Origin of the sequence: Micromonospora sp. NPDC023633 (assembly GCF_040640035.1) — a bacterium.
In the GTDB taxonomy this organism is placed as follows: domain Bacteria; phylum Actinomycetota; class Actinomycetes; order Mycobacteriales; family Micromonosporaceae; genus Micromonospora.
On the sequence record NZ_JBFABB010000061.1, the window covers coordinates 1 to 40,965 of the forward strand.

Below are 40,965 nucleotides of genomic sequence, written 5' to 3' on the forward strand. Positions count from 1 at the left end.
GCGTGGATCGCCGCCGCTCGCCCCGTGCGGGCTGCCCTCGGGCGGTCCGGTGGGGGCGCCGGCGCCGTCCGCCCCGGCCGGGCCCACGGCGTCGCCACCGTCGTCGGTCGCGGCCGGGCCGAGCAGGTGCAGGGCCAGCCACGCGACCGACTGGTCGGAGACCCGGGACAGGTCCAGGGCCAGGCGTTCGCGCAGCAGCGCCAGCCGGGCCGCGAGGGTGTTGCGGTGGATCCGCAGGTGGCGGTGGGCCGCGCCGTCGAAGGTGAGCCACGAGCCGAGCGTGGCCAGCAGTTCCGGCCCGTCGGGGTCGGTGCGTCGGGCCGGCCGGTACGACAGGCACGGCGCCAGCAGGGCCGAGGCCCAGTCGCTCCCGGCCGGGCCCAGCGCGGACCGCAGGTCCGCCGGGCGGTCGAAGCGGCAGTGCCCGTCCAGGCGGCTCCGGGCCACCGCGAGCGCGTGGAACGCCTGCTCGTAGCCGACCGCGGTGCGGTGCAGCGGGACCGGCTCGCTGACCCCGACCCGGGTGTCCGGCACCCGCCGGCTGATCAGCCGGCCCGCCGCCTCCGCGCCGGAGCCACGGCCGCCCGGCGCCGCGCCGTGTTCCGGCACCAGCGCGATGAGGTGCCGGGAGCGCACGGGGCAGGGCACCACCCACGCCCGTCCGCCCAGCGCGCGGGTCACCTGCCCGGCCGCCTCGCCGCGCCGGCCGGGGGCGCACTCGACGACGCACACCCGGGCCACGTCCGGCAGGTGGGGGCGCAACGCCGCCGCGACGCGCCGGGCCGGCGCCACGTCGCCGACCATGAGCAGGTGCAGCACCGCCTCCCGGCCGCGGCCGTCGCCGGCTGCCACCCGGCGCCGGGACCGCTCGGAGCGGTCCAGCCGCCAGCAGAGCCCGAGCAGGCGCGCGGCGTCGGCGAGCAGGTCGCCCGGGACCGGCTCCGCCGGGTCGACGGCCGCGAGCCACGGTGGCGGGTCCGCCCCACCGTCGGGGTCGCAGTCCGCCCCGTTCCCGGGCTCCGCGGCCCCGAGGGCGACGAGGTGGACCGTGGGCGCTCCGTCGCCGCCCCGCACGGCCGCCGGGGTGCCGCGCGCGTGCAGGCCGGGTACGGCGCGGGCGGCGGCGGCCAGCACGGCCGGGGCGAGCGGGTGCCGACCCGGGTGGACGCCGAGGACCGTGCCGTCGACGCCGATCAGGGCGACCGTGGCGGCGGACCGGCGGGCCAGTTCGCCCAGGACGGCGGAGACGGGGTCGGGGCCGGCGGCGAGCCGGGTCATCGCGACGACGGCTTCGACGCGTTCGGGGCGCGAGCGCGACGGTGGCCGTCCGCGCGTCCGCGACCCGTCCGGCTCCGCCCGCATGTCAGCAGACGGTATTACCCGGTGGCGGCGGTCGCCAGCGAGCCGATCCCGGGGGTGAGCTCGGGCACCCGCCGCCGGGCCGGTGGTACGGGCGGCGGAGACGCAACGTGCCGGCCACCCGAGGAGGGCGGCCGGCATGGCACGGCGTGCGCGCGACCCGTCCAGCTCCGGCGGCCGCGTGGACCGGCGTCAGAGCGGCGGGGCGACGTCCCGGCGCTCCTCGACCCGCCGGTACTCGACCGGCTCGGTCGTGCTGACCACCTGGCGGCGGCGTCCCCAGATGAGCGTGGTCATGATGAGGCCGAGCACGCCGGCGGCCATCAGGATCCACCCGACGACGTCGAGGTTGATGCCGCCGAGGCTCGCGTCGAGCGCGAAGGTGAGGATCGCGCCGAGCGCGATCAGGAAGATGCTGGTGCCGATACCCACGACAGCCTCCTAGGTCAGGGGATGTGGTGTGCTGTCGATGGACCTCAGTACCCCGTGGTTGACCAGCGCAATCATCGCCCGGTCGCCCCGCCGGCGGGGCGGCGTGCCAGGCGATCTTGCCGTCGGGTAGAGTTTCCCCCGTCGCCGACGAACAACCGGTGGCACGCGGACGTAGCGCAGCTGGTAGCGCATCACCTTGCCAAGGTGAGGGTCGCGGGTTCGAATCCCGTCGTCCGCTCGCGATCCGCCCCTCGTGGTCCGGCCTGCCGGACCGGGCGGTCACCCCCGGGCGATTGGCGCAGTGGGAGCGCGCTTCCTTGACACGGAAGAGGTCACTGGTTCAAACCCAGTATCGCCCACCACGTATTCGGACCCGCCCCACCCGCCCCGCGTGCGGGAACACCTCCGCCGCCGGCTGACCCGGTGGGTGGACGGCCCCGGTCCCGGGACGGCGAACCCACCACGAGCACGCGGAGGACCCGTTTCCTGCGGGTCCGCTTCTGCCGTCGGCAGATTCGCTGACCGTGAACACGGGCTCCGACCGCCGCTCGGAGCCGGCACAGTGGGACGCATGAGGCTGCTGGTGCTGGGCGGAACGGGATTCGTGGGCGGCGCGACGGTCGCCGAGGGGGTGCTTCGCGGCTGGTCGGTGACGGTGTTCAACCGGGGGCTGCACGGCGTGACGCCGGAGGGCGTACGCCGGTTGCGGGGTGACCGCACCGCGCCCGACGGCCTGACGGCGCTCGCGGACGGCGAGTGGGACCTCGTGGTCGACACCTGGGACGGCGCGCCCCGCGCGGCGCGGGACGCCGCCCGCGCGCTGGACGGCCGGGTCGACCGGTACGTCTACGTCTCCAGCGGCTCGGTCTACGCGGCGCCCGTCGCCCCCTGGGTGGGCGAGGAGGCCCCCGTGGTGGACGCGGAGCCGGACGCCGACGACGGCGACTACGCGGCCAACAAGGCCGGCGGCGAGCGGGCCGTGCGGGAGGTGTTCGGCGAGCGGGCGGTGATCGCCCGGGCCGGGCTGATCCTCGGGCCGGGGGAGGACATCGGCCGGCTGCCGTGGTGGTTGACGCGGATCGCGCGGGGTGGGGACGTGCTGGCGCCGGGCCCGGTCGACCTGCCGGTGCAGTACGTCGACGTGCGGGACATGGCGGGCTGGATGCTGGAGCGGGGCGCGGCGCGCGGGGGCGGGACGTTCAACGTGGTGAGCCGCTCCGGGCACACGACGATGGGGGAGCTGCTCGACGCCTGCGTGGCGGCCACCGGCGCCGACGCCCGGCTGCGCTGGACCGATCCGGCGCCGATCCTGGCCGCCGGGGTGGTGCCGTGGAACGAATTGCCGATCTGGATCCCGGCCGGGCACGAGTACCGCTGGTTGCAGGAGCGCGGCGTCGAGCGGGCGTACGCGGCGGGGCTGACCTGCCGCCCGGTGGCCGAGACGGTCGCCGACACCTGGGCGTGGCTGCGGGCGGTCGGCACGGTCCCGCCACGGGCGGGACGCCCGCAGCGCGCCCCGGTGGGACTGGACCCCGAACGGGAGGCGGCGCTGCTCGCCGCGACGGACGCGGCGCGCGCCTGAGCCCGCGACGGACCAGGCGCGCGCCTCACCCCGGCCGGACCAGGCACCGCCGAGTCAGGATCGGGTGACCGGCAGGTCGAGCACCTCGTCCACCTCGCGGCGCGGGGTCGGCCAGCCCGGCTGGCCGAATCCGATGCGCATCACCATCTGCGGCGTGCCGAACCGCCCCAGCGACAGCCGCAGCTGCTCACGCGCCGACGACACCTCGATCGGCTGGGACAGCATCGACACCGCCAGCCCCGAGTCCGTCGCGCTCAGCAGCACCCGCTGCAACGCCTGCCCGGCGACGACCTGGTCGGTCGCCGTGTTGCCCGGCGAGCCGAGCACCGCGACCAGCGGCTCCGGTTCGAAGTCCCGCCCCGGGGCCCGGTCCAGGCTGCCGAAGCCCCGGGAGGGCAGCAGGTCCTGCGGCTCGCCCCGCGGGCCGCCGGACGCGGCCGGGATCCCGTCCGGGGCGGACGTGGCGCGTACCCACTCCTGGCGCTCGGCCCGGTACTCCGGGCTGCGCTCCAGCACGCGGTGGGCGCTGCGGGCGATCTCGGCGAACGCGTTCACCGCGCTGACGCCGACCAGCAGTTCCAGCCAGCACTGCTCGGCGCGGGCCGCCTCGGCGAGGCGCCAGCGGGCGTCGGCGGGCACCGGGTCGGGCCAGAACGGCGCGCGGTTGCTGAACCGGCGGGGGATGGCCGCGTGCAGGGCCTGCTCGGCGGGGGTGGGGCGGCGCGGCACGTCCGGGACCAGCCGGGCCACCACGTCCGGCTCGGCCGGACAGGGGCGCAGCCGGACCTTCGCCGGGGCGCCGGCCACCGCCAGGGCGAGCCGCAGGTTGAACAGCGCCGCCCCGCAGGCGATCCGGACCCCCCAGCCGTTCGGGTCGGTGGCCGGCAGCCGGCGGTCCGGGTCGACCCGCACCTCGATGCCGCCGTCGCGCAGGCGGAACCGCCACGGCTGGGTGTTGTGCAGCGACGGCGCGCGTACGGCGTCGGTGGCGGCGGCCCGTAGCTGCTCGACGGTGAAGCCGGTGTCCATGGTCGTGCCCCTTCCGTGGCAGTTCGTGCGCCGGCGGGTGGTACGTGTCCACGGTGCGTCACCGGACCGTGGCCCGGGCAGGGCCGGACGTCCCGTCCCACCGGGCCCGACCGGCCCCGTCGCTGCTCCGGACCTCGGCCCGTGGCGGCCTCGGGCCGACACCCACCGCCAGCCGCGGCGGTGCGAGGCGGCGCGGGGCGAGGCCGGTTCGGGACCTTCGACCCGTGCGGAAACCGGGGCGTAGCGGGTAGAAACTAGGGATGATCCGCGTGTTCCTGCTCGACGACCACGAGGTCGTCCGCCGTGGCCTGGCCGACCTGCTGCAGAGCAGCGGGGACATCGAGGTGGTCGGCGAGTCCGGCCTCGCCCAGGAGGCGGTCCGGCGTATCCCGGCCCTGCGGCCGGACGTGGCGATCCTCGACGCGCGACTGCCCGACGGCAACGGCATCGACGTGTGCCGGGACGTGCGGGCCGTGGACTCCTCGATCAAGGGCCTGATCCTCACCTCGTACGAGGACGACGAGGCGCTCTTCGCGGCGATCATGGCCGGCGCGTCCGGCTACGTGCTGAAGCAGATCCGCGGCACCGACCTGGTCGACGCGGTGCGCCGGGTGGCGGCGGGGCAGTCGCTGCTCGACCCGGCGATCACCACCCGGGTGCTGGAGCGCATCCGCAGCGGCGTCGAGCAGCCGCGCGAGCTGAAGTCGCTCACCGAGCAGGAGCGGCGGATCCTGGAGTACGTGGCCGAGGGCCTCACCAACCGGGAGATCGCCGGGAAGATGTTCCTGGCCGAGAAGACGGTGAAGAACTACGTCTCCAGCGTGCTGGCCAAGCTGGGCCTGGAGCGCCGCACCCAGGCGGCCGTCCTCGCCACCCGCCTCCTCGGCAAGTCCCACTGACGCGTGCGGGTCAGTCCCGCAGGGGGACCGACCAGTGCAGTTCGGTGCCGCGGGGCTCGGCCCGGCGTACCTCGAACTCGCCGCCGTGACGCTCGGCGCGCTCGCGCAGGTTGACCAGGCCGCTGCGCGCGGCGGCCGGGTCGCAGCCCACCCCGTCGTCGGTGACGGTCACGCTCACCCGGCCGGCGTCGACCCGCACCGCCACCGTCACGCGGTCGGCCCGCGCGTGCCGTACCGCGTTGGAGAGCGCCTCCCGCAGCACGGCGGTGAGGTCGGGGCGGACCGTGTCGGGGACGGCGCTGTCGATCGGCCCGGTCAGCTCCAGACGGGGCCGGTAGCCGAGCGACTCGGTCGCCACCTCGATCGCCTCCCGGATCTCGGTGCGCAGCGCCGCGCTCATCGGGGTGCGCAGCTCGAAGATGGTGCGGCGGATGTCCTTGATCGTGGCGTCCAGGTCGTCGACCGCCGCGTTGATCCGCCTGGCGACCTCCGGCTTCGTCGTCATCGGGGCGGCACTCTGCAACTGCAGGCCGGTGGCGAAGAGCCGCTGGATGACCACGTCGTGCAGGTCCCGGGCGATGCGCTCGCGGTCCTCCAGGACCACCAGCAGCTCCCGTTCCTCCTGCCCACGGGCCCGTTCCATGGCCAGCGCGGCCTGCCCGGCGAAGCTGCCCAGCAGGGCCATGTCGTCGTCGTTGGCGACGGGCGCCCGGTCGGGCCGGTGCGCGATCACCAGCACCCCGTGCAGGGTGTCGGCGGTGGCCAGCGGCGCGACCATCGCCGGGCCGGTCCGCAGCAGCGCCGGCCAGGGCGCGGCGTGGGCCAGGTCCGCCACGTGGTCGTGCCGGCCCTCGACGACGGCGGCGGCGAAGCTCGTCTCGGCCGCCGGCAGCGCGGTGCCGACGAGGGCGCCGGCCTGCTCGTCGGCACCGTCCACCACCTCGACGGTGAACTCCTCCGCGTCGGGGTCGTAGAGCAGCACCAGCGCGACCTCCGCCTCGGCGACCTCGCGGGCGCGCCGCGCCACCAGCGTCAGGGCGTCGGTGCGGCGCACCTCGCCGAGCAGCACGGCGGTGATCTCGGCGGTCGCCGCGAGCCAGCGTTCCCGGCGGTGGGCCAGCGCGTAGAGGCGGGCGTTCTCGATCGCCACGCCGGCCGCCGCGGCGAGCGCGACGACGATCTCCTCGTCGTCCTCGGTGAACTCCGCGCCGCCCTGCTTCTCGGCCAGGTACAGATTGCCGAACACGTGGTCGCGGATGCGCACGGGCACGCCGAGGAAGCTGTGCATCGGCGGGTGGTGCGGCGGGAACCCGTAGGACTTCGGGTGCTGGGTGATGTCGGGCATCCGCAGCGGGCGCGGGTCGTCGATGAGCAGGCCGAGCACGCCCCGCCCGTGGGGCAGCTCGCCGATCCTGGCGTGCAGCTCCGCGTCGATGCCGTGGGTGATGAAGTCGTGCAGCAGGCGGTCGTGGCCGATCACGCCGAGCGCGCCGTAGCGGGCGCCCACCAGCTCGCAGGCCGACTCCACGATCCGTTGCAGCGTGCTGCGCAGGTCCAGGTCGGTGCCGATGCCGACCACCGCGTCGAGCAGGGCACGCAGCCGCTCCCGGCTGGTCACCACCTCGCCGACCCGGTCCAGCATCTCCTGGAGCAGCTCGTCGAGCCGCACCCGGGACAGCGGGCTGAGCCCCAGCGAGGGGGTCACGTGCGCTTCCGGACGGGGGTTCGAGGTGCTGGCGGCCACCGGGCGATGGTATCGCCCGGTGGCCGTGGCCCAGCCTCCGCTACGCGTCGGTGGAACGCACCGCCGAGGTGTCGACCACCTGCGCGACGTCCAGGCGCGGGGTGTGCGGCGGGCCGGCGTGTGCCGGGTCCGCGAGCCCCAGCCGGATCACGAGGTACGGGTAACCGAGGCCGGCCAGCAGCCCGCGCAGCGTCTGCCGGGTGCCCGCGACCTCCACCACGCCGCTCAGCGGCACCACCGAGATCCCGAGCCGGGTCGCGGTCAGCCAGGCGGCCGAGAGCGCCTCGCCGGCGCGCAGCCAGCTGTCCGGCTCGTCCTCGTCGCCGTAGAGCACCCCGTAGACGGCGGCCCGGTCGTGCCCGGGACCGACCGGCAGGGTGCCGGGGCGGCCGAAGTCGCGGGCCGGCACGGTGGTCTGGGGCGCCTCCGCGGGCAGCACCTCCGGCGGCAGGCCGGTGCCGGTGCCGCTGCGGCTGGTCCAGTACTCCAACTCCTCGCGCAGCTGCGGGTCCTCCGCCTCGACCGACGCGGCGTGCCCGGCCGCGGCGGCCAGCTCCAGGACGTTGTCGCGGTCGAGGAACTGCAACTGGCAGCCCTCGGCGGCGACCGCCGAGGCGATCTCCCCGAGGGCGGCGGTCGGCACGGGCTCGTCGCTGACCGGGCGCCGGTCGGTGTGCCGCACCTGCATGCACTGCACGAGGCGGATGGCCTCCGGGTCGGCCTGCGCGCGGGCCATTCCGGTCAGCCGGGCCAGCAGGTCCCCGTCGGCCGGGTCCGGCATCCGTTCCACCACGGCGGTCCAGCCCTCCGCGGTCAGCGCGACCCGCGCGTGGTGCAGCGCGGCCCCGCAGCTGTACGCCAGCAGTCGGCCCTCCGGATCCGTCGCCGTCAGCCGGGGATCGCGGACCACCCGCAGCTCCAGCGCGTCCGGCAGGACCCGCCACCGCCACGGTTGGCTGTTGTGCACCGACGGGGCGTGCCCGGCCGTCGCGGCGGCCTCCGCGAGTGCGGTGGTCAGCGGACGATCCGTCGCCGGCGTTCCGTGGCTCATGGTCACGACCCTTTCCGTTTCTCCCCATCGTGCCCCAGCCCGACGGTGCCCCGGGCGGGGTTGCGGCTCCATCCTGCGCCATCCCCCGTGCCGACGCACGGTACGCAGGTCCCGGCGCGGCCGGGACCTGCGCTCCCTCGCCGGGGCCTCCGGACGCCCTCCGGGGGCCCTTCGACTCACCGTTCCCGGACCACCGCCACCGGGCAGTGCGCGTGCTGGATGAGCTGCTGGCTGACCGAACCCAGCAGCATCCCCGTCAGGCCGCCCCGGCCCCGGGTGCCGACCACCACCAGGCACGCGTCGCGGCTGGCGTCGACCAGCAGGGACGCCGGGCGGCCCTCCGTCACCTCCACGGTGACCGGCACGTCGGGGAACGTCGCGCCCCACCGGGCCAGCGGCTCGTCGAGCTCGGCCCGGTCGGCCGCCGTGGCCTCCCGCGCCTCGGGGCCCGCCGGCAGACGCTGGCCGGTGGGCGGATGCCAGGCCCGCACCACGTGCAGGGGCACCCGCCGGGCAGCGGCCTGCTCGAACGCGAAGCCCAGCGCCAGCAGCGAGCACTCGGATCCGTCCACGCCGACCGTGACGTGCCCGGTGCGCCCGCCGGCGGCGGCCTCGCCGCGGACGACCACGACCGGACAGTGCGCGTGGGCGGCGACGGTGACCGCGGTCGAGCCGACGAGCAACCCGCCGAAGCCGCCGTGCCCCCGGGTGCCCAGCACCAGCAGGTCGGCCTGCGTCGAGCGTTCCTGGAGCACCAGCGCGGGCGGCCCGTCGAACACCTCACCCGTGACGGTCAGCTCCGGGTGCGCGGCGGACGCGTCCGCCGCCGCCTTGCGTACCAGCTCCTCGACCTGCCGGCGGGCCGTCTCGTCCGGCCAGATGCCGGGAGCGACGCCGGGGCCGATCCAGCCGGCCACGGTGAGCCACTCGAAGACGCACGCCAGCCGCACCGGCCGCGCGCTGCGGCCGGCCTCCTCCAGCGCCCACTCCAGCGCGGCGGAGGCGTCGGCGGAGCCGTCGTAGCCGACCAGGATCTCGTTGCCGCTCATCGGGTCCACCTCTCGTTCGCGACTGTGGGGTTGGCGAGTTCGCTCCTCGCGCTCACGGTGCCGGCCTTTCGTTCGCGACTGCGGGGCTCGCAGGCTCACTCCTCGCGCTCATGGCGCCGGCCTTTCGTTCGCGACTGCGGGGCTCGCAGGCTCACTCCTCGCGCTCACTGGTCACCCCGCAGTCCCGGGTCCGTCTCGCGGACCCAGCGCCACTCCGCGACCCGGGGGTCGTCCTCGCCGTATTCGCGGGTGTGGTCCCGGCAGGACTGCCGCGCGTCGACCATCTCCTGCCGCAGGTGGGCGGCCCGGTCGGCCAGCCCCGGCACCCGGTCGATCACGTCGATGACCAGGTGGAAACGGTCCAGGTCGTTGAGCATCACCATGTCGAACGGCGTGGTGGTGGTGCCCTCCTCCTTGTAACCGCGCACGTGCAGGTTGGCGTGGTTGGTGCGGCGGTAGGTGAGCCGGTGGATCAGCCACGGATAGCCGTGGTACGCGAAGATGACCTGCTTGTCCCGCGTGAATATCGTGTCGAACTCCTTGTCCGACAGCCCGTGCGGGTGCTCCGTCGGCGGCTGGAGGCGCATCAGGTCGACGACGTTGACGACCCGCACCTTCAGCTCCGGCAGGTGCCGGCGTAGCAGGTCCGCGGCGGCCAGCGTCTCCAGCGTCGGCACGTCCCCGGCGCAGGCGAGCACCACGTCCGGCTCGCTGCCGGCGTCCGTGCTGGCCCAGTCCCAGATCCCGATGCCGCGCCGGCAGTGCTGGACGGCCTCGTCCATCGACAGCCAGTTCGGGGCGGGCTGCTTGCCGGCCACCACCACGTTGATGTAGTGCCGGCTGCGCAGGCAGTGGTCCATCGTGGAGAGCAGGGTGTTGGCGTCCGGCGGCAGGTAGACGCGTACCACCTCCGCCTTCTTGTTCATCACGTGGTCGATGAAGCCCGGGTCCTGGTGGGAGAATCCGTTGTGGTCCTGCCGCCACACGTGGCTGGAGAGCAGGTAGTTCAGCGAGGCCACCGGCTTGCGCCACGGGATGCCCCGGGTCACCTTCAGCCACTTCGCGTGCTGGTTGAGCATGGAGTCGACGATGTGGATGAACGCCTCGTAGCTGGTGAAGATGCCGTGCCGGCCGGTCAGCAGGTAGCCCTCCAGCCAGCCCTGGCAGAGGTGCTCGGAGAGCACCTCCATCACCCGCCCGTCCGGGGAGAGATGGTCGTCGCCGGGCACGGTGCCGGCCATCCAGGCCCGGCCGGTGACCTCGAACGCCGCGCCGAGCCGGTTCGAGGCGACCTCGTCGGGGCCGAAGAGGCGGAACGTCTGCGGGTTGGCGGTGATCACGTCGCGTACCCACGGGCCGAGCGCGCCGGTCGCGCCGGCCACGGTCTCGCCGGGCTGCTGCACGTCGACGGCGTAGTCGCGGAAGTCCGGCAGCGACAGGTCGCGCAGCACCAGCCCGCCGTTGGTGACCGGGTTGGCGCTCATCCGCCGCTCGCCCTTCGGCGGCAGCGCGGCCAGCTCGGCGACCGGTGCGCCCGTGGCGTCGAAGAGCTCCTCCGGCCGGTAGCTGCGCAGCCAGCGCTCCAGCTCGGCCAGGTGCTCCGGGTTCTTGCGTACCTCGGACAGCGGCACCTGGTGCGCGCGGTAGGTGCCCTCGACCTGCTTGCCGTCCACGTCCCGCGGCCCCGTCCAGCCCTTCGGCGTACGCAGGACGATCATCGGCCAGCGGGGGCGCTCGACGGTGCCGCCCGAGCGGGCCCGCCGCTGGATGGCCGCGATCTCGTCCAGCGCCCGGTCCAGCGTGCCGGCGAGGGCCTGGTGCACCGTCGCCGGGTCGTCGCCGGCCACCACGTACGGCTGGTAGCCGAAGCCGCGCATCATGGCGAGGAGGTCGTCCTCGGGGATCCGGTCCAGCACCGTCGGACTGGCGATCTTGTAGCCGTTGAGGTGCAGGATCGGCAGCACCGCGCCGTCGCGGGCCGGGTTCAGGAAGACGTCGGAGAGCCAGCTTCCAGCCAACGGGCCGGTCTCCGCCTCCCCGTCGCCGATGACGCAGGCCACCAGCAGCTCGGGGTTGTCGAACGCCGCGCCGTAGGCGTGGCTGAGCGCGTACCCCAGTTCGCCGCCCTCGTGGATCGAGCCCGGCACCTCCGCCGCCACGTGGCTGGGGATGCCGCCGGGGAAGGAGAACTGGCGGAACAGCCGGGCCATGCCGGCCTCGTCGCGGTCGATGTGGTGGTACACCTCGCTCCAGGTGCCCTCCAGCCAGGTGTTGGCGACGATCGCCGGGCCGCCGTGGCCGGGGCCGGTGACGAAGATGGCGGACAGGTCACGGGCGACGATGGCCCGGTTGAGGTGGGCGTAGAGCAGGTTCAGGCCGGGACTGGTGCCCCAGTGGCCGAGCAGGCGCGGCTTGACGTGTTCGGGTGCCAGCGGCTCGCGGAGCAGCGGATTGTCCAGCAGGTAGATCTGCCCGACGGTCAGGTAGTTCGCCGCCCGCCAGTAGGCGTCCAGCCGCCGCAGCTCGTCTTCGGTCAGGGGGCTGCGCAGGTCGAGAGCGGTGTCCATACTGCATGAGCCTCTCGCGGGTAGGGGAATCCTGCATCCTCGGAGCGCGGATTCGTCCGGGCCGGCCTCAGCATCTCCGATCGGCGCCGGTGTGGATCAGGGCCGTTGGTCCCGTGGGAGCTGGGCGTTGCGCCCGTCGACCGGAACGGCCGTCAGCCCTCGCACCACGATCAGCGGCGCGGGGGAGTGGTAGAGCAGCGTCTGGCTCACCGCGCCGAGCATGCCCCGCCACGGCTCGTCGCCCCGGGCGGCGACCAGCGCCACCTGCGCCGAGCGGGACTGCTCCACCAGGACGGTGCCGGGGTCGCCGCGGATCGTGTGGCACTCCGTGGCCACCGACGGGAACCGATGCGCCGACCGCGCCACCATCCCGGCGAGCAGCTCGGGATCCTCGGCGGCCTCCTCCGGCTCGACGACGCGGACCGCCAGCAGCCGCGACTCCCGCCCGGCCGCGCACTCGAACGCCCACTCCAGCGCGGCCTGCGAGCTGTCGGAGCCGTCCACCCCGACCAGCACCGGCCCCTGCGGCGGCGGCTCCCGGCGGGCCACCAGCACCGGGCAACCGGCCCGGGCGGCGAGCTGTACCGCGGGCGCGTCGACCGACACGCATTCGCCGCTGGTCGCCATGCCGCCGTCCCCGACGGCGAGCAGGAACGCCGACTCCGACCGGCGGACCAGGGTGGCGACGAGGGCACCCTCGACGATCTCGCCGCTGACCGGCAGCGCCGGCTCGACCTCGTGGGCGATCTCCGTGGCCCGGGAGATCAACTTCTCGGCGTCGGCGCGCGCCCCCGCGACCGACGGGGCCTCCAGCGCGGCCGTCCAGTTGAACGCGTGCAGCAGGCACAGCGGACGGCCGTGCGCGGCTGCCTCCTGCGCGGCCAGCCTGACCACCGGCAGGTTGCGCTCCGCGCCGAGCCCGACCAGCACCGCCGCGTCGGTGGCTGCGGTCATCCGAATCACCTCCGCAGGCGTCGCGCCCGGCCCTCCTGTCGAGGCTAGTCCTGCGGATACCACGGCGGGGCGGGATCGCGGTCGACGGCGGGCTGGGGGGCTGTCGGCGGCGTCCGCCGTCTGTGCGCGGCGTCGTGTCGGTTGCGGTGTCGTCGTGGTGGGGGTGTGGCCCGCCGTACCCGGCTCCGGGCGGTCAGGCTTGATCCCTGCGCCGGGCACGGCGGGCCACACCCCGTCGGTGCCCGCTCGCCGTCCTCGGCTCACCCTCCATCCCCGGTCATGCCCGCCTGCACCCGTAGCGCCGCCACCTGCCCGGCTGCCCGCGTGGCGTCCGGTGATCAGGGCGGCGTGGACGTTTCCCGGCCGTTGTGGGGTACATGGCGTCCTTGATCACGGTCGGTGGCCAGGGTTGCGTCCCATGATCCGTTGACGTTGGCCCGGGCGGATGGCAGCGCGGAGCCCGGCGGAGCGTCAACCGATCATGAGTGCCGCCCGGCGGCACCGGTGGCTCCTGGTACGAAACCGTCCCGCCACGGGCCGTCTCGTACCAAGATCCCCAGCGGTCGCGCCTCGACCCTGCATGCGGACTTTGTCCGGTTGCGTCATGGGTGTCGGGTGCGGCATGGGCGGGCGGGCGTCATCGGGTCCCCGATCGGGGGCCGGTGTCCGGTTCGGGGGTGTGGCCGGGGGCATCGTGGGGGCGGAATCGTGGCCGGGGCGGGGTCGTTACACCCTGCGTACGACCGAGCAAGACCGCGCCGCCCCATGGGTGGGTGCCGGGGCCCCGGAATGATGGCGGGCCGGCGGTCGTTACACATGGTCCGGCCGACGTGAGGGCATCCCCCCGCCCCGCGAACAGCCCGATCCTCCGGTCGACACGGCCGATCTGATCTTTTTCCTTCGGCGAGACGCCGGAGAACTTCCTTGAGTTCGTTGAGTGCCGGATGGTGCTTGCGCCCACACGAGCCGGATCCCCCTTTTCGGTGTGGGTGCCGACCCCCGAATGGAGCCTCTGTGATGAACACGATTCTGCGTAAGAGCGTTCTTGGTGTTGCTGGTCTGGCGTTTGCCGGTGGTGTGTTCGCCGGTCCCGCGACCGCCCACGCGACCCCGTCGGTGGAGTCGGTGCCGGTGGCGGTGGCGGTGGCAGCCGACAAGCCGGACAAGGCGAAGCTGGTGCCGCATGGTGTGCAGGGCGCGCAGTCGCGTATCGAGCTCTCCGACGAGCAGGTCGGCAACGTCAAGGCGATCATCGCGGCGACGAAGAAGGCCGGCATGGACGAGCGGGCCGCCGTGGTGTCGATCGCGACCGCGTTGCAGGAGTCGAAGTTGGAGAACCTGGGTCATCTGGGTGAGCGCAACGACCACGACTCGCAGGGCCTGTTCCAGCAGCGTCCGACCTCGGGTTGGGGCACGGTCGAGCAGATCACCGACCCCGAGTACTCGACGACGGCGTTCCTCAAGGCGCTGAAGCAGGTCGACGGGTGGCAGGACATGCCGCTGACCGAGGCCGCCCAGACCGTGCAGGTCTCGGCGTACCCCGACCACTACGCCCAGTGGGAGCAGCAGGCCGCCGACCTCGTCGCCGAGCACTGGAACAACTGACCCAGCAAGGAAATGACGCCGCTGGCCGGCACCCCACCCGGGGTGCCGGCCAGCGGCGTCTGCGTTCGACAGCGCCGGTCAGCGGGACGCGGCGGCGTGGACCCGGACGACCACGGCGGTGGCGTTGTCGTCGCCGCCGGCTGCCAGGGTGTCGTCGAGCAGGTCCCGCACCGCCTCCTCCGGGCGCGGCGCCGCGAGGAGTTCCCGCATCAGGTGGTAGTCGACCTGGTCGCTGACGCCGTCGGTGCAGAGCAGCCAGACGTCGCCGGGGCGCAGCGACACCGCGAGCAGGTCCGCCTCCGGCTCGTCCGGGTGGCCGGCGTAGCGGGTGAGCTGGTAGCGGGCGCGAGCGGCGTCGGGGGAGTCGGCCGGGTACCAGCCGTGCAGCACGCCCAGCCAGGCCGCCGTGTGGTCGACGGTGATCAGCTCCAGCAGGCCGTCGCGCAGCCGGTAGGCGCGGGAGTCGCCGAGCTGGACGAGCCAGCCCTGCCCGCCGTCGGGCTCCACGAGCAGGGCGGTCAGGGTGCAGCCGGTCAGCTCCGCCAGTTCCGCGCCGGCGGCGCGTACGGCTGACTGGACGTGGGCCACGGCGGCGCGCAACAGGCGTGGGTCGACCGTGGGCCAGGCGGCCCTGACCCGCGCGACGAGGGTGCCCATGGCCGTCGTGCCGGCCCGGTGGCTGCCCTCGCCGGCGCCCATGCCGTCGGCGACCGCGGCGAACGGCAGGACGGGGTCGACGTGCAGCACGTCGAAGTTGGCCGGGTAGCGGTTGCCGACCACGCTGCCGCCGGCGAACTCCAGCGTGATCTCGCCGAGCGGGAGGCGACGCGCCTCACCGGGCATGGTGGCCTCGGCGCGGCGGCCGGCGGGGGAGGGACACCGGCGGACGGTAGCACCGGGCCGACCGGACGCGGGTGTCAACATGGGTTGACACTGCCTCGATGTCAACGTAAGTTGACGACATGAGTCAGGCAACGGAACTCGCGGCGGCAGCCGGCAGCACCGACCCCCGGGTCGGGCTGCGCGCCGTCCGCGCGCTGCGCCGGTTGCTCGAACGGCTCGAGGTGGTCCAGGTGGACAACGCCCGTCGACAGGGCTGGTCCTGGCAGGAGATCGCCGACGAGCTCGAGGTCAGCCGGCAGGCGGTCCACAAGAAGCACGCCGGGCGTCCGGCGGTCGGATCCTCCTGGGAGGCGTGATGTTCGAACGGTTCACCGACCGGGCCCGCACGGTCGTGCGGCACGCCCGGGACGAGGCCCGGACCGAGGGCCGACGGCCCGTCGGCACCGAGCACCTGCTGCTCGCCCTGCTCGCCGACGGCGACAGCCTCGCCGCCCGGGTGCTCGCCGAGGCCGGTCTGCGCGCCGACGACCTGCGGGCCCGCGTCCGCCGGCACGCCGAGCGGGGAGCCACCGGCCTCGGCGACGCCGACGCCGCCGCCCTGCGCGAGATCGGCATCGACCTGGCCGCCATCGTGGCCCGGATCGAGGAGTCCTTCGGCCCGGACGCGCTGCGCGAGGCCGCGCCGGCGCCGCGCCGCCGCTGGGGTCGCCGGCGGTACGCGGGCGGCCCCTTCTCCCCGCGCGCCAAGAAGGTGCTGGAGCTGGCGTTGCGGGAGGCGCTGCGACTGCGTCACCGCCACATCGGCACGGAGCACATCCTGCTCGGCGTGCTCCGCGAGGGGCACGGGCTCGGCGCACTGGTGCTCACCGAGGCCGGGGCGGACCTCGACGACCTGCGCCGCCGCGTGGAGACCACCCTCCGCACCCCGGCCTGACCACCCACCACCCCCACCCACCCGTCCCCGCCCGTCGATCATGAGGTTGGCGGTGAAGTGGATCTCAGGGACCACGGTCAACCTCATGATCGACGGGGGTCAGGACGGCCCGTCCTCGCCCGGCGCAGCCGGGCGGTGGGTAATCGGGTGGGCGGCGGAGCGGTGGGGGCGTTCGGCAAACCCGTTTTCCCTGCGCGTAACGTCACCGCGCCGTCGGGTCGCTGCCGTGCCGGATCTGCTGCACACTGACGCCGTGGAGCCTCGACAGGACAAGGGACGCGCGACGCGCGACGGCGGTCTGCGCTCCGCCGTGGTGGTCAACCCGGTGAAGGTGGCCGACCTCGACGAGCTGCGTCGTACGGTCCACGACGCCCTCGCCGCGGCCGGCTGGCCCGAGCCGCTGTGGTTCGAGACCACGGTCAAGGACCCGGGCCGCGGCCAGACGGAGGAGGCGGTCGAGGCCGGCGTGGACCTCGTCTTCGCCTGCGGCGGCGACGGCACCGTGATGGCCTGCGTCAGCGGCCTGGTCGGCACCGACGTGGCGCTCGCCGTGCTGCCCCAGGGCACCGGCAACCTGCTCGCGGCCAACCTGGGCCTCTCGGGTGACCTGGCCGCCGGGCTGGAGGTCGCCGTCGAGCGTGGCCGCCGGCTGCTCGACGTCGGCGCGGTCGAGGACCAGTACTTCACGGTGATGGCCGGCATGGGCTTCGACGCCCAGATGCTCGCCGACACCTCGGAGACCACCAAGAAGCGGATCGGCTGGCCGGCGTACGTCGTGGGGGCCGCCCGGCACCTGCGCGACCGGCCGATGAAGGTCTCCATCCGCATCGACGACCAGCAGCCGATCCGCCGCCGGGCCCGCTCCGTCCTCGTCGCCAACGTCGGCCGCCTCCAGGGCGGCGTGCGCCTGCTCACCGACGCCGAACCGGACGACGGCTACCTCGACGTCGCGGTGCTCACCCCCCGTACGCTGCGGCACTGGCTCGCGCTCGGCTGGGCGGTCGTACGCCGGCAGGACAGCGTGCCCCGGATGGAGGTCTTCCGGGCCCGACGGGTGGAGATCACCAGCAACCGGCCCCAGCCCCGGGAGCTCGACGGCGACCTCATCGAGCCGGGTCGCACCCTCAAGGCCGAGATCCGGCGGCGGGCGCTGTGGCTCTGCGTGCCGCAGCCGGCGCAGGATCCCGACCTGGCCGAGGACGCCCGGGCGGCCGCCGAGCGCGGTGAGCAGCTCGTCGAGGAAGCGCGCCGTGAGTAGCACCCGGATGGTGCCGGAGACCCGGCTGATGTCCGACGAGGAACTCAACGCCGACGACGCCTGGCACACCCTGCGCCGGCAGGGCGGCTGGCACCTGCTGCGGGACGCGTTCATCCGGTTCCGCTACGGCGACGGGTTCAGCCACTCGCGGGCCTTCGCGCTGCAACTCTGCCTCGCCGTGGTGCCGTTCCTGATCGCGCTGACGGGCCTGATCAGCGAACTCGGCGTGGAGGAGGGCGGCCGGGTGGTCGCCGACACGGTACTCGCGCTCACCCCCGGGGCGAGTGAACCGATGGTGGCCGAGCTGCTCGGCGAGGGGGACCGCACCGAACGCGCCGGGGAGCTGGCGCTCAGCCTCGGCCTGTTCACCGGCCTGGTCGCGCTGACCGGCACCATGGCCCAGATCGAGCGCGGCGCCAACCGGATCTACGGCGTGGAACGGGACCGGCCCGCGTTGTGGAAGTACGTCCGCGCCACCATCCTCGCCCTCACCGCCGGCGTGCCGGCGCTCACCGGGTTCCTGATCCTCGTCGGCGGCGGCCCGATGGGCGACTCCGTGCAGCGGCACTACGCGTGGGGCGAGTTCGCCAACGGCGTCTGGGACGTGGTGCGCTGGCCGCTCAGCCTGGGCCTGACCGTCCTCGCCGTCGCGGTGATCTTCCGGCACGCCCCCCGCCGCAAGCAGCCCGGCCTGTCCTGGCTCTTCTTCGGCGCCGGCATCGCCACCGCGTTGTGGTGGGTGGCCAGCCTGCTGCTCGCCGCGTACGTGCGGTTCAGCGGCGGGTTCGGCCAGACGTACGGGGCGCTGACCGGGATGATGGCGCTGCTGCTCTGGGCCAACCTGACCGGCATGGCGCTCTTCGGTGGACTGTCCTTCGCCGCCCAACTGGAGGCGCTGCGCATCGGGGTGCGCGAGCCCGCCCAGCCCGACCTCTGGGAGCCCGAGGCCGAGCGCGAGGAGATCCACGACACCGGCGAGATGAGCTCGCTGTAGCTCCGCTTCGGACACCCCTCGGTGTACGCGGAGCGCCGATCGGGTATTGCGGCACGCCAGAAGCGAGAGGGAGGCTGCCGTGGGCGCGGTCAAAGAGGCGTTGCGACGACCCTTGGGTCACTTCACCGAGCGGACCCTGGCCGGCCTGGCGATCGTGCTGGGTGCCGGGGTCGGTTTCGGGGTGCTCCTCGTGCTGGTCCGGACCCGGTGGTCCCCGCTCTACGACGTCGACCACGGCGTGGCCGCCTGGCTCAACGACCTGGTCGCCCCGCACGGGCCGCTGGTGACCGTGCTCAACGCGCTCACCGACCTCGGCGGGCGGGCGGTCATCATCTGGCTGGTGTCGGTCGCCGTGGTCGGCCTGCTGATCCGCCGGCAGGGCCGGCTCGCGGTGTTCCTGATCGTCACCGGCGTGGGCGCCCTCGTCCTCGACCCGGCGCTCAAGACGCTGGTGGACCGGCTGCGCCCCGAGGTGGAGGTGCCCATCGGCACGTACGCCGGGGACAGCTTCCCCAGCGGGCACGCGCTCGGCTCGATGGTCGCGTACGGGGCGCTGCTGCTGGTCTTCCTGCCGGCCATGTCGCGCCGCTGGCGCAGGCCCGCGATCGCCCTGGTCGCCGTCGTCGTGTTCCTCATCGGCCTGACCCGGGTCGCGCTGGGCGTGCACTTCGTCTCGGACGTGCTCGGGGCCTGGCTGCTCGGCGCCGCCTGGCTCGGCGTCACCGCGTACGCCTTCCGGCTCTGGCGGCTGGAGCGCGGCCGTCCGGTCCCGACGTTGAGCGAGGGGCTGGAGCCGGAGGCCGCGCACGACGTGGCGCCCGCGCCCGACGAGGCGCACCTGCTGCCGCACCCCCGGGCCGCCGTGTTCGAGCTGGTCGTCGGCTGGGTGCTGGTCCTCGGCGCGCTCTACGGCTTCGGCATGTTCGTCAGCTACCACGCCGGCGGCACCTTCTTCGCCACCCTGGACACGGACGTGCCGAGGTGGTTCGCCGAGCACCGCACCCCCGGCCGGGACGACTTCAGCTACTGGTGGAGCAAGGTCGGCGACACGCACGCGATCCTGCTCATCTCACTCGTCTTCTGCCCGCTCGTGCTCGCCGTGTGGCGGCGCTGGCGGCCGGTGCTGTTCGTGGCGCTGACCATGTTCGGCGAGCTGACCCTCTTCCTCGCCTCCGCCGCCGCGGTCGACCGGCCGCGCCCGCCGGTCGGCAACCTCGACGGGCCGATGCCGACCTCCTCCTTCCCGTCCGGCCACATCGCCGCCACGCTCTGCGTCTGGGTGGCGATCGCGGTGATCGTCTTTCCGCGTACCGACCGGTGGTGGCGGTGGGTCTTCGTGGCGCTGGCGGTCGTGATGCCGGCCGGCGTGGCGATCAGCCGGATGTACCGGGGAATGCACCACCCCACCGACTTCATGGGCGCGATCATCCTCACCACCCTCTGGATCGGGTTGCTCTACTGGGTGGTCCGCCCCAACGAGGACCTGCGCGAGGGCAACCGGCCGAGCATCGAGTCCGAGGACGTGCACACCCTCGACGACGAGCTGGCCAAGGCCGCCCGGGTGGACTGACGCCGCCGATGCTGCGGGCGATGACCTGGAACATCCGGACCGGAGGACGGGACTCCGGCGGCGCCGACCGCCGGGACCTGCTGGTCCGGGTCGTCGCCGCCGAGCGGCCGGACGTGTTGGCCCTGCAGGAGCTGCGGGACTTCGACTCCGGTGACGTGCTCGCCGACTTCGCGGGCCGGGTGGGGATGCGTCCCCACCTGGCCCGTTCCTGCTTCGGTCAGCCGGTGGCGGTGCTGCTGCGACCGCCGCTGCGCGCCCTCTCCGCGACCCGGGTACGCCGGCCGTTCCACCACGCCGCGCAGCGGGTCACCGTGGCGACCACCGCCGGCCCGCTGACGGTGCTGAGCGTCCACCTGGACCCGTACTCGGGGCTGCGGAGGCGCGTCGAGGCGGGCTGGGCCGCCGCCGCGCTGCGCCGCGCGCCGGGGGAGCTGGGGCTGCTGGCCGGCGACCTCAACACCCTCGACCCGGTCGCCGACCATACCGACCGCATCGCCCGGCTCCCGGCCGCGTACCGCCGCCGGCACCTGCGCCGGGACGGGCGGACGGTGGAGACCCGGGCGGTGGCCCGGCTGCTCGCCGCCGGCCTGGTCGACCTGTACGCGACGCCGGCCGGCCGGCGGCGGGAGGGGACGCCGCCCGACGGCGGGTTGACCGCGCCCACCCGGCACGGCGGCGGGGCGGAGTTCTCCGGGATGCGGCTGGACTATCTGCTCGGCACGGCTGCGCTCGCCGGCCGGGTGCGGGACTTCCGGGTGCTCCGGGGCGGCGAGACCGAGTACGCCTCCGACCACTACCCGGTCGTCGCGGACCTGGACCTCGACCCCGCCTGACCGCCCTGGCCTGACCGTCTCGGCCCGCCTGACCGGCCTCGGCCCGCTCCAGGGCACGGTCGGTGGCGCGCGCGGCCCACTCCGGTGCGCCCCCGGGGGTCGGGGCGGCGGTGCGGTTGCCGGTGCCGACTACCGTGAGCCGGTGATCAACTCGTCGAGCCCGGAGCCGGGGAACGCCGGTGCCCCGCCCGCCCCGCTGTTGGTCGCCGTCGCCCGGGGAATCGCGCTCGTCGTGGTGGTGCCCCTGCGGCTGGCCTGGGAGCTGGTCGCCGTGGTCGGCCGCTGGCTGTACCGCTGGCTGCTTGCGCCGGTCGGCCGGTTCCTGGACCGCTGGCTGCTGCGCCCGCTGGGCTGGCTGCTGCGGCACCTGGTGTGGCTGCCGCTGGTGTGGCTCGGCCGGGGGTTGGCCTGGCTGCTCCGGACGCTGGTCTGGGTGCCGCTGGTGTGGCTGGGTCGGGGGCTGGCCTGGCTGGCGTACCACCTGATCTGGCTGCCGGTGCGCTGGCTGGCCCGGCTCCTCGCCCCGCTCGGACGCCTGCTGGTGGCCGGGCTCGCGGCGCTCGGCCGGTGGCTGGCGGCGGTGGGCCGGGTGCTGCTGCACGCGCTCGCGTGGGCGTGGTGGGCGGCGGGGCGGCTGCTGTGGTGGTGCTACGCGCTCACCCTGCGCCCGTTCGTGCTCGGGGCGGGCTGGCTGTGGCGTCACGCGGTCCGGCCGGTGGGGCGGGCGGTCGCCGCCGCGTGGCGGGCGACGGTGTCGCCGGCGGCCCGGTGGGTGCGCCGCGCCGTGCTGGACCCGGTCCGCCAGGCGACCCGCGAGGTGCTGACCGCCCTCGGCCTGCGCGGCTGACCCCCCGACGTCGCCCCGATGGGCGGTGCCCGGGCGGGATCCTGGTGCGAACCGGCCCCTCCAATCCCCAGGACCGGTGCTGGAGCCGCGGCCCGGGTGGCGTCACAGGAGCAGGTTGAGCAGGACGGTCAGGACGACCGACGCGACGATCGAGAAGAGGATCATCAGCAGGCAGCCCAGGCCGCCGCCGGCCGGACGGATCTCCGTGTTGCCGATGCGCATGTCGTCACCTGTTCGTCAGCGAGGGGGCGAGGAGGGCGCGGATCGCGTCGGCGACCTGCGCCGGGGCGGTGGTCACGACGTTGTGCGCGGCACCCGGCACGGTGACCGTACGGGCGTGCGGCACCAGCCGGCCCACCTGCGAGCGCCAGGCCGGCGGCACGACCGGGTCCCGGGAGCCGGCGACCACCAGGGTCGGCGCGGCGATGCGGACCAGGTCCGCCTCGATGCCGTTGTGCACCGAGTGCGACAGCGTCGCGTGGACCCGCCAGGGGCGGGCGTCGAGGACGTCCCGGGCCAGGATCGGCGCCTGCAACGGCGCCTCCCGCAAGGTGTCCACGAGCCAGCGTCCGAACTGTCCCCGCCGGGACCGGGCGGCCGGGTCGCTGGTCGGGCCGGCGAGCACCACGGCCCGGACCGCGTCGGGGTGCCGGGCGGCCAGCGCCGCGACGACCTCCGCGCCGAACGAGTGCCCGAGCAGGCAGACGGGCGGCATCCGGTACGCGGCCAGCCAGGCGGCCAGGTGCGCGGCGTGCTCGACCACGTCGTACGCGCGGCCGGGGCGCTCGGTCAGCCCGAAGCCGGGCAGGTCGGGCGCGTACACCGGATGGGTGTCGCCCAGCGCCAGGGCGAGCGGGGTCAGGTAGCGGTGGGACACGGCCAGCCCGTGCACCAGCACGACCGGGGTGGCGGCGGTGCCCGGGTCGCCCGCGCGGCGGGTGTGCGTACGCAGCCCGTCGACCAGCCGCCACTCGCTGGTCAGCCCGGCGGCCGGCTTCGGGGCGGCCAGCGCGAGGCGCAGCTCCGCGGGGCCGAACCGGCCCGGCGGGGTCGCCCGGGGCCGGCGGGTCGCTGTCGCCCTCACAGCTCGCGCAGCCTCGGCAGGAGCTGCTCCTGCGCCCAGTCCAGGAACATCGGCTGCGTCTCGCCGCCCACCTGCACGATCGCCACGTGGGTGAAGCCGGCGTCGACGAACTTCCGGAACGCCTCGACGTGCCGGTCCACGTCGGGGCCGCAGGAGACCCCCTCGGCCACGTCCTCCTCGCGGACGAACTGGGTGGCGGCGGCGAACGACTCCGGCCCGGGCAGGTCCGCGTTGACCTTCCAGCCCATCCCGAACCAGCGGAACTGGTCGTGCACGATCTTGCGGCACTCCGCCTCGTCCGGGCCGTAGCAGATGGCCACCTGGCCGTAGCGGGGCTGCCCGGCGCCGCCGGCCTCGTCGTACATCTCGATGATGTGCGGGTCGGGCTCGGTGGCGACGAGGCCGTTGCCGTACTCGGCGGCGAGGGTGACCGACTGGCGGCCGGAGGCGGCGACGGCCATCGGCACCGGCCGGGCCGGCCGGTCCCACACGTAGGCGTCGGGCACGTCGTAGTGGTTGCCCGAGAAGGTCAGCGTCTCCCCGTTGAGCAGCGGCCGGATGATCTGGAGGGCCTCCTCGAACATCTCGTGCCGCTGCTGCACGTGCGGCCAACCGCCGACCACGTGCTCGTTGAGGTTCTCGCCCGCGCCCAGGCCGAGGGTGAACCGGCCGTCCGAGAGCACCCCCACGGTGCTGGCCTTCTGCGCCACGACCGCCGGGTGGTAGCGGCGGATCGGGCAGGTAACGAAGGACATCAGCTCCGCCCGGCTGGTGGCGTGCGCGACCGCGCCGAGCACCGACCAGGCGTACGGGGAGTGGCCCTGGGAGTCCAGCCACGGGTAGTAGTGGTCGGAGATGACGAGCTGGTCGAAGCCGGCCGCCTCCGCCCGCACCGCGTAGTCGACCAGCTGCTTGGGGCCGGCCTGCTCGCACATCAGGGTGTAGCCGACGCTGACCATGGATGTCTCCTTCCGACCCGGGCGGATCATCCCCGGATACCCCTGTCCGGCCGGCTCAACCCTCGCGTCCGGTGTCGACGGGCCGCTGCTTAACCGGTTCATTGCGTGACCGGCCGGACCGGCCTACGCTGATCCCTGCGCCGCCGGGAGCCGGGCGGCGGCTGTCGGGCTGCAGCCGCCATCCCCTGTGACGTCCCACCCCCACCTGGGCAGCGGGGGTCCTCCCTTTGAGGAAGGCCATGAAGAAGAGACTCTCCGCCGCCGGTGCGGCCCTGATCGCGCTGCTGGTCGCCGTCCTGGCGTTCGGCCAGCCGGCGCGGGCCGCGACCGGCTTCTCCGTCGCCGACGGCAAGCTCTACGACGCAGGAGGCAGCGAGTTCGTCATGCGCGGCGTGAACCACGCGCACACCTGGTACCAACAGCAGACCAGCTCCTTCGCCAACATCAAGGCGCTCGGGGCGAACACCGTGCGGGTGGTGTTGGCCAGCGGCCAGCGGTGGACGAAGAACGACACCGCCGACGTCGCCAACGTCATCTCGCTGTGCAAGGCCAACCGGCTGATCTGCGTGCTGGAGGTGCACGACACCACCGGCTACGGCGAGCAGAGCGGGGCGGCCACCCTGGACCAGGCGGTCGACTACTGGCTGAGCGTCTCCAGCGCCCTCGCCGGCCAGGAGAAGTACGTCATCGTCAACATCGGCAACGAGCCGTACGGCAACCAGGGCTACGGCACCTGGGCGACCGACACCGCCAACGCGATCAAGCGGCTGCGGGCAGGTGGCCTGACGCACACCATCATGGTCGACGCCCCCAACTGGGGTCAGGACTGGTCGTTCACCATGCGCGACAACGCCGCCTCGGTCTTCGCGGCCGACCCCCAGAAGAACACGGTCTTCTCCATCCACATGTACGGCGTCTTCGACACCGCCGCCGAGATCGGCGACTACCTCGGCCGGTTCCGTGCCGCCAAGCTGCCGATCGTGGTCGGCGAGTTCGGCTTCGACCACTCCGACGGCAACCCCGACGAGGACACCATCCTCTCTTACAGCCAGGCCAACGGGATCGGTTACCTGGGCTGGTCGTGGAGCGGCAACGGCGGTGGCGTCGAGTACCTCGACATGGTCACCAACTTCAACCCCGCCGCCCTGACCACATGGGGCCAGCGCATCTTCAACGGGGCGAACGGGATCAAGGCCACCGCGAAGGAGGCGACGGTCTTCGGCGGCACCCCGCCGCCGACCACCCCGCCGCCGACGACGCCCCCGCCCACCACCCCGCCGCCCACCACGCCCCCGCCGACGACTCCGCCGCCGGGCGGCTGCACCGCGGCGTACACCGTGACCAACCAGTGGCAGGGCGGCTTCCAGGGTGAGGTGAAGGTGACCGCCGGCTCGGCGGCGATCACCGGCTGGACGACGAAGTGGACGTTCCCGGGAGGCCAGACCGTCAGCCAGTCCTGGAGCACCGTCCTGAGCAGCAGCGGGGCGACCGTCACGGCCCGCAACGCCGACTGGAACGGCCGGCTGGGCGCCGGGGCCAGCACCAGCTTCGGCTTCATCGCCAGCGGGAACGGCACCAACGCCACGCCCGCGGTGACCTGCACCGCGAGCTGAGATCACGCACCAGGAGGTGGCCGGGTCCGCACGGACCCGGCCACCTCCTTGCGGCAGGGGGTGTGTCATCGGTCGACGGGAAACCGGGCTCGGCAGGCCCGTCCCGCCGGCTGCGCGTCAACTGATCACGGGCTTGGTCAGGCCGGCGGAGGTTCGCCAGCCACGGCGAGGCGGGCGGCGCGCATCGTCAGGTAACGCTGCTCGGGCAGGCTCGTGGTCAGGCCGGCGGCGACCCGGTACGCGGCCACCGCCCGCTTCCGGTCGCCGGCCATCTCGTGCAGGTGGGCGCGGGCGGCGGGCAGCCGGTGGTGCCCGGCGAGCCGGGGGTCGGCGTCCAGGGCGTCCAGGGCCGCCAGGCCGGCGGCCGGGCCGTGCACCATGGCGGTCGCCACCGCGCGGTTGAGGGAGACGACGGGGTTGCCGGAGGCGCGCTCCAGCACCTCGTACAGGGCGAGGATCTGCGGCCAGTCGGTCTCGGCGGTGCTGGGCGCCTCGTCGTGCAGGGCGGCGATGGCCGCCTGGAGCTGGTACGGCCCGACCGGCCCGCGCGGCAGCGCCCAGGTGACCAGGGCGACCCCCTCGGCGATGGCCGCCGCGTCCCACCGCCCGCGGTCCTGGTCGGCCAGGGAGATCAGCTCACCCGAGGGCCCGGTCCGCGCGGCGGCGCGGGCGTCGGTGAGCAGCATCAGCGCGAGCAGCCCGGCGACCTCGGCGTCGGAGGGCAGGAGCGCGCGCAGGGCCCGGGTCAGCCGGATCGCCTCCTCCGACAGGTCGACCCGGCGCAGGTCGGCGCCCAGGCTGGCGGTGTGCCCCTCGGTGAAGATCAGGTAGAGCACGTGCCGCACGGCGGCCAGCCGGGCCTCCCGCTCGGCGGGCTCGGGCATCCGGAACGGAATGCCCGAGCCGCGGATGCGCTGCTTGGCGCGGCTGATCCGCTGGGCCATGGTGGCCTCGGGCACGAGGAAGGCCCGGGCGATCTCGGCCGTGCCGAGGCCACCGACCGCACGCAGGGTCAGCGCGATCGCCGACGCCGGCGTGAGCGCCGGGTGGCAGCAGAAAAAGAGCAGCGTCAGGGTGTCGTCCCGGTCGGTGCCCAGCTCCTCGTCCGGCGGCGGCGCGGCGCGCCGGTCGTCCGGCTCGCGGCGGGCGACGAGGTCCTCGCGCCGCCGCCGGGCCGACTCGCCGCGCACAACTTCGACCATCCGCCGGTACGCGACCTGGATCAGCCAGCCGCGCGGGTTGTCGGGCAGCCCCTCCACCGGCCACTGGGTCGCCGCCGCCAGCAGCGCCTCCTGCACGGCGTCCTCGGCGGTGGAGAAGTCGCCGAACCGGCGGGCGAGCACGCCGAGGACCTGCGGCGCCAGCTCGCGCAGCAGGTCCTCGGCGGAGGGGGCGGCGTCCAGGCGTCACATCTCCTGCGGGGGCGCCGACATGACCGGGTGCACCTCGATGGGCATGTTCAGCGGTCGGCCGCCGGGGCCCGGCGCGGTGGAGATGCGCGCGGCGAGCTCGACGGCCCGCTCGGGGCTGTCGCAGTCCACGATCCAGTAGCCGGCGAGGAACTCCTTGGTCTCGGCGAACGGCCCCTCGGTGACCACGGGCGCGCCGCCGGCACCCGCCCGGACGATCTTCGCCTGGGCCGGCCCGGCGAGCCCCTGGCCGTCGACGAACTCGCCGTCGGCGGCCAGCTTGGCGTTGACCTCGCCCATGAACCCGATGTGCGCCCGGATCTCCTCGGGCGTCCACGTGTCGATCGGGGGGAAGTCCGTGCCGGCGGCGCTGAACTGCATCAGCAACATGTACTTCACGTCTGGCTCCTCACGACTGCGCACCATCATCGGTGCTCTCACCCGTCGGTAGAAGCCGGCACTCCGGTTCTCGACATCCCGGCGGAGCAATCTCCGAGGAATTTCCGCCGCCCCCTCAGCCGGCGGCGGTGACCTCCGGCAGCACGGTCTGCTCGGGTGCGGACCGATGCCTGATCGACGTGTCCCGGCGACTAGTGGGGCCGGCGCGGCCGGCGGACACCTGCCCTCGCCGGCCCCGAAATGGGGTCGCGGCTGACGTCGCCGGTCGCGATCCTTCTGTCGTGGATCAGCATTCACGTGACATCGTCGAGCACTACACGTTGCGGTACCGCGAAGACGCCCGACTGGATTCCCGGCCGCAGGCGCGGCTGGAGCGCACGCGGACGAGGGAACTCCTGCGGGAACTGTTGCCGCCCGCGCCGGCCCGGGTGCTGGATGTCGGCGGCGGGCCCGGCGTCTACGCGCGGACGCTCGTCGCCGCCGGTCACCGTGTCCGTCTCGTGGATCTGGTGTCGGGCCACGTGGCGCAGGCCGCCGGCGGCCAGCCTCCCGTCGACGCGGTGGTGGCCGACGCCCGTGCGCTGCCCGAGGAGGACGACCACTACGACGTCACGTTGCTTCTGGGCCCCCTCTACCATCTGGTGCGCGGCGAGGACCGGTTGAAGGCCCTGGGTGAGGCCGTACGGGTGACCCGCCCCGGTGGCCGGGTCGTCGCCGCGGCGATCTCGCGTTTCGCGGGACCGATCGACTTCGCCGCCACCGGTCGGCTGACCGGGGAGGCGGTCCAGGAAGCTCGGGCGTTGCTCACGGACGGGGTGAACGACCCGCGCAGCAACTTCACCCCGGCCTACTTCCACCGGACCGAGGAACTGCGCGACGAGTGCCGGGTCGCCGGCCTGACCGACGTCGTGGTGCACGGACTCGAAGGACCGGCCTGGACGGCCGCCGAGGCCGCGGCGAACGGGCCGCTGGCCGACGTCGTCTTCAGCGGCGCGTTGGACCTCGCCCGGGTCTACACCAGCGAGCCCGCGCTGATCGCCGCGAGCGCACATCTCCTCGCCACCGGTCTGGTCCCGGCAGGAGGCGGGCGACGTCCACCGGTCGGATAGCCGTACGGGCCGCAGCCACGCTGGGTGCTCTCGTCGGCGGGCGCGCCCTCACAGGCACTTCACAGCGCCTCCGGTTAGGGTCCCGGGAAGTCAGCGACCGGCTCCAGGTGGAGCGCGGTGTCTTTGCGCGGGAGTTCCGATGGTCTTCAAGAAGATGTTGAGCGCGTTCGGCGTGGGCGGGCCGAGCGTCGACACCGTCCTGACCAACCCGAACACCCGGCCCGGCCTGACCCTCGAGGGCCAGGTGAACCTGCTCGGCGGTGACACGCCGGCCAACATCGAGCAGGTCGTCGTCGGCCTGGTCACCCGGGTCGAGATCGAGGGCCACAACACGGAGTACGCCGGCGTCATGGAGTTCCACCGGCTGCCGGTCAGCGGCCCGCTCCAGCTCGCCCCGAAGCAGCAGCTCGCCATCCCGTTCCAGCTCTCGGTGCCGTGGGAGACCCCGATCACCGACGTCTACGGTCAGCGGCTGCGCGGCATGACGATGGGGCTGCGCACCGAGCTGGCCATCGCCCGGGCGGTGGACAAGGGCGACCTGGACCAGGTCAACGTGCACCCGCTGCCGGTGCACGAGCGGATCCTGGAGGCGTTCCAGCGGCTCGGCTTCCGGTTCAAGCACGCCGACCTGGAGCGCGGCCGCATCCGGGGCACGCAGCAGACGCTGCCGTTCTACCAGGAGATCGAGTTCTTCGCCTCGCCCCAGTACGCAGGCACCATCAACGAGGTCGAGCTGACCTTCGTCACCAGCCCGCACGGGGTCGAGGTCATCCTGGAGTGCGACAAGCGCGGCGGGTTCCTCACCGCCGGGCACGACGTCTTCGGCCACTACCGCGTCTCGCACGATGAGGCCGACCGGACGGACTGGGCCCAGGTGGTCGACGGCTGGCTGCGCGAGACGACGTCCCGTTACGGCAGCCTGCGCGGCGCCCACGGCTTCGGCGGGCACGGTCACGGCCGGGGGCCCGGCATGGGCGGCATGGTGGCCGGTGCCGCGCTCGGGGTCGCCGGGGGCATGATCGCCGGCGAGATGATCGAGGACGCGTTCGAGGGCGACTTCGGCGGCTTCGAGGAGTAGGACCACACACGACGGTGGCCTCCGGGACGACAGTCCCGGAGGCCACCGTGTTGTGTGCAGCGGGGCCCGGTCAGTGCCGGGCCTTGCGCTCCTCACCACTGCGCCAGTTGCTACCGGCCTTGGCCAGACCACGGCTACCCAGGTATCCGATGGTCAGCAGCGTGACCATGAACCAGGCGTTGTCGGCCCGGAAGATGTCCACCCCGGTCGTGTTCCGCCCGACCAGCTGCGAGGCGGCCAGCACGCCGATCACGGCCGCGATGTAGACCCAGAACTCGGTGGTCCGCAGCGACGGCTTGGTCTCCGTGCCGGGCGCCTGCATGGGCTCCCGGTGTCCGTCGTGCATCATCGGCAACGGACGGGTGGGCGTCTCCTGGATGGCCCGGTCCTGCATCGCGCGGTTGGGCGCGTCCTGCGTCGGCCGGTTCATCGGCCTGGTGGAAGCAGCCTGCGTGCTCATCTTGTCCTCCTCAGGATGCGATGAGTCGTACCTGCGTTCCCTCGCCCCGCTACCGCGTGTCGGCCACGGCACGGTTCGCGTTCATGGCGGGGGCACCCGCCGTCTACCCGAGCCGGCGGGGGCAGTAACCCCACGGCTGACGGGAAAAGGCCGACCACCATGGCCCAGCGCCCCGGAAGAGCAGCGTCGATCATGCAGCTGTGGTGGGGTGCAAAACGCCCGAACGGGCATCCAGCCGGCACCACGACTGCATGATCGACCGAGGCGTGGGCCGGCCGGTGTGGGGCGTCGGGCGGGTTTGCCGGCCCGGCCCTCGGGCACGCAATCCGGACCGACACTTCTGCGAGGTGATGGACGTGCGCGAGGACGACATGCGACAGGACGCCGCCCGGCGGGCCGAGGACCGGATCGCCGGCGGCGTGTACGGCGAGGGTGCCCTGGACGAGGTGACGGTGCCCCCCACCGACGTGCAGCGGGTCATCCAGGACGAGGACCCGGACGACCCCGCCCACGTCCCAGTCGACCCGGAGGTGCTGCGGGACGGCGGACCGACCCGGGGACAGGGCGCGGTCACCACGACCGGCGGCACCGCCGGCCCGGCCAGCGTGCGCCGGGTGGCCCGGCAGCCGGAGCAGCACCGCGGCAAGGTGGCCCCGACCACCACGGGCGACGCCACCACGGGCGGCCTGAGCACCCCGGCGGCCGGCTCCACCAGCGACCAGTCCGGCCCCGCCAGCCAGGTGGGCGACTTCACCCCGGACTGACCCACCCACCCCACCGCCCGCCCACCGCCCGCCCGCCCGCCCGGCCCTCGGTCCCTGCGGGGCGATCATGAGGTTGGCGGCGATGTGGATCTCCAAGACTGCCGCCAACCTCATGATCACCGGGGGCGGGCGGGCCGGGGGCGGGAGCGGGGCCAGGGTGGGCGGGTCGGTGGGTCAGGTGGGGCGGAGGATGCCGAGGCGTTGGGTGGCGCGGGTGAGGGCGACGTAGAGGTCGCTGCGGCCCCGCGGTGACTCCGCCACGATGCGGTCGGGGTCGACCAGGAGGACCGAGTCGAATTCGAGCCCCTTGGCCTGGCCGACGGTGAGCACCACCACGCGGCTCTCCAGCTCCGGGTCCTCGCCGACGGCCGCCTCGGGCAGGGCGGCGGTGAGCGCGGCGCCCAGCTCGTCGACCCGGCCGGCCGGCACGATCACCCCGAGCCGGCCGTCGTCCAGGCCGGCCGCCTCGTGGGTGCTGGCGGCCACCAGCTCCGCCGTCAGGCGCTCCGGCGCCACCGCGCGGTCCCACGGCGGCACCCCGCTGGAGCGCACGGAGCGGGGCGGGCGCAGCGCCGGATCGATCTCGGCGAGCACCTCGGCGGCGACCGCCATGATCTCGGCCGGGGTGCGGTAGCTGACGGTCAGCTCCTCCAGCCGCCAGCGCTGCGCCACGTACGGCTCCAGCGCGTCGGCCCAGGACGGGGTGCCGGACAGCGCGCCGGTCTGGGCCACGTCGCCGACGATGGTCATCGAGCGGCTCGGGCAGCGGCGCATCAGCAGCCGCCAGGCCATCGGCGACAGTTCCTGCGCCTCGTCGACGATCACGTGCCCGAACGCCCAGCGCCGGTCGGCCGCGGCCCGCTGGGCGGTGGTCAGCCGGTCCGCCTCCTCCTGCCGCTCCAGCAGCCGGTCGGCGTCGATGAGGTCGGTGACGCCGAGGATCTCACCGCCGTCGGCCTCGTCCTCCACGTCGATGGAGCGGGAGCCCCGGGCGATCTCCAGCACGCCCTCGGCGTACTCCCGTTGCAGGGCCCGGATCCGCTCCCGGCGGGCGGCGGCGGCGCGCTCGTCCTCGCCCAGCAGCTCGGCCGCCTCGTCCAGCAGCGGCACGTCGGCCGGCGTCCAGCCGCCCGGCTCGCGGTGCAGCATGGCCCGCTCCGCGTCGGTGAGCATGGGCGCGGCGGCGGCGATCCGCCCGGTGGAGGCGTAGAGGTCGGCGAGCAGGCGCTGCGGGGTGAGCACCGGCCAGAGCTGGTCCAGCACGGCCCGCACCTCGGGCTCATCGCGCAGCTCGCGGCGGATCTCCGCCACGTCGGCCTCGTCGAGCAGGTTCTCCCCGCCCAGCGGGTCCGCGCCGATCCGCTCGGCGACCTGGGCCGCGAGGGCGTGGACGATCTCGACGTCGAAGAGCACCCGGGCCAGGTTGTGCGGCCGGTCGGACCGGCGGGCCCGGTCCCGGGCGGCGCGGACGGTCTCGGGGTCGAGCCGCAGCACCTCCTGCTGCGGCAGCTCGATCTCCAGCGGCTCGTCGGGCACGCACTGCCGGTCCCGGACGGCGGCGGCCAGCACCCCGACCATCACCGCGCGGCCCTTGAGCGCGGCGGTCGCGGCGGGCTCGGCCCGGCGCGCGCTGACCCCCGGGAAGAGGTCGCCCTGGGTCCGCAGCAGCACGCCCGTCTCGGCCAGCGCCGGGAGCACCTGGGAGATGTAGCGCAGGAACGTGGCGTTCGGGCCGACCAGGAGCACGCCCCGGGTGGAGAGCTGTTCGCGGTGGGTGTAGAGCAGGTACGCGGCGCGGTGCAGCGCGACGGCGGTCTTGCCGGTGCCCGGACCGCCCTGCACCACCAGCACGCCCGGCAGGTCGGCGCGGATGATCCGGTCCTGCTCGGCCTGGATGGTCTCGACGATGTCGCGCATCCGGCCGGTGCGGCCCGCGTTGAGCGCCGCGAGCAGCGACGCCTCCCCGGTCAGCTCCTCGTGCGCGGTGGGCGAGGCCGTGGCGAGGTCCAGGACCTCGTCGTTGAGCGCGGTCACCTTGCGTTCCCGGGTGCGCAGGTGCCGGCGGCGGCGCACTCCCTGCGGATTGGCCGCGGTGGCGAGGTAGAAGGCGCGGGCCGCCGGGGCACGCCAGTCCATCAGCAGCGGGTCGTAGTCGCCGCTGGCATCGAAGATCCCGATCCGGCCGATGTAGTGCGGGCCGCCGTCGTCGGTGTCGAGCCGGCCGAAGCAGAGGCCGCTCTCCACCGCGGAGTACTGCTCGACCTGGTCGGCGTACATCCGCACCGCACTGTCGCGCTGGGAACGGGCCTGTTGCGTGCCGCCGGTCGAACGCAGCTCGTCGGTCAACCGGTCGGAGGCCTGCTCACGCAGCTCGTCCAGCCGGCGATAGAGCATCGAGACGTATTCCTGTTCGCGGCCGATCTCGTCATCGGGCTGCAATTCGGCGGAATCGGCGGAATGCCTTGACAAGCCGTCTCCCATTGGGTTAGCATCTCTCTCGGAACGGCTTTCGAGAGCCGTTCTTTTTTGTTGCCTGAACTGAGAAAGATACCGTGTGCCGGCCGCCCCGACCAAGCGCGCCGGGCCACTCCACAGGCCGCCCCGCACAGACAGCGGGGGCCCGCCGTGTGGCGGGCCCCCGGACTGCCGGTGCTCAGCCCCTGGCCACCTCGTAGAGCCGCTCCGGCGTCACCGCGCCGGCGATCAGCCGACCGTCGTCGGTGAGCAGCGCGCTGAACAGCTTCCCGGTCAGTAGCCGGCCGCTGCCCCAGTCGCCGCTGACCTTCGGCAGCGCGCCGAGCAGCGCCGCCGGGTCTCCGGTTGACCCGTTCGAGGGGCGGCCGGGGGTGGCCCCGGCCCGGTCGCCGGGCGCGCCGGCGCCGTCGAGCCGCGCGACCACCACCGTGGCCCAGCTCTCGCCGACGGTACGCACGTCCGGCCGCTCACCGTCCGTGGGCCGCTTCCCGCGCGCGTCGGCGGACTGCCTGCCAACGGTCTCCTCGGTCACCTTCACCCCGGGCGGCGGGTTGAAGGTGAACTGGTCGGCGTCCGGCCGGGCGTACGACACCTGGGTGAAGGCCATCTCGAAGGCCGGCTTGTCGCTGCCGTCGGCGAAGACCTCGAAGCGCAGCGGCACGTGCTCCCGCGCGTCGATGGCGATGCGCACCTGGTGCACCAGCGAGGCGGCGTCGCGCGGGGCGAGCACCAGCTCGTACGCGTCCCGGCCGGCGACCGTGGCGGACCGGCCGACGCTCACCTCGGTGCTCGGGCCGATCGCCGCCAGGGCCCGGTCGGCCGCCTCGCCGGGGGTGGCCGGCAGCTCGGGGGTCTCGGCCCCGGCGGTGCCCTCGGGGAGCGTGCGGTGGGTGGCGGTGTTGGACCGGCTGTTCCAGGTCCACACGTCCCGGCCGTTGCGGATGACGTCCTGCTCGCCGAGCGTGTCCGTCAGGGCGATGCGCTGCCGGTCGGGCCCGGAGTGCCAGACCCGCAGCGTGTGCGTGCCGGTCAGCAGGCCGGTCAGGCCGTCGCCGCCGACCAGGTTGGCCAGCGGCGGCAGGCCCAGGTCGGCGCGCTGCACGACCGTGCCGGAGAGCCCCTCCAGCCGGGAGGTCTGCAGGTCGACCAGGAGTTGGGCGGCGGTACGCGGCGGCAGGCTCGGCTCGGCCTGGGCGGCGAACGTGCCGAGCGCGGCGCCGCCGCCGATGACGGTGGCGACGGCGGTCACGGGGACCAGCCAGCGTAGGACGGGACGGCTCTTCAGGACGGACATGTGACACCTCCTGCCGGACATCCTGCCTCCTCGACGCTGTGAGGGTGCTGAGGACGACCGGACGACCTTGGGCGCGCGGGTGGCACCCTTGGGACGTGCGGTTGCTGGTGGTGGAGGACGAGTCGCGGCTGGCGTCCGCCCTGCAACGGGGGTTGCAGGCCGAGGGGTTCGCGGTGGACGTGGCGGCGACCGGCCCCGAGGGGCTGGACGCGGCACGGCACGGCGGGTACGACGCGATGATCCTCGACGTGATGCTGCCCGGCCTCTCCGGCTACGAGCTGGTCCGCCGGCTGCGCGCCGAGGAGCACTGGCTCCCGGTGCTCATGCTCTCGGCCAAGGACGGCGAGTACGACCAGGCCGACGGACTGGACTGCGGGGCCGACGACTACCTCACCAAGCCCTTCTCGTACGTCGTGCTGCTGGCCCGGCTGCGGGCCCTGTTGCGCCGTGGCGCCCCCGAACGCCCCACGGTGCTCGCGGTCGGCGACCTGCGGCTCGACCCGGCCCGGCGGCGGGTGACCCGGGCCGACGCCGAGGTCGCGCTGACCAGCCGTGAGTTCGCGCTGCTGGACTACCTGATGCGCCGCCCCGGCGAGGTGGTCTCCAAGACCGAGCTGCTCGACCACGTCTGGGACGCCAGCGTCGAGACGGCACCCAACGCGGTCGAGGTCTACGTCGGGTACCTGCGGCGCAAGATCGGCCGGGAGCGCCTGGAGACGGTCCGCGGCGCCGGCTACCGGCTCGCGCCGTGACGCGGGGGGTGCGGGGGCGCCTGCGCGTCGCGCTCGGGCTGCGCGGGCGACTGATGGCGGTCGGGGTGCTCGGCGTCGCGGGGGGACTCGCCGTCGGGGGTCTCGTCCTGCTCGGCGTGCTGGGCTGGGCCCTGCAACGCGCCGTGGACACCGAGGCGTTCCGGACCGCCGACGCGGTCGCGCTGCTCGCCGCCGAGGAGGTCCTGCCCGATCCGCTGCCGGTGGCCGGCGGGCAGGTCCGGGTGCAGGTGATCGACGCCGGGGGCAGGGTGCGGGCCGCCTCGATCGACGCCGACCGGCTGGTGCCGATGGTGTCGCCGGAGCGGATCGACGCCGGCGCGCGGCAGCGGCTGACGGTGTCGGGGGAGCGGGTCGGCCTGGCCGGGCCGGTCCGGGTGGTGGCCGTGCCGGCGGGCACCGCCGCCGACCCGCGCACCGTCCTGGTGGCGCGGTCGCTGGCGGACGTGCGGCACAGCGCGCACGTCGTCCGGACCATCCTGCTGGTGAGCTTCCCGCTGCTGGTGGCGGTGCTCGCCGCCGTGGCCTGGCGGGTGGTCGGCGCGACCCTGCGCCCCGTCGAGGCGCTGCGCCGGGGCGCCGAGGAGATCACCGGGCGGGACGGGGGCGGGCGGCTGCCCGTACCGGCGTCGCAGGACGAGATCCACCGGCTGGCGGTCACGCTCAACGGGATGCTGGGCCGGCTGGAGTCCGCCCGCGACCGGCAACGGGCGTTCGTCGCCGACGCCGCGCACGAGCTGCGCAGCCCGCTGGCGAACATCCGTACCGAGCTGGAGGTCGCCCGGCGGCTGGCCGACCGGACGGACTGGACGGCGGTGTCCGCGAACCTGCTCGCCGACACCGAGCGGCTCGGTCGGCTCGTCGACGACCTGCTGCTGCTGGCCCGGCTCGACGAGAGGCCGCCGGCGCGGGTCACCGGGCCGGTCGAGCTGGGTGCCCTGCTGGCGGCGGTGGCCGCCCGGTACCCGTCGCCGCCGGTGCGCCTCGACGCGCCGGCGGCGCCGCTGTGGACCGAGGGCGACCCCGACGAGCTGCGCCGGATCCTGACCAACCTGGTCGACAACGCGGTCCGGCACGCCCACGGCGAGGTGGTGCTGGCCGCCGGGCCGCCCGTGCACCCCGAGGGCGGCGACGGCGCGATGACGTACCACCTGGTGACGGTGACCGACGACGGGCCGGGGATCCCGGTGGCGGACCGGGAGCGGGTCTTCGGCCGGTTCACCCGGCTCGACGACGCCCGGGCCCGGGACGACGGCGGCGCCGGCCTCGGCCTGGCCATCGTGCGCGAGCTGGTCCGCCGGGCCGGCGGCGGCATCGAGCTGACCGACGCCCGTCCCGGCCGGGCCGGCGGTCCGGGGCTGCGGGTACGGCTGCTGCTGCCGGCCCTGCCCGACCCGGAGCGTCCCTGACGGACACGGCGTCCGGTGCCGGCCCGTGACCACGCCCACCCGTGACCGCGCCGGCCCGGGGCCCACGCCGCACGCCCGGCGTGGGCCTTGGGACACGTCGGCCGCCCCGGAAACATGCCGGCCCGTCAGCCGCGGCGGGTGCAGACCTCCTGCGCGCGGGCGATCGTGTCGGTCGACCACACGACCGCGACCGTGAAGCAGTAGTCGGTGCTGCGGTTCAGGCCGTAGACGACGAAGGCGGTGGTGCCGGCGGGCAGGTTGGCGAAGGCCGTCTGCGCCTGGCCGACCCGGCCGCCGGAGATGACCACCGGGCCCTCCCCGCCGGCCGGGTACGTCCAGCGCAACGCCACGTTGTCGCGGTTGTCCCGCAGCGTCACCGAGCCCGGCGGGGTGCCGGGGGAGGCCACGGCCCCCATCGTCGGGCCGGCGGCGGGCGGGGTGCCCGTGCCGGCCGGTCCCCCGGCCGGCGTGGAGGTCCGGGCGCCGGTCGCGGCCGGGGGCGCCGGGTCGGGGTCACCGTCCACCCCGGCCACCCCGGCGATCACGGCGGCCGTGCCCAGCAGCACCACCACGACGCCACCGACGACGAGCGGCAGCAGCCGGTTGTTGCGCCGCGACGGCGCGCGGTGCACCGGCACGGGCAGCAGCCGCGACGGCTGGTAGGGCTCCTCGGGCGCGCCGGGCTGGCGGACCCGGTGCACCCCGTCGGCCTCGTCGGTGGCGGCGCCGCCGGCCAGGGGTACGACCGACGGCGGTACGGCGCTGTCGGCCGGACCGTCCCCGGCGTCGGCCTCGGGGGGCCACCAGCCGGGTGGCGGGTCCTCCGTCGGCTGCCGGGGCGTCGGCACCACGTGCGGTGGCCCGGCGTACGGATCCGGCTCCGCCGGGCGGTAACCCGGCTGCGAGGGGTGGAAGGCCGTCGACGGCCCGTCGCCCGGGGGCGGCGTGCGCGCGGACGGCACGATCGGGCCGTCCCGGCCGACGGGTGCGGTGTCGGCGCAGGCGTGGTCCGGATTGGCCGCCGCCCGGGCCAGCGTCGCCACCTGCGCCGCCAGCGGATCGTCCGCCGGCAGGTGCTGTCGGCACAGCTCCCGGGCGAGCGCCAGGTTGTCGTGCGCCTCGGCGAACTGCCCGCAGTCGCGCTGCATCGCCCCGAGCCGGGCCAGCATCTTGATGCCGCTGGGGTGGCCGTCGCCGTAGACCTCGCGGTGCAGCTCCCAGGCGTCCTGCAACCGGTCGCGGGCCACCTGGCACTGGCCGCGCGCGTACTCCACCGTGGCCAGGTCGGCGTGGGCGGCGAGCACCCGCAGCGACTCGGGACCGTCGAGCGCGGTCAGCTCGATGATCACTTCCTGGTAGAGCCGGGCGGCGCGGGACCAGCTGCCGACCCGGTGCAGCACCGCCGCGAGGGTGGCCGCGGCGGCCACCGTGCGCTGGTCGGAGCGCCCGTGCAGCCGGGTCGTGGCCGCGTACGCGAACGCGGCCCAGCCCCGGGCCGAGTGCGGCTCGCCGAGGGCGACCAGCACGCGGGCCTGGAGGCTGGCGGCCTCGGCCAGCTCGGGCGTGGCGTTGGCCGGACGCGGGTCCGCGTCGGTCAGCGCGTCGGCGAGCAGCCGTTGGGCGCCGGCGAGGTCGCCGGCGGACACCAGGTGGTGCGCCTGGTCAGTCAGATCACCGAAGCCGGAAGGCACGCCCCATCGTGCTCATCCGACGACGGTAAGTACAAGACCCGGACCGGGGTGGATTGGTCAAGAACCGGTCAGGTGTGCGGCGAGCGTCTCGCTGATCCGGCGCAACTGGTCCACCTGGGCCGGGCTCAACGCGTCGAACAGGTGCCGGCGTACCCCCTCGACGTGGCCGGGCGCGGCGGCGGCGAGGGTGGCGAAGCCCTCGTCGGTCAGGACCGCAATCTGCCCGCGCCGGTCGGTCGGGCACTCCTCGCGGCGGACCCAGCCGGCCGCCTCCAGGCGGGCCGCGGCGTGCGAGAGGCGGCTGCGCGAGGAGCCGGTGGCCTCGGCCAGGTCGCTCATCCGCAGTTGCCGCTGCGGCGCCTCGGAGAGCCGGACGAGGATCTCGTAGTAGGCGTGCGGCATCCCGGCGTCGCGTTGCAGCTCCCGGTCCAGCGCCTCCATCAGCGCCCGGGAGGCGGTCAGGTACGCGCGCCAGGTGCGCTGCTCGTCGGGATCCAGCCAGCGGGTCATGACGGCCATCATACGCCATTTAGTTGAACGCTCAACAAAAACGCGCTAGCGTCGGTGGCATGGGAATCCACCGCCTCAACCACGCCGTGCTCTACGTCAGTGACCTCGCCCGCAGCGTCGCCTTCTACCGCGACGTGCTGGGCTTCCGGCCGATCCCGATGACGCCGGACGGCTTCCGGGGCGCCGCCTTCCTCCAGGCGCCCGGCTCCACCAACGACCACGACCTGGGCCTGTTCGAGGTCGGCGCGGGCGCCGGTCGCTCCACCGCCGGCCGCGGCACCGTCGGGCTCTACCACCTGGCCTGGGAGGTCGACACCCTCGACGAGCTGGCGGCCACCGCGCAGCGGCTCGCCGCCGCCGACGCCCTGGTCGGCGCGTCCGACCACGGCACCACCAAGAGCCTCTACGGCCAGGACCCGGACGGGCTGGAGTTCGAGATCGTCTGGCTGGTGCCCGCCGACCGGCTCGACGACGCCGCCCTGGCCGCGCGCAAGCGGATCGGCCGGCTCGACCTGGACGCCGAGCGGCGGCGCTACGGCGGCCAGACCCGTGGCGGCGTGGGCGTCTCCGTCCCGGCCTGACCCGCCCCGGCGACGCGTGCGGACCCGCCCCGGCGCCGACGGCGTCCCGTCCGGACCCGCCCCGGGACGCCGCGACGCCGGGCCCGTCGGGGGAGCTGTGTCCGGCCCGGGGCGGGCGTGCGGTAGAACGGCAGCATGCCGACCGACGCCGTCCTGCGCGAGCTGCTCGTCCGACACCTGGAGACCTGGCTGCCGGGGGCGCTGCACCGCGCCCGCCGGGCCACCCTCGCCCTGGCGTACGCGGGCGGCGACGCCGGCTCCGCGGAGGCCGCCCTGCGGGTGGTCGCCGGGCACGCCGACCGGCTGCGCGGTCGCCAGCTCACCGTGCTGGTGCTCGCGGACGACACCGGGGAACTGCCGGCCCGGCTCGGGGCCGTGGAGGCGGAACTGCCGGCGGGCGTCGCCGTGCACCTCGTGCCCGGCGGCCCGGCCCGGCTGCCGGTGGCGGTGAAGGCGGCCGGCGCGGCCGGCGCGCCCCTGCTCTCCGTCGTGGACGACGCCGCCGCCGATCCCGCCGTCCTGACCGCCGCGGCGGCCGGCAAGCCGGCGGACGTGCTGCTCGCCACCGCCGCCGGCACCCCCGCGCGCGCCGCCCTCGCCGGCGCCGGTTTCCCGCTGACGACCGAGGTGGAGCTGGTGCCCGCCGACGGCGCCCCCGCGCGGCTGCTCGCCTTCGCGACCGGGTCGGACAAGAGCCTGGAGGCGTTCAAGGAGGCGCTCTGGGCGGTCGACGGTGCCGCCGGCGTGCGCTACCGCGACCCGGCGGGCCGGCTGCTCGACGTCGTCCCGTCCCCGGAACCCGGCCCGCTGCACCGCGAGTTGCTGGCCGAGCTGGCGCGCTCCGGCCCGCGTACGGTCACCGAGCTGCGCCGGCACGCCCTCACCGCGACCGCCTACCGGTCGTCCGACGCCGTCCGGGCGCTCACCGGCCTGCTCGACGCGGGGGAGGCGGCCCGCGACCCGGAGCACGGCCGGCTCGGCGGCGACGTGGTCATCTCCGCGCGGGACGCCGGGCCGGCGTTCTGACCCGGACGCCGAGCGGGGTGCCGGTGAATCACCGGCACCCCGCTCGGCCTCGGGACCTCACGCCCGGGACTTGTCCTGCTTCCAGGACAGCGGACCCGGCAGGTCCACCCGGTGCGCCTTGGCCCGCGAGTTCCAGGACCAGCGACCGATCTTGATGCTCCAGGAGGAGAAGCCGTTTTCGGTGAAGTTCAGGATGATCGGGCCGTACTTCTTGCGCTTGCGGAACATCAGACCCATCGTTGTGCTCCCTTCGATTCCCTTCCCTGCCCTGTCGAACCCGAACATGCCCGGATCGCCGAATCGGGAAACCCCTGCCCGTCCGGCGTGGACGGTCCGATGGGGGTGAGGCCCCCGTGCGTCCGGTGGAGGCGGGCCCCGCCGGTGCGGTGGCTGCCCACCCTCGGCGTCTCCCGCCCGCCGGCATAGGGGTTCGCGACGGTGCCGACCGACGTCGATTCCGCCCCCGATAGGGGCATTGACCGGGGACCCGGCCGGCGGCAGCATGGGGCGATGACGCAGCGGGACGATCTTCTCCACGCGGCTCGCCCGCCCGTCGACGCAGGGCTGCCCCGCACGCCGGGCGCCCACCCGGCCCCGGAGCCGGCGTGACCGTGGAGTGGTCCCGGCAGGGCGGGGCTGAGCTGCTGCCGGTGGACCGGGACCTGTTCCGGGCGCTGCTACGCCGGCAGGCCGCCACCGTCACCGTGGTCACCACCGTCGCCCCGGCCGCCGTCGCCCCGGCCGCCGTCGCCCCGGCCGCCGTCGCCCCGGCCGCCGGCGCCCC

Annotated in this window: 37 protein-coding genes and 2 tRNA genes; 20 read left to right on the top strand and 19 right to left on the bottom strand. The window is 74.8% G+C overall.

Annotated elements, in window-relative coordinates; all coding sequences use genetic code 11:
• On the bottom strand, positions 1-1,362 hold a 1,362-nt coding region (locus AB0G13_RS19785; protein ID WP_357876126.1), incomplete at its 3' end, for a hypothetical protein.
• A 189-nt stretch (positions 1,363-1,551) separates the two neighbouring features.
• Positions 1,552-1,791: a DUF6458 family protein gene (locus AB0G13_RS19790; RefSeq protein WP_091620076.1), complete on the bottom strand. Its 240-nt coding sequence runs from the start codon at positions 1,789-1,791 to the stop codon at positions 1,552-1,554.
• A gap of 165 nt (positions 1,792-1,956) precedes the next feature.
• Here AB0G13_RS19790 and AB0G13_RS19795 point away from each other — a divergent pair.
• The 3 genes from AB0G13_RS19795 (at position 1,957) to AB0G13_RS19805 (ending at position 3,373) form a co-directional block, all read left to right on the top strand.
• Positions 1,957-2,029: transfer RNA gene (locus AB0G13_RS19795), tRNA-Gly, on the top strand.
• Between the two features lie 49 nt (positions 2,030-2,078).
• Positions 2,079-2,153, top strand: a tRNA-Val gene (locus tag AB0G13_RS19800).
• A 209-nt stretch (positions 2,154-2,362) separates the two neighbouring features.
• Complete coding sequence (locus tag AB0G13_RS19805) at positions 2,363-3,373, top strand: NAD-dependent epimerase/dehydratase family protein (RefSeq protein WP_357876128.1); 1,011 nt, start codon at positions 2,363-2,365, stop codon at positions 3,371-3,373.
• A 54-nt stretch (positions 3,374-3,427) separates the two neighbouring features.
• On the opposite strand, the gene AB0G13_RS19810 is transcribed toward AB0G13_RS19805, so the two are convergent.
• Positions 3,428-4,402: a nitroreductase gene (locus AB0G13_RS19810; protein ID WP_357876130.1), complete on the bottom strand. Its 975-nt coding sequence runs from the start codon at positions 4,400-4,402 to the stop codon at positions 3,428-3,430.
• 260 nt (positions 4,403-4,662) lie between these two features.
• Between AB0G13_RS19810 and AB0G13_RS19815 the strand changes: the two genes are divergently transcribed.
• Positions 4,663-5,301, top strand: coding sequence for a response regulator transcription factor (locus AB0G13_RS19815; protein ID WP_357876132.1), 639 nt, complete (start codon positions 4,663-4,665; stop codon positions 5,299-5,301).
• Positions 5,302-5,311: 10 nt separating this feature from the next.
• On the opposite strand, the gene AB0G13_RS19820 is transcribed toward AB0G13_RS19815, so the two are convergent.
• The 5 genes from AB0G13_RS19820 to AB0G13_RS19840 all read right to left on the bottom strand — a co-directional run bounded on the left by AB0G13_RS19820 (position 5,312) and on the right by AB0G13_RS19840 (position 12,666).
• Positions 5,312-6,943, bottom strand: a complete 1,632-nt coding sequence (locus AB0G13_RS19820; protein ID WP_357876184.1) for a GAF domain-containing protein — start codon at positions 6,941-6,943, stop codon at positions 5,312-5,314.
• A 142-nt stretch (positions 6,944-7,085) separates the two neighbouring features.
• Positions 7,086-8,096, bottom strand: coding sequence for a nitroreductase (locus AB0G13_RS19825; RefSeq protein WP_357876134.1), 1,011 nt, complete (start codon positions 8,094-8,096; stop codon positions 7,086-7,088).
• 176 nt (positions 8,097-8,272) lie between these two features.
• The gene (locus AB0G13_RS19830) at positions 8,273-9,145 is read right to left on the bottom strand and encodes a universal stress protein (RefSeq protein ID WP_357876136.1); all 873 of its coding nucleotides are present in this window, start codon (positions 9,143-9,145) and stop codon (positions 8,273-8,275) included.
• A 164-nt stretch (positions 9,146-9,309) separates the two neighbouring features.
• Entirely contained in the window at positions 9,310-11,712 is a 2,403-nt protein-coding gene (locus AB0G13_RS19835) for a phosphoketolase family protein (protein WP_357876138.1), read from the bottom strand.
• Between the two features lie 96 nt (positions 11,713-11,808).
• Complete coding sequence (locus AB0G13_RS19840) at positions 11,809-12,666, bottom strand: universal stress protein (protein ID WP_357876140.1); 858 nt, start codon at positions 12,664-12,666, stop codon at positions 11,809-11,811.
• A 1,017-nt stretch (positions 12,667-13,683) separates the two neighbouring features.
• On the opposite strand from AB0G13_RS19840, the gene AB0G13_RS19845 reads away from it, so the two are divergent.
• Positions 13,684-14,271: a hypothetical protein gene (locus AB0G13_RS19845; RefSeq protein WP_357876142.1), complete on the top strand. Its 588-nt coding sequence runs from the start codon at positions 13,684-13,686 to the stop codon at positions 14,269-14,271.
• A 78-nt stretch (positions 14,272-14,349) separates the two neighbouring features.
• Here AB0G13_RS19845 and AB0G13_RS19850 read toward each other — a convergent pair whose 3' ends face one another.
• A complete protein-coding gene (locus tag AB0G13_RS19850; protein WP_357876144.1) occupies positions 14,350-15,114 on the bottom strand; it encodes a protein phosphatase 2C domain-containing protein in 765 nt (254 codons plus the stop codon).
• Between the two features lie 119 nt (positions 15,115-15,233).
• Between AB0G13_RS19850 and AB0G13_RS19855 the strand changes: the two genes are divergently transcribed.
• The 7 genes from AB0G13_RS19855 (at position 15,234) to AB0G13_RS19885 (ending at position 21,550) form a co-directional block, all read left to right on the top strand.
• Positions 15,234-15,470 carry an HTH domain-containing protein gene (locus AB0G13_RS19855; protein ID WP_089001290.1) on the top strand — a complete coding sequence of 79 codons (237 nt, stop codon included), beginning with the start codon at positions 15,234-15,236 and terminating at the stop codon, positions 15,468-15,470.
• Entirely contained in the window at positions 15,470-16,048 is a 579-nt protein-coding gene (locus AB0G13_RS19860; protein WP_357876146.1) for a Clp protease N-terminal domain-containing protein, read from the top strand. Before AB0G13_RS19855 ends, AB0G13_RS19860 begins: the two co-directional genes overlap by 1 nt.
• 253 nt (positions 16,049-16,301) lie before the next feature.
• On the top strand, positions 16,302-17,306 hold the full coding sequence (locus AB0G13_RS19865; RefSeq protein ID WP_357876148.1) for a diacylglycerol kinase family protein: 1,005 nt from the start codon (positions 16,302-16,304) through the stop codon (positions 17,304-17,306).
• Positions 17,299-18,300 (top strand): YihY/virulence factor BrkB family protein, encoded by a 1,002-nt coding sequence (locus AB0G13_RS19870; RefSeq protein ID WP_357876150.1) that lies wholly within the window; start codon positions 17,299-17,301, stop codon positions 18,298-18,300. The genes AB0G13_RS19865 and AB0G13_RS19870 overlap by 8 nt, the downstream gene beginning before the upstream one ends.
• Positions 18,301-18,379: 79 nt before the next feature.
• On the top strand, positions 18,380-19,870 hold the full coding sequence (locus AB0G13_RS19875) for a phosphatase PAP2 family protein (RefSeq protein WP_357876152.1): 1,491 nt from the start codon (positions 18,380-18,382) through the stop codon (positions 19,868-19,870).
• 8 nt (positions 19,871-19,878) lie between these two features.
• The gene (locus AB0G13_RS19880) at positions 19,879-20,703 is read left to right on the top strand and encodes an endonuclease/exonuclease/phosphatase family protein (RefSeq protein ID WP_357876154.1); all 825 of its coding nucleotides are present in this window, start codon (positions 19,879-19,881) and stop codon (positions 20,701-20,703) included.
• A gap of 142 nt (positions 20,704-20,845) precedes the next feature.
• Positions 20,846-21,550, top strand: a complete 705-nt coding sequence (locus AB0G13_RS19885; protein ID WP_357876156.1) for a hypothetical protein — start codon at positions 20,846-20,848, stop codon at positions 21,548-21,550.
• A gap of 226 nt (positions 21,551-21,776) precedes the next feature.
• On the opposite strand, the gene AB0G13_RS19890 is transcribed toward AB0G13_RS19885, so the two are convergent.
• Together AB0G13_RS19890 and AB0G13_RS19895 are read right to left on the bottom strand one after the other, a co-directional pair.
• A complete protein-coding gene (locus tag AB0G13_RS19890; protein ID WP_357876158.1) occupies positions 21,777-22,634 on the bottom strand; it encodes an alpha/beta fold hydrolase in 858 nt (285 codons plus the stop codon).
• Positions 22,631-23,593 (bottom strand): TIGR03557 family F420-dependent LLM class oxidoreductase, encoded by a 963-nt coding sequence (locus AB0G13_RS19895; protein ID WP_357876160.1) that lies wholly within the window; start codon positions 23,591-23,593, stop codon positions 22,631-22,633. The genes AB0G13_RS19890 and AB0G13_RS19895 overlap by 4 nt, the downstream gene beginning before the upstream one ends.
• Positions 23,594-23,832: 239 nt before the next feature.
• Between AB0G13_RS19895 and AB0G13_RS19900 the strand changes: the two genes are divergently transcribed.
• Positions 23,833-25,206, top strand: a complete 1,374-nt coding sequence (locus tag AB0G13_RS19900) for a cellulase family glycosylhydrolase (RefSeq protein WP_357876162.1) — start codon at positions 23,833-23,835, stop codon at positions 25,204-25,206.
• A 137-nt stretch (positions 25,207-25,343) separates the two neighbouring features.
• Here AB0G13_RS19900 and AB0G13_RS19905 read toward each other — a convergent pair whose 3' ends face one another.
• Both AB0G13_RS19905 and AB0G13_RS19910 read right to left on the bottom strand, forming a co-directional pair.
• Positions 25,344-26,609 carry a DUF6596 domain-containing protein gene (locus AB0G13_RS19905; RefSeq protein WP_357876186.1) on the bottom strand — a complete coding sequence of 422 codons (1,266 nt, stop codon included), beginning with the start codon at positions 26,607-26,609 and terminating at the stop codon, positions 25,344-25,346.
• A 3-nt stretch (positions 26,610-26,612) separates the two neighbouring features.
• Positions 26,613-27,005, bottom strand: a complete 393-nt coding sequence (locus tag AB0G13_RS19910) for a YciI family protein (protein WP_357876188.1) — start codon at positions 27,003-27,005, stop codon at positions 26,613-26,615.
• A gap of 290 nt (positions 27,006-27,295) precedes the next feature.
• On the opposite strand from AB0G13_RS19910, the gene AB0G13_RS19915 reads away from it, so the two are divergent.
• Both AB0G13_RS19915 and AB0G13_RS19920 read left to right on the top strand, forming a co-directional pair.
• Complete coding sequence (locus AB0G13_RS19915; protein ID WP_357876164.1) at positions 27,296-28,123, top strand: class I SAM-dependent methyltransferase; 828 nt, start codon at positions 27,296-27,298, stop codon at positions 28,121-28,123.
• Positions 28,124-28,262: 139 nt separating this feature from the next.
• Entirely contained in the window at positions 28,263-29,201 is a 939-nt protein-coding gene (locus tag AB0G13_RS19920) for a sporulation protein (RefSeq protein ID WP_357876166.1), read from the top strand.
• Positions 29,202-29,271: 70 nt separating this feature from the next.
• Here the strand turns inward: AB0G13_RS19920 and AB0G13_RS19925 are convergent, their stop codons facing one another.
• Positions 29,272-29,661 carry a hypothetical protein gene (locus tag AB0G13_RS19925; RefSeq protein ID WP_357876168.1) on the bottom strand — a complete coding sequence of 130 codons (390 nt, stop codon included), beginning with the start codon at positions 29,659-29,661 and terminating at the stop codon, positions 29,272-29,274.
• Between the two features lie 356 nt (positions 29,662-30,017).
• Between AB0G13_RS19925 and AB0G13_RS19930 the strand changes: the two genes are divergently transcribed.
• Positions 30,018-30,425 carry a hypothetical protein gene (locus AB0G13_RS19930; RefSeq protein ID WP_357876170.1) on the top strand — a complete coding sequence of 136 codons (408 nt, stop codon included), beginning with the start codon at positions 30,018-30,020 and terminating at the stop codon, positions 30,423-30,425.
• Between the two features lie 174 nt (positions 30,426-30,599).
• Here the strand turns inward: AB0G13_RS19930 and AB0G13_RS19935 are convergent, their stop codons facing one another.
• Both AB0G13_RS19935 and AB0G13_RS19940 read right to left on the bottom strand, forming a co-directional pair.
• Positions 30,600-32,819 carry an ATP-binding domain-containing protein gene (locus tag AB0G13_RS19935; RefSeq protein WP_357876190.1) on the bottom strand — a complete coding sequence of 740 codons (2,220 nt, stop codon included), beginning with the start codon at positions 32,817-32,819 and terminating at the stop codon, positions 30,600-30,602.
• A 259-nt stretch (positions 32,820-33,078) separates the two neighbouring features.
• Positions 33,079-34,194 carry a sigma-E factor regulatory protein RseB domain-containing protein gene (locus tag AB0G13_RS19940; RefSeq protein ID WP_357876172.1) on the bottom strand — a complete coding sequence of 372 codons (1,116 nt, stop codon included), beginning with the start codon at positions 34,192-34,194 and terminating at the stop codon, positions 33,079-33,081.
• Positions 34,195-34,289: 95 nt separating this feature from the next.
• Here AB0G13_RS19940 and AB0G13_RS19945 point away from each other — a divergent pair, with 95 nt between their 5' ends.
• The gene (locus AB0G13_RS19945; RefSeq protein ID WP_357876174.1) at positions 34,290-34,946 is read left to right on the top strand and encodes a response regulator transcription factor; all 657 of its coding nucleotides are present in this window, start codon (positions 34,290-34,292) and stop codon (positions 34,944-34,946) included.
• Positions 34,947-34,999: 53 nt separating this feature from the next.
• On the top strand, positions 35,000-36,373 hold the full coding sequence (locus AB0G13_RS19950) for a HAMP domain-containing sensor histidine kinase (RefSeq protein WP_357876192.1): 1,374 nt from the start codon (positions 35,000-35,002) through the stop codon (positions 36,371-36,373).
• 125 nt (positions 36,374-36,498) lie between these two features.
• On the opposite strand, the gene AB0G13_RS19955 is transcribed toward AB0G13_RS19950, so the two are convergent.
• The gene (locus AB0G13_RS19955) at positions 36,499-38,064 is read right to left on the bottom strand and encodes a tetratricopeptide repeat protein (protein WP_357876176.1); all 1,566 of its coding nucleotides are present in this window, start codon (positions 38,062-38,064) and stop codon (positions 36,499-36,501) included.
• 57 nt (positions 38,065-38,121) lie between these two features.
• Positions 38,122-38,583 (bottom strand): MarR family transcriptional regulator, encoded by a 462-nt coding sequence (locus AB0G13_RS19960; RefSeq protein WP_357876178.1) that lies wholly within the window; start codon positions 38,581-38,583, stop codon positions 38,122-38,124.
• 50 nt (positions 38,584-38,633) lie between these two features.
• On the opposite strand from AB0G13_RS19960, the gene AB0G13_RS19965 reads away from it, so the two are divergent.
• Positions 38,634-39,155 carry a VOC family protein gene (locus tag AB0G13_RS19965; RefSeq protein ID WP_357876180.1) on the top strand — a complete coding sequence of 174 codons (522 nt, stop codon included), beginning with the start codon at positions 38,634-38,636 and terminating at the stop codon, positions 39,153-39,155.
• 135 nt (positions 39,156-39,290) lie between these two features.
• Complete coding sequence (locus tag AB0G13_RS19970) at positions 39,291-40,181, top strand: hypothetical protein (protein WP_357876182.1); 891 nt, start codon at positions 39,291-39,293, stop codon at positions 40,179-40,181.
• A 57-nt stretch (positions 40,182-40,238) separates the two neighbouring features.
• Here AB0G13_RS19970 and AB0G13_RS19975 read toward each other — a convergent pair whose 3' ends face one another.
• A complete protein-coding gene (locus tag AB0G13_RS19975; protein WP_007075522.1) occupies positions 40,239-40,418 on the bottom strand; it encodes a DUF4236 domain-containing protein in 180 nt (59 codons plus the stop codon).
• Between the last annotated feature and the right edge of the window lie 547 nt (positions 40,419-40,965).

Excerpts from the sequence above, each read along its gene's own strand:
- AB0G13_RS19850 (WP_357876144.1), bottom strand. The coding sequence starts at position 15,114 with ATGCCCGGTGAGGCGCGTCGCCTCCCGCTCGGCGAGATCACGCTGGAG.
- AB0G13_RS19855 (WP_089001290.1), top strand. The coding sequence starts at position 15,234 with ATGAGTCAGGCAACGGAACTCGCGGCGGCAGCCGGCAGCACCGACCCC.
- AB0G13_RS19840 (WP_357876140.1), bottom strand. The coding sequence starts at position 12,666 with ATGACCGCAGCCACCGACGCGGCGGTGCTGGTCGGGCTCGGCGCGGAG.
- AB0G13_RS19965 (WP_357876180.1), top strand. The coding sequence starts at position 38,634 with ATGGGAATCCACCGCCTCAACCACGCCGTGCTCTACGTCAGTGACCTC.
- AB0G13_RS19935 (WP_357876190.1), bottom strand. The coding sequence starts at position 32,819 with ATGCTCTATCGCCGGCTGGACGAGCTGCGTGAGCAGGCCTCCGACCGG.
- AB0G13_RS19910 (WP_357876188.1), bottom strand. The coding sequence starts at position 27,005 with ATGTTGCTGATGCAGTTCAGCGCCGCCGGCACGGACTTCCCCCCGATC.
- AB0G13_RS19860 (WP_357876146.1), top strand. The coding sequence starts at position 15,470 with ATGTTCGAACGGTTCACCGACCGGGCCCGCACGGTCGTGCGGCACGCC.
- AB0G13_RS19975 (WP_007075522.1), bottom strand. The coding sequence starts at position 40,418 with ATGGGTCTGATGTTCCGCAAGCGCAAGAAGTACGGCCCGATCATCCTG.
- AB0G13_RS19835 (WP_357876138.1), bottom strand. The coding sequence starts at position 11,712 with ATGGACACCGCTCTCGACCTGCGCAGCCCCCTGACCGAAGACGAGCTG.
- AB0G13_RS19920 (WP_357876166.1), top strand. The coding sequence starts at position 28,263 with ATGGTCTTCAAGAAGATGTTGAGCGCGTTCGGCGTGGGCGGGCCGAGC.
- AB0G13_RS19900 (WP_357876162.1), top strand. The coding sequence starts at position 23,833 with ATGAAGAAGAGACTCTCCGCCGCCGGTGCGGCCCTGATCGCGCTGCTG.
- AB0G13_RS19830 (WP_357876136.1), bottom strand. The coding sequence starts at position 9,145 with ATGAGCGGCAACGAGATCCTGGTCGGCTACGACGGCTCCGCCGACGCC.
- AB0G13_RS19925 (WP_357876168.1), bottom strand. The coding sequence starts at position 29,661 with ATGAGCACGCAGGCTGCTTCCACCAGGCCGATGAACCGGCCGACGCAG.
- AB0G13_RS19960 (WP_357876178.1), bottom strand. The coding sequence starts at position 38,583 with ATGGCCGTCATGACCCGCTGGCTGGATCCCGACGAGCAGCGCACCTGG.
- AB0G13_RS19845 (WP_357876142.1), top strand. The coding sequence starts at position 13,684 with ATGAACACGATTCTGCGTAAGAGCGTTCTTGGTGTTGCTGGTCTGGCG.
- AB0G13_RS19815 (WP_357876132.1), top strand. The coding sequence starts at position 4,663 with ATGATCCGCGTGTTCCTGCTCGACGACCACGAGGTCGTCCGCCGTGGC.
- AB0G13_RS19825 (WP_357876134.1), bottom strand. The coding sequence starts at position 8,096 with ATGAGCCACGGAACGCCGGCGACGGATCGTCCGCTGACCACCGCACTC.
- AB0G13_RS19810 (WP_357876130.1), bottom strand. The coding sequence starts at position 4,402 with ATGGACACCGGCTTCACCGTCGAGCAGCTACGGGCCGCCGCCACCGAC.
- AB0G13_RS19940 (WP_357876172.1), bottom strand. The coding sequence starts at position 34,194 with ATGTCCGTCCTGAAGAGCCGTCCCGTCCTACGCTGGCTGGTCCCCGTG.
- AB0G13_RS19820 (WP_357876184.1), bottom strand. The coding sequence starts at position 6,943 with ATGCTGGACCGGGTCGGCGAGGTGGTGACCAGCCGGGAGCGGCTGCGT.
- AB0G13_RS19970 (WP_357876182.1), top strand. The coding sequence starts at position 39,291 with ATGCCGACCGACGCCGTCCTGCGCGAGCTGCTCGTCCGACACCTGGAG.
- AB0G13_RS19880 (WP_357876154.1), top strand. The coding sequence starts at position 19,879 with ATGCTGCGGGCGATGACCTGGAACATCCGGACCGGAGGACGGGACTCC.
- AB0G13_RS19895 (WP_357876160.1), bottom strand. The coding sequence starts at position 23,593 with ATGGTCAGCGTCGGCTACACCCTGATGTGCGAGCAGGCCGGCCCCAAG.
- AB0G13_RS19805 (WP_357876128.1), top strand. The coding sequence starts at position 2,363 with ATGAGGCTGCTGGTGCTGGGCGGAACGGGATTCGTGGGCGGCGCGACG.
- AB0G13_RS19950 (WP_357876192.1), top strand. The coding sequence starts at position 35,000 with ATGGCGGTCGGGGTGCTCGGCGTCGCGGGGGGACTCGCCGTCGGGGGT.